This is a genomic window from Vibrio sp. T11.5, from assembly GCF_027587155.1.
Taxonomy (GTDB): domain Bacteria; phylum Pseudomonadota; class Gammaproteobacteria; order Enterobacterales; family Vibrionaceae; genus Vibrio; species Vibrio neptunius.
In genome coordinates, this window is record NZ_JAPPTP010000029.1 from 1 (window position 1) to 53502 (window position 53502).

The 53502-nt window shown below is 46.2% G+C and carries 53 protein-coding genes and 1 tRNA gene; 26 read left to right on the top strand and 28 right to left on the bottom strand.

Annotated features, from left to right (window positions below; translation table 11 throughout):
* Positions 1–185 precede the first annotated feature (185 nt).
* From OH455_RS20235 to OH455_RS20295, 13 genes are all read left to right on the top strand, one after another.
* The gene (locus OH455_RS20235) at positions 186–1634 is read left to right on the top strand and encodes a YfcC family protein (RefSeq protein ID WP_269982616.1); all 1449 of its coding nucleotides are present in this window, start codon (positions 186–188) and stop codon (positions 1632–1634) included.
* Between the two features lie 837 nt (positions 1635–2471).
* Positions 2472–3692: an arginine deiminase gene (gene arcA, locus OH455_RS20240; protein WP_045977726.1), complete on the top strand. Its 1221-nt coding sequence runs from the start codon at positions 2472–2474 to the stop codon at positions 3690–3692.
* Between the two features lie 59 nt (positions 3693–3751).
* Entirely contained in the window at positions 3752–4663 is a 912-nt protein-coding gene (gene arcC, locus OH455_RS20245; RefSeq protein ID WP_269982617.1) for a carbamate kinase, read from the top strand.
* A gap of 120 nt (positions 4664–4783) precedes the next feature.
* Complete coding sequence (locus OH455_RS20250; protein ID WP_206376323.1) at positions 4784–5794, top strand: ornithine carbamoyltransferase; 1011 nt, start codon at positions 4784–4786, stop codon at positions 5792–5794.
* A gap of 488 nt (positions 5795–6282) precedes the next feature.
* Positions 6283–7212 (top strand): aspartate carbamoyltransferase, encoded by a 930-nt coding sequence (gene pyrB, locus OH455_RS20255; RefSeq protein WP_269982618.1) that lies wholly within the window; start codon positions 6283–6285, stop codon positions 7210–7212.
* Between the two features lie 16 nt (positions 7213–7228).
* Positions 7229–7693 carry an aspartate carbamoyltransferase regulatory subunit gene (gene pyrI, locus OH455_RS20260; RefSeq protein WP_045977730.1) on the top strand — a complete coding sequence of 155 codons (465 nt, stop codon included), beginning with the start codon at positions 7229–7231 and terminating at the stop codon, positions 7691–7693.
* Between the two features lie 284 nt (positions 7694–7977).
* Complete coding sequence (locus OH455_RS20265; protein ID WP_045977731.1) at positions 7978–8466, top strand: arginine repressor; 489 nt, start codon at positions 7978–7980, stop codon at positions 8464–8466.
* A gap of 149 nt (positions 8467–8615) precedes the next feature.
* Positions 8616–10406 carry a protein-disulfide reductase DsbD gene (locus OH455_RS20270; RefSeq protein WP_269982619.1) on the top strand — a complete coding sequence of 597 codons (1791 nt, stop codon included), beginning with the start codon at positions 8616–8618 and terminating at the stop codon, positions 10404–10406.
* A gap of 177 nt (positions 10407–10583) precedes the next feature.
* A complete protein-coding gene (locus OH455_RS20275) occupies positions 10584–11219 on the top strand; it encodes a response regulator (protein ID WP_045977769.1) in 636 nt (211 codons plus the stop codon).
* A gap of 107 nt (positions 11220–11326) precedes the next feature.
* Positions 11327–11953, top strand: a complete 627-nt coding sequence (locus OH455_RS20280) for a MarC family protein (protein WP_045977733.1) — start codon at positions 11327–11329, stop codon at positions 11951–11953.
* A 220-nt stretch (positions 11954–12173) separates the two neighbouring features.
* Positions 12174–12437 (top strand): DUF4212 domain-containing protein, encoded by a 264-nt coding sequence (locus OH455_RS20285; protein ID WP_045977734.1) that lies wholly within the window; start codon positions 12174–12176, stop codon positions 12435–12437.
* 12 nt (positions 12438–12449) lie between these two features.
* Entirely contained in the window at positions 12450–14177 is a 1728-nt protein-coding gene (locus tag OH455_RS20290; RefSeq protein ID WP_206371739.1) for a sodium:solute symporter family protein, read from the top strand.
* A 107-nt stretch (positions 14178–14284) separates the two neighbouring features.
* Positions 14285–14767 (top strand): hypothetical protein, encoded by a 483-nt coding sequence (locus OH455_RS20295; protein ID WP_206371740.1) that lies wholly within the window; start codon positions 14285–14287, stop codon positions 14765–14767.
* 62 nt (positions 14768–14829) lie between these two features.
* On the opposite strand, the gene OH455_RS20300 is transcribed toward OH455_RS20295, so the two are convergent.
* Both OH455_RS20300 and OH455_RS20305 read right to left on the bottom strand, forming a co-directional pair.
* Positions 14830–15255 (bottom strand): DUF805 domain-containing protein, encoded by a 426-nt coding sequence (locus OH455_RS20300; RefSeq protein ID WP_269982620.1) that lies wholly within the window; start codon positions 15253–15255, stop codon positions 14830–14832.
* Positions 15256–15281: 26 nt separating this feature from the next.
* Positions 15282–15629, bottom strand: coding sequence for a 5-carboxymethyl-2-hydroxymuconate Delta-isomerase (locus tag OH455_RS20305; RefSeq protein WP_045977738.1), 348 nt, complete (start codon positions 15627–15629; stop codon positions 15282–15284).
* A gap of 285 nt (positions 15630–15914) precedes the next feature.
* On the opposite strand from OH455_RS20305, the gene tpiA reads away from it, so the two are divergent.
* Together tpiA and OH455_RS20315 are read left to right on the top strand one after the other, a co-directional pair.
* Positions 15915–16685 (top strand): triose-phosphate isomerase, encoded by a 771-nt coding sequence (gene tpiA / locus OH455_RS20310; protein ID WP_206376311.1) that lies wholly within the window; start codon positions 15915–15917, stop codon positions 16683–16685.
* Positions 16686–16795: 110 nt separating this feature from the next.
* Positions 16796–18139, top strand: a complete 1344-nt coding sequence (locus OH455_RS20315; protein WP_269982621.1) for an MATE family efflux transporter — start codon at positions 16796–16798, stop codon at positions 18137–18139.
* A gap of 45 nt (positions 18140–18184) precedes the next feature.
* Here OH455_RS20315 and rraA read toward each other — a convergent pair whose 3' ends face one another.
* The 3 genes from rraA to efp form a co-directional block, all read right to left on the bottom strand.
* A complete protein-coding gene (rraA, locus tag OH455_RS20320) occupies positions 18185–18706 on the bottom strand; it encodes a ribonuclease E activity regulator RraA (RefSeq protein WP_269982622.1) in 522 nt (173 codons plus the stop codon).
* A 76-nt stretch (positions 18707–18782) separates the two neighbouring features.
* A complete protein-coding gene (locus OH455_RS20325; protein WP_269982623.1) occupies positions 18783–19700 on the bottom strand; it encodes a 1,4-dihydroxy-2-naphthoate polyprenyltransferase in 918 nt (305 codons plus the stop codon).
* Positions 19701–19813: 113 nt separating this feature from the next.
* Positions 19814–20380: an elongation factor P gene (gene efp / locus OH455_RS20330; protein ID WP_021458016.1), complete on the bottom strand. Its 567-nt coding sequence runs from the start codon at positions 20378–20380 to the stop codon at positions 19814–19816.
* Between the two features lie 33 nt (positions 20381–20413).
* On the opposite strand from efp, the gene epmB reads away from it, so the two are divergent.
* Both epmB and OH455_RS20340 read left to right on the top strand, forming a co-directional pair.
* Positions 20414–21436, top strand: coding sequence for an EF-P beta-lysylation protein EpmB (gene epmB / locus OH455_RS20335; RefSeq protein ID WP_269982624.1), 1023 nt, complete (start codon positions 20414–20416; stop codon positions 21434–21436).
* Positions 21437–21615: 179 nt separating this feature from the next.
* Positions 21616–22125 (top strand): MgtC/SapB family protein, encoded by a 510-nt coding sequence (locus OH455_RS20340; protein WP_269982625.1) that lies wholly within the window; start codon positions 21616–21618, stop codon positions 22123–22125.
* Positions 22126–22173: 48 nt separating this feature from the next.
* Here the strand turns inward: OH455_RS20340 and pfkA are convergent, their stop codons facing one another.
* From pfkA to OH455_RS20355, 3 genes are all read right to left on the bottom strand, one after another.
* Positions 22174–23136: a 6-phosphofructokinase gene (pfkA, locus tag OH455_RS20345; RefSeq protein ID WP_045977744.1), complete on the bottom strand. Its 963-nt coding sequence runs from the start codon at positions 23134–23136 to the stop codon at positions 22174–22176.
* 287 nt (positions 23137–23423) lie between these two features.
* On the bottom strand, positions 23424–24332 hold the full coding sequence (gene fieF / locus OH455_RS20350) for a CDF family cation-efflux transporter FieF (protein ID WP_269982626.1): 909 nt from the start codon (positions 24330–24332) through the stop codon (positions 23424–23426).
* Between the two features lie 100 nt (positions 24333–24432).
* Positions 24433–24930: a CpxP family protein gene (locus OH455_RS20355; RefSeq protein ID WP_206371748.1), complete on the bottom strand. Its 498-nt coding sequence runs from the start codon at positions 24928–24930 to the stop codon at positions 24433–24435.
* A gap of 189 nt (positions 24931–25119) precedes the next feature.
* On the opposite strand from OH455_RS20355, the gene OH455_RS20360 reads away from it, so the two are divergent.
* The 4 genes from OH455_RS20360 (at position 25120) to trmL (ending at position 28444) form a co-directional block, all read left to right on the top strand.
* A complete protein-coding gene (locus tag OH455_RS20360) occupies positions 25120–25806 on the top strand; it encodes a response regulator (protein WP_269982627.1) in 687 nt (228 codons plus the stop codon).
* The gene (gene cpxA, locus OH455_RS20365) at positions 25806–27191 is read left to right on the top strand and encodes an envelope stress sensor histidine kinase CpxA (protein WP_269982628.1); all 1386 of its coding nucleotides are present in this window, start codon (positions 25806–25808) and stop codon (positions 27189–27191) included. Before OH455_RS20360 ends, cpxA begins: the two co-directional genes overlap by 1 nt.
* A gap of 73 nt (positions 27192–27264) precedes the next feature.
* Complete coding sequence (locus OH455_RS20370; RefSeq protein ID WP_269982629.1) at positions 27265–27882, top strand: superoxide dismutase; 618 nt, start codon at positions 27265–27267, stop codon at positions 27880–27882.
* 85 nt (positions 27883–27967) lie between these two features.
* Positions 27968–28444: a tRNA (uridine(34)/cytosine(34)/5-carboxymethylaminomethyluridine(34)-2'-O)-methyltransferase TrmL gene (gene trmL / locus OH455_RS20375; protein WP_045977750.1), complete on the top strand. Its 477-nt coding sequence runs from the start codon at positions 27968–27970 to the stop codon at positions 28442–28444.
* Here trmL and OH455_RS20380 read toward each other — a convergent pair.
* From OH455_RS20380 to pilM, 13 genes are all read right to left on the bottom strand, one after another.
* A complete protein-coding gene (locus OH455_RS20380) occupies positions 28395–28736 on the bottom strand; it encodes a hypothetical protein (protein WP_269982630.1) in 342 nt (113 codons plus the stop codon). The genes trmL and OH455_RS20380 overlap by 50 nt on opposite strands.
* A gap of 96 nt (positions 28737–28832) precedes the next feature.
* Positions 28833–29870, bottom strand: a complete 1038-nt coding sequence (gene trpS / locus OH455_RS20385) for a tryptophan--tRNA ligase (RefSeq protein ID WP_206371753.1) — start codon at positions 29868–29870, stop codon at positions 28833–28835.
* 113 nt (positions 29871–29983) lie between these two features.
* Positions 29984–30664, bottom strand: coding sequence for a phosphoglycolate phosphatase (locus OH455_RS20390; protein WP_269982631.1), 681 nt, complete (start codon positions 30662–30664; stop codon positions 29984–29986).
* A 4-nt stretch (positions 30665–30668) separates the two neighbouring features.
* Positions 30669–31340, bottom strand: a complete 672-nt coding sequence (gene rpe, locus OH455_RS20395; RefSeq protein WP_045977753.1) for a ribulose-phosphate 3-epimerase — start codon at positions 31338–31340, stop codon at positions 30669–30671.
* A gap of 102 nt (positions 31341–31442) precedes the next feature.
* The gene (locus tag OH455_RS20400; RefSeq protein ID WP_045977754.1) at positions 31443–32270 is read right to left on the bottom strand and encodes a Dam family site-specific DNA-(adenine-N6)-methyltransferase; all 828 of its coding nucleotides are present in this window, start codon (positions 32268–32270) and stop codon (positions 31443–31445) included.
* A 69-nt stretch (positions 32271–32339) separates the two neighbouring features.
* Positions 32340–33833: an SPOR domain-containing protein gene (locus tag OH455_RS20405; RefSeq protein WP_269982632.1), complete on the bottom strand. Its 1494-nt coding sequence runs from the start codon at positions 33831–33833 to the stop codon at positions 32340–32342.
* 41 nt (positions 33834–33874) lie between these two features.
* Entirely contained in the window at positions 33875–34963 is a 1089-nt protein-coding gene (aroB, locus tag OH455_RS20410; RefSeq protein ID WP_269982633.1) for a 3-dehydroquinate synthase, read from the bottom strand.
* 31 nt (positions 34964–34994) lie between these two features.
* Positions 34995–35513, bottom strand: a complete 519-nt coding sequence (gene aroK, locus OH455_RS20415; protein WP_045977771.1) for a shikimate kinase AroK — start codon at positions 35511–35513, stop codon at positions 34995–34997.
* Between the two features lie 161 nt (positions 35514–35674).
* A complete protein-coding gene (locus tag OH455_RS20420) occupies positions 35675–37015 on the bottom strand; it encodes a type IV pilus secretin PilQ (RefSeq protein ID WP_269982634.1) in 1341 nt (446 codons plus the stop codon).
* Positions 37016–37024: 9 nt separating this feature from the next.
* A complete protein-coding gene (locus OH455_RS20425) occupies positions 37025–37513 on the bottom strand; it encodes a pilus assembly protein PilP (RefSeq protein ID WP_269982635.1) in 489 nt (162 codons plus the stop codon).
* Entirely contained in the window at positions 37503–38084 is a 582-nt protein-coding gene (gene pilO / locus OH455_RS20430) for a type 4a pilus biogenesis protein PilO (RefSeq protein WP_269982636.1), read from the bottom strand. Before pilO ends, OH455_RS20425 begins: the two co-directional genes overlap by 11 nt.
* Position 38085: 1 nt before the next feature.
* Complete coding sequence (locus tag OH455_RS20435; RefSeq protein WP_269982637.1) at positions 38086–38643, bottom strand: PilN domain-containing protein; 558 nt, start codon at positions 38641–38643, stop codon at positions 38086–38088.
* A complete protein-coding gene (gene pilM / locus OH455_RS20440; RefSeq protein ID WP_269982638.1) occupies positions 38633–39559 on the bottom strand; it encodes a type IV pilus assembly protein PilM in 927 nt (308 codons plus the stop codon). Before pilM ends, OH455_RS20435 begins: the two co-directional genes overlap by 11 nt.
* Positions 39560–39699: 140 nt before the next feature.
* Here pilM and OH455_RS20445 point away from each other — a divergent pair, with 140 nt between their 5' ends.
* The gene (locus OH455_RS20445) at positions 39700–42210 is read left to right on the top strand and encodes a penicillin-binding protein 1A (RefSeq protein ID WP_269982639.1); all 2511 of its coding nucleotides are present in this window, start codon (positions 39700–39702) and stop codon (positions 42208–42210) included.
* 59 nt (positions 42211–42269) lie between these two features.
* Here the strand turns inward: OH455_RS20445 and oxyR are convergent, their stop codons facing one another.
* Positions 42270–43160, bottom strand: a complete 891-nt coding sequence (gene oxyR / locus OH455_RS20450) for a DNA-binding transcriptional regulator OxyR (protein ID WP_269982640.1) — start codon at positions 43158–43160, stop codon at positions 42270–42272.
* 165 nt (positions 43161–43325) lie between these two features.
* Between oxyR and OH455_RS20455 the strand changes: the two genes are divergently transcribed.
* Both OH455_RS20455 and OH455_RS20460 read left to right on the top strand, forming a co-directional pair.
* Positions 43326–44054, top strand: coding sequence for a redoxin family protein (locus tag OH455_RS20455; protein WP_045977762.1), 729 nt, complete (start codon positions 43326–43328; stop codon positions 44052–44054).
* Between the two features lie 151 nt (positions 44055–44205).
* Positions 44206–45663 (top strand): dihydrolipoyl dehydrogenase, encoded by a 1458-nt coding sequence (locus tag OH455_RS20460; protein WP_269982641.1) that lies wholly within the window; start codon positions 44206–44208, stop codon positions 45661–45663.
* A 56-nt stretch (positions 45664–45719) separates the two neighbouring features.
* On the opposite strand, the gene OH455_RS20465 is transcribed toward OH455_RS20460, so the two are convergent.
* Positions 45720–46067, bottom strand: coding sequence for a RidA family protein (locus tag OH455_RS20465; protein WP_006957166.1), 348 nt, complete (start codon positions 46065–46067; stop codon positions 45720–45722).
* A gap of 64 nt (positions 46068–46131) precedes the next feature.
* On the opposite strand from OH455_RS20465, the gene OH455_RS20470 reads away from it, so the two are divergent.
* Entirely contained in the window at positions 46132–46386 is a 255-nt protein-coding gene (locus tag OH455_RS20470; protein ID WP_269982642.1) for a DUF3624 domain-containing protein, read from the top strand.
* Between the two features lie 195 nt (positions 46387–46581).
* Here OH455_RS20470 and argH read toward each other — a convergent pair whose 3' ends face one another.
* The 4 genes from argH to argC all read right to left on the bottom strand — a co-directional run bounded on the left by argH (position 46582) and on the right by argC (position 51837).
* Positions 46582–48456, bottom strand: coding sequence for an argininosuccinate lyase (gene argH, locus OH455_RS20475; RefSeq protein WP_269982643.1), 1875 nt, complete (start codon positions 48454–48456; stop codon positions 46582–46584).
* 248 nt (positions 48457–48704) lie between these two features.
* Entirely contained in the window at positions 48705–49919 is a 1215-nt protein-coding gene (locus OH455_RS20480; RefSeq protein WP_269982644.1) for an argininosuccinate synthase, read from the bottom strand.
* Positions 49920–50014: 95 nt separating this feature from the next.
* Positions 50015–50809: an acetylglutamate kinase gene (argB, locus tag OH455_RS20485; protein ID WP_269982645.1), complete on the bottom strand. Its 795-nt coding sequence runs from the start codon at positions 50807–50809 to the stop codon at positions 50015–50017.
* Between the two features lie 23 nt (positions 50810–50832).
* Positions 50833–51837: an N-acetyl-gamma-glutamyl-phosphate reductase gene (gene argC / locus OH455_RS20490; RefSeq protein ID WP_269982646.1), complete on the bottom strand. Its 1005-nt coding sequence runs from the start codon at positions 51835–51837 to the stop codon at positions 50833–50835.
* 154 nt (positions 51838–51991) lie between these two features.
* On the opposite strand from argC, the gene argE reads away from it, so the two are divergent.
* The gene (gene argE, locus OH455_RS20495) at positions 51992–53128 is read left to right on the top strand and encodes an acetylornithine deacetylase (protein WP_269982647.1); all 1137 of its coding nucleotides are present in this window, start codon (positions 51992–51994) and stop codon (positions 53126–53128) included.
* A gap of 231 nt (positions 53129–53359) precedes the next feature.
* On the opposite strand, the gene OH455_RS20500 is transcribed toward argE, so the two are convergent.
* A tRNA-Asp gene (locus tag OH455_RS20500) sits at positions 53360–53436 on the bottom strand.
* Positions 53437–53502 lie beyond the last annotated feature (66 nt).

Below are 53502 nucleotides of genomic sequence, written 5' to 3' on the forward strand. Positions count from 1 at the left end.
TTGTGAAGATCAACAAAGTTAGAAAGTCTATCAATAATTAAAATGGATTCTAAGAGCTGTTTGTAAACAGCTAAAAATAATTATCATGTTTCCAATAACTTAGTATTTGTGAGTTTTATATTTGTAACTCTAGTCGCTGATTAACTTTTATTTGTTATTCAACAGGTAAGAGTAAGGAGATCACTATGACCACCCAAACTGTACCTACTGAAGAAAAAAAAGGCGGCTTTTTTGCCAATTTTAAGTTCCCTTCAGCCTACACGATTCTGTTTATTTTGATTGCACTGGTTGCACTGCTGACCTGGATTGTTCCTGCTGGTCAGTATGATCGAGCAATGAATGAAGAGTTGGGGCGAGAAGTCCCTGTCACAGGCACTTACCAATCTGTGGAGGGTAACCCTCAAGGCGTTATTGACGTGCTTCTGGCACCGATTGACGGCTTCTATGACCATAATAGCTATGAAGCCGCTGCGATTGACGTATCTCTGTTCATCCTTGTGATTGGTGGCTTCCTCGGGCTGGTGACCAAAACAGGCGCTATAGACGCTGGGATTGAACGTGTAACACAGCGTCTCCAAGGCCGAGAAGAGATGATGATTCCTATCCTGATGGCTCTGTTTGCTGCCGGAGGAACCGTCTACGGCATGGCCGAAGAATCCTTGCCATTCTACACTCTGTTGGTACCAGTGATGATGGCGGCTCGTTTTGACCCATTGGTTGCCGCTGCAACTGTGTTACTTGGTGCTGGCATTGGTGTTTTAGGTTCCACTATCAACCCTTTTGCTACCGTGATTGCCGCTAACGCTTCTGGCATTCCGTTTACTGATGGCATCATGCTACGTGTCTTAATGCTAGTGATCGGCTGGATCATCTGTGTTGCCTACGTCATGCGCTACGCGCGGATGGTGCGAGAAGACCAAAGCAAGTCAATTGTTTACGATAAATACGAAGAAAACAAAGCGTATTTCCTTGGTAATCAAACTGGCGAATCTCTTGAGTTCACTACTACACGTAAAGTGATTTTAACCATCTTCGGCGCTTCATTCGGTGTGATGATCTACGGTGTTTCTGTCGCGGGCTGGTGGATGGCGGAAATTTCAGCCATGTTCTTAGCAGCAACGATTTTAGTTGGACTCGTCGCACGTATGAGCGAAGAAGAATTTACTAACAGCTTTATCGATGGCGCTCGTGACCTACTCGGCGTAGCGCTGATCATTGGTATTGCGCGCGGGATTGTGGTGGTCATGGACCGCGGTATGATCACTGACACCATCTTGTACTCAGCGGAACAGATGGTGACGGGTCTGTCTTCGGTCGTGTTCATTAACGTCATGTTCTTCCTTGAGATATTGCTATCTTTCCTTGTACCTTCAACCTCTGGTCTGGCGGTACTCACCATGCCAATTATGGCCCCACTCGCAGACTTTGCTGGTGTCGGACGTGATCTAGTCATCACGGCTTATCAATCTGCCTCTGGGTTGGTTAACCTCATTACCCCCACTTCGGCAGTCGTTATGGGCGGCCTTGCCATTGCCCGTGTGCCTTATGTGCGCTGGGTGAAATGGGTGGCACCATTGCTAGCCATTCTGACGCTATTCTGTGTTGTGATGATCAGTATTGGTGCGCTTATCTAACTGACTATTTGCCTTACACTCGCTCACAGGACGTGGGCTCTCAAAGCCGCCTTAGTGCGGCTTTTCTTGCTTCTAGGCTAAGTAAAAACCGTCTAGAGATTCCCTACTCGTTCCTTCGCCTCTCTATGGAATGACTAACAAAACTCCTCTTCACTACAACACTGTCATCCTCAAGAGTGAGACACGAACGAGTTGGGGATCTCTGGAAGCAAGCAGCGTTACTTTAGAGATTCCCTACTCTCTCCTTCGTCGCTCTATGGAATGACCAATTCAAACAACACCATTCAATAAATCTATATTTCTCGATGTTTAATAATAAGAAAAACTATCATAGTTAATTAACTTTATTAATCTAACTTATTTTAGTGTTTGGCATTTTTTAAATATCCAATGTGATCAAAGCAACATTTATCACCAAATATTTTGTTATAAAACGCTTAGCTCAATAATCGAAAGCAATTAACTAGAAAGTTAGAGTGCATAATTCCAATCTAAAATACCCGTCGTAAGTAATTTAAATTTGCATATTATTCCTTTATAAGGATATTAATCAGATATTAAACCTCAACTTATGCATAAACTTCCCTCTCAAATGGTTAAATAGAGAGTTCACATACCAATAACAACTGCATAGATATTGTTAAAACCCTTTAAAATACAGGCTTTAGACGTAAAAAACGAACTGTGATTGATCTCTAAGATTCCTCTCCAGACAAGCGTAATATGAATTTCAGAAACAAAATAAGTGAATAAATAAATTCGCTCTTCTATTCCCTACAAATTAAATATTAGTTTTTAAGTTTTAAAACTAATTATAAATATAAGAGAGATACGATCATGAGTAAGTTATACGTAGGTTCTGAAATCGGTCAATTACGTCGCGTGCTGGTGCATCGCCCAAGACGAGCACTGACTCACCTGACGCCTTCCAACTGCCACGATCTGCTATTTGATGACGTACTTGCCGTCGAGCGTGCAGGCAAAGAGCACGATGTGTTCACTCAAACTTTGCGCGAACAAGGTGTGGAAGTCTTACTACTTACCGACTTGTTGGCAGATACACTGGCTGTCTCAGAAGCCAAAGACTGGCTGTTAAGCCGTCAGGTATCGGATTACCGTTTAGGTAAAACTTTTGCCAATGACGTTCGTTGCTACTTAGGCGACCTACCCAATGTTGAGCTAGCTAAGATTCTTACCGGTGGTCTTTCTTACGCTGAAATGCCAATCACATCCTCTTCAATGATGCAGGGGCTTCACGCACCAACCGATTTCATCATTGAACCATTACCCAACCACTTGTTCACCCGTGACACTTCGTGTTGGGTCTATGGCGGTGTCTCTATCAACCCAATGGCGAAACCCGCTCGTCAACGTGAAACCAACCATGTTCGCGCTATCTACCGCTGGCATCCAAGTTTTGCTGGTCAGGACTTTATCAAGTACTTCGGCGATGAAGAGAAAATCTACGACAACTCGACCATTGAAGGTGGTGATGTCTTAGTCATTGGTAAAGACGCTGTGCTGATTGGTATGTCTGAGCGCACAACCGCTCAAGGTGTTGAACATTTAGCGTCTGGCCTATTCAAACATGGTCAAGCGAAGCAAGTGATTGCCATGGAATTACCGAAACATCGTTCCTGCATGCACTTAGACACTGTGATGACTCATATGCGTGAAGATACCTTCTCTGTTTACCCAGAGGTGATGCGCAAAGATGTCAAGTGCTGGAGCCTGACTGGCGATGCGTCTGGCGCTGTGAATGTCAAAGAAGAAGGTTACTTCGTGACGGCTATCGAAAAAGCGCTTGGCGTCGACCAGCTCAACCTTATCACCACGGGCGGTGACAACTTCAACGCGGAACGTGAACAGTGGAACGATGCGAACAACGTTCTTACCGTCAAGCCTGGTGTCGTGATCGGATACGAAGGCAATACCTACACCAACGAGAAATACGACAAAGCGGGCATCACAGTACTGCCAATTCCTGGCGATGAGCTAGGTCGTGGCCGCGGCGGTGCACGCTGCATGAGCTGCCCAATCGAACGTGATGGTATTTAAGTAACGGTTAAGTTGGCGAGAGCGACTTAGCTCTCGCCCTCAGCAGAGAGATTAAAGCAATGACAAAACAAACTGTAGTTGTCGCACTTGGTGGAAACGCCCTACTTCGCCGCGGTGAACCGCTAGAGGCCGAAGTGCAACGTCAGAACATCGAAATTGCCGTCAAAGCTATTGCGGAAATTGCCGAGCAATACAATGTCGTGCTGGTGCATGGCAATGGCCCACAGGTCGGTTTGCTGGCTCTACAAGGCTTGGAATACAAGAAGGTAGCACCATATCCACTGGATGTTCTGGGCAGTGAAACGCAAGGCATGATTGGTTACATGCTGATGCAAGAGTTCAAAAACCAAATGCCGAACGTCAACGCGACTTGCATGTTAACGCAGATGACAGTGGACCCAAATGACCCTGCATTTGACAATCCAACTAAACCTATCGGCCCGATCTACCAAGAAGCAGAAGCACGCGAACTAGCAGAGAAGTACCATTGGACCATCAAACCTGACGGTCAGCACTTCCGCCGCGTTGTACCTAGCCCACAGCCAACAGGCATCGTCGAAAATGAAGCCATCACTAAGCTCATCGATGAAGGCCACTTAGTGATTTGTACTGGCGGTGGCGGCATCCCAGTCAAAAAAGAGAATGGCAAACTGGTTGGTGTTGAAGCAGTGATTGATAAGGACATGTCCGCAGCATTCCTTGCCAAGCAGCTAAACGCTGATGCTTTACTCATCCTTACTGATGCAGACGCGGTTTACCTCGATTGGGGCAAACCTACCCAACAGGCGCTGCGCAGCACTCACCCCACTGAATTAGCGCAGTACCAATTTGATGCTGGCTCAATGGGACCAAAAATAGAAGCATCATGCGAGTTCGTCCAACAAGGCGGCAAAGTGGTCGGTATCGGCGCACTGGAAGATGGTTTGCGCATTCTTCAAGGTACGGCAGGCACCAATATTACTCAGGGCTAATACCAATCAGCTCTATCTTACGCTAGGGCTGCGATAAAACATTCACTCAAGTTCATTACTGCACTTTCTTACCTCTTTCCCTGCAACGAGAAAGTGCACATCGATAAGAAGGAAAACATCATGGCTTTCAATCTACGTAACCGTAACTTCCTAAAACTATTAGACTTTACTCCACGTGAAATTCAACACATGTTGGACCTATCCGTCGAGTTAAAAAAAGCGAAATACAACGGCTATGAGCAACCTCGCCTGAAAGGCAAAAACATCGCTCTGATCTTCGAGAAAACATCGACTCGTACCCGCTGTGCCTTTGAAGTTGCGGCTTTTGACCAAGGCGCTCAAGTTTCTTACTTAGGTCCAACAGGCTCTCAGATTGGTCACAAAGAATCGATGAAAGATACCGCTCGCGTTTTAGGCCGAATGTACGATGGTATCGAGTACCGTGGATTTGGTCAGGAAATTGTCGAAGAGCTGGGCGCTTACGCGGGTGTACCGGTATGGAATGGTTTGACCGATGAGTTCCACCCGACGCAAATTCTCGCTGACTTCCTAACTATGATGGAACATGGCCGTGGCAAACAGCTACACGAAATGAAGTTTGCCTACCTAGGCGATGCACGCAACAACATGGGCAACTCTCTGATGGTTGGCGCCGCTAAGATGGGCATGGATATTCGTCTCGTCGCGCCTAAGCAGTTCTGGCCAGAAGAAGCCCTTGTGGCACAGTGCCGTGAGATCGCTGCAACAACCGGTGCAAAAATTACCCTGACTGAAGAGGTTCAAGAAGGCGTTCAAGGTTGTGATTACCTGTACACGGATGTGTGGGTATCGATGGGCGAAGCAAAAGAAGCCTGGGCAGAACGTATCAACCTCATGCTGCCTTACCAAGTCAACATGGACATGATCAAAGCAACAGGTAATCCTCATGTGAAATTCATGCACTGCCTACCTGCCTTCCACGGCGAAGATACCACGGTAGGTAAGCAGCTTGCTGAAGAGTACCCAATGCTGAAAAACGGCTGTGAGGTGACTGATGAAGTGGTTGAATCTGACTACTCTATTGTGTTCGACGAAGCTGAAAACCGTATGCACACCATCAAAGCGGTGATGGTCGCAACACTAGGCGACTAATATCATCGAATAAAAGTAATCATACTCAAATTAGACTGGGTATTGTTTGCAGGGAAATGCGGGTGGCGTTCATCATGTATCAAAAACATGCCGAATAAAGCCCGCATTTTTTTTCATACTCACGAGCTCATCATCTCCCTCAATCCAAGAGGACATAACCGCTGCAAACGTGTTGCCAAAATAGGCGAAATACGCATAAAAATCCAATTTATGAATACTTTAAGCAAACGCTTGCGTTGGCTTTTTTTGTCCGTATAATCCTCCGCAATTTGTCTTCGGAGGATCAAAATGAACCTGTCAGCAACCACTCAATGTTGGCTTAACTTATACCCTGACTCAGGGACATGTGTGGTTTCATTTCGTTCTATCGATCCTTTTCAAGCCTCCTATTTAGGGGGCTTTTTTTTGTCTGAAATTTACATCAACCCATGGATTAACAATCCACATCGGTTGGACAAACTCACCCATTGAGACGAGGAAACATTGCGATGGCGCATTCGTTATTTAACAAGCACATTATCTCCATTCCTGAGCTCAGCCGTAACGAGCTAGAGCTTATCGTCGACACCGCAGCTAGGCTCAAAGCCGAGCCAGACCCGACACTGCTTAAAAACAAAGTGGTGGCAAGTTGCTTCTTTGAACCTTCCACGCGCACCAGGCTGTCATTTGAAACGGCTGTGCAGCGTCTTGGCGGCACAATCATTGGCTTCGACAATGGTGGCAACACGTCACTGGCGAAAAAGGGGGAGACACTGGCCGATTCTGTACAAGTGATTGCTTCTTATGTCGACGCCTTTGTGATGCGCCACCCACAAGAAGGCGCAGCACGCCTAGCATCCGAGTTTTCTAACGGCGTCCCCGTGGTTAACGGCGGTGATGGCGCGAATCAGCATCCAACTCAGACTCTGCTGGACTTATTTTCTATCTACGAAACCCAGGGCACGCTCGACAACCTCAATGTCGCGTTTGTCGGTGACCTTAAATACGGTCGTACTGTCCACTCTCTGACTCAAGCACTGGCCAAGTTCAACAATGTTCGCTTCTTCTTTATCGCTCCTGAAGCATTGGCGATGCCCGATTACATCTGTGAAGAACTCGAAGAAGCAGACATCCAATTCAGTATGCACAACAACATTGAAGACGTCGTACCGGAGCTTGATATCCTGTATATGACGCGCGTGCAAAAAGAGCGCTTTGATGAGTCTGAATACGCTCATATCAAGTCAGCGTTCATTCTCACCGCCGATACGCTAAAAGAGGCTCGTGAAAATCTTAGGGTTCTTCACCCATTGCCACGCGTCGATGAAATCACAACAGACGTCGATAAAACACCACACGCTTACTACTTTGAGCAGGCTGAAAACGGTGTCTATGCGCGAGAAGCCTTACTTGCCCTTGTTCTAAGTGAAACCCTTTAATTGCAGGAGAATGATCATGGTGAAAGAAACTCAACTACAAGTAGAAGCCATTCGTAACGGTAGCGTGATTGACCATATTCCTGCTAACGTCGGCATTAAAGTGCTCAAACTATTTAAAATGCACAAGACCAATCAACGCATTACCATAGGTCTCAACTTACCTTCTTCAGCTCTCGGTGAGAAAGACCTTATCAAGATTGAAAATGTTTATTTGACCAAAGAGCAGGCCAACCGATTGGCTTTATATGCGCCGAAAGCCACTGTGAACCAGATTGAAGAATATCAGGTGGTCAATAAACTCACTTTAGCGCTTCCAGAACATATTCATAGTGTCTTTGAGTGTCCAAACAGCAATTGTATTTCGCACGGGGAACCTGTCGAAAGCCACTTTAAAGTGCAGCAGAAACAGCATCACGTTCAGCTCAAATGTCATTACTGTGAAAAGGTATTCTCACGCGAAATCATGGCAGAAGCCCGCTAATCAGCCCTGATAGCCGCTCTATAAAAGCATTGTGGATATTTATTCCTATCTCAGAATAAATATCCACACACAACAGAATTATCAACCAATAGAATCGCAAATTAATAGTTATTAATTGGTGATCCCTTTCAAAAAGCCACACTTTATTTGGTGGTAAGATACTCTGAATAAACATCTTAAGTCACCAAAGAAGTGACAGCTCAATGTCTGAGGCACTACTAAGGAAAGAAGTGCTGAAGGTCGCAAGGAAGAGTTATCTCTACGTCATGTTTTAAGGAGTTCGCATGAGTGAAACTCTCAATCTAGTTTCAGTGAATTACGCTGAAGACAAAACCCTGACTGCAGCCTGTAAACGCCTGCTTCAACAACAGAGCTTTACCACTCAAAATGAGTTACGCGAAGCACTGGTTGATATCGGCTTTGATGGTATCAGCCAATCGACTGTCTCGCGTCTACTGTCTCAGCTTGGGGTGGTTAAGGTTCAGAATGCCTGTGGTAAAAAGGTGTATTGCATCACCGTTGAAACCGCACCTGTACGTGTTGAATCGTCAATTTCTTCACAAATTGAATTCATTACCCATAATCAGGCGATGGTGGTGGTTAAAACTCACCCTGGCAGTGCTCAGCTCGTCGCAAGATTAGTCGACATCGACCCACACACTGAAATTCTTGGTACCGTAGGGGGTAACGACACCGTCTTAGTGATACCAAAAGACATCGCTCATATTGATGCCTGCGAAAGAGTGGTACGTACCCGACTCGGCGTGGCCTAAATCTTTCCGATGTTATCGATACTTAAGTCAGGCATCGGCCTGACTTAAGCTTTTGAATTAGCGATATTTGTCGGAGTGTGAAACTTATTCCCCCTTTCCCCTGTCTGATTAAGTTAAAATGATGAAAATTTAACTCAAGTGACTTTTCTATGCGTGCCGTCTTTTCACTGATCCTATTATGCCTGACTGTAGCATCTGCTCCTGCCTTGGCGCTTTTTGAGCAGTCTAACTCTGCACCAAGCTTCGGAAATCAGACCAATACTTTTGTCCCTGTCGATCAAGCTTTTCCATTTAACGCCTATCAACAAGGCGATAGGGTTTTCCTCGACTGGCAAGTCAAACAGGATTACTACCTCTACCAGCACCGTTTATCGGTCAGTGGTGAACAAGTCAACGTTGGCAAGCTGAAAATGGAAGATGGTCAGCCCTACCAAGACGAGTTTTTCGGTGAGGTCAACATCTATACGACGCCCCTGTTTGTCGAAGTGCCTTTGGCCGATTATCAGGATGGCGCGCGTCTGATTGTCCAGTATCAAGGCTGCGCCAAAGCAGGCTTTTGTTACCCACCAGAGACTCGCGTGGTTGACTTAACCCATTTTCAATCCAGCGCTAGTGACAAATCGGCACCAACAGTCAGCACAAATTCTGCACCGACAGATGCTCAACCCAAGCCGTCACAGCCGGTTTCTCAGGAATCGAGCCTAGCATCGAGCTTAAGTGATAGCTGGTGGACACCATTACTGTTTTTGGCGCTGGGTGTCGGCCTTGCATTTACACCATGCGTACTGCCGATGTATCCAATTTTGACCAGTATTGTACTTGGCAGCGGCAAACTGAGCCACGGCCGAGCATTAGGCCTAGCGTTTATTTACGTTCAAGGGATGGCCCTCACCTATACCTTATTAGGGTTGGTTGTCGCCTCCGCGGGTATGCAGTTTCAAGCTGCCATGCAACATCCTTACGTCCTGATTGGTTTAAGCGTCATGTTTGTCGCCTTAGCGCTGTCGATGTTTGGAGCCTACACCATTCAACTGCCAAGTGCTGTACAGACGTGGCTAAATAACTTGAGCAACAAACAACAAGGTGGCAACTCACTGGGCGTATTCGCCATGGGGGCAATTTCAGGATTAGTCTGTTCGCCTTGTACCACAGCGCCACTTTCAGGCGCGCTACTATACGTCGCACAAAGCGGTGACTTACTCACTGGCGGAGTAGCCTTGTATGCTCTAGCGCTGGGCATGGGCATTCCGCTGATGTTGGTCGCGGTGTTTGGTAACAAACTACTGCCAAAAGCGGGGAACTGGATGGACAGAGTAAAAACCCTGTTTGGTTTTATTTTACTTGCCGCGCCAATCTTCTTACTTGAGCGCATCTTGCCAGAAACATGGGCGACTGGATTATGGTCAGCGCTGGGGCTAGCTGCTTTTGGCTGGCTATACCACGTCAAAAATTCACTACCATTTGGCGGCTGGAAACAAAGTGCCATCGGTATCATTGCTGTGCTCGGCTTATTTGCCTCTGCGCAGCCAGCGTTGAATTACTGGTTTGGTCATCATACACAGCAAGTACAGCCTAGTATTGAGTTTACACGCATCAACACAGTGGCAGAACTCAACACACAGTTAGAACAAGCGCAGCGAGCGGGCAAACCTGTGATGCTCGATTTCTATGCTGACTGGTGTGTGGCATGTAAGGAGTTCGAAAAATACACCTTCCACCAGCCTGATGTGGAAGCAAAATTGCGCAATTTTGTACTGTTGCAAGCCGATGTCACCAAGAATCTACCGCAAGATATTCAACTGCTAAAACAGATGAATGTACTCGGTCTACCGACAATCGAATTTTGGGATGCCAGCGGCCAACATGTCTCCAACGCCAGAATCACCGGATTTATGCAGGCAGAACCGTTTTTACAACACCTTAGCGCCCATCGCTTGTAGGGGCTATCTCATTTTACTCAACGCCAGTCTGATGACTGGCGTTTTTGCCTCTTGAGCGGTTAAAAGCAATTTGGCGATAAAACCCGATACAGTTCAGACTTTTAGGCTATGAATATTGTTCATACTCTCAAAGGTGACAATAATTCTTTTAAGCAAACTTTTATAGCAGTAAACGTCATGGATTCGACCTACACCATTATCATCGCCGACGATCACCCTTTGTTTCGCAATGCGCTGTTTCAGTCCGTGCATATGGCGATTAGTGGTGCCAATTTATTAGAAGCGGATTCCCTCGATGCACTTTTGGCCGTTTTGGCCAAGGAAGACGACCCCGACCTGCTGCTCCTTGATCTAAAAATGCCCGGCGCCAACGGCATGTCAGGGTTGATTCAGCTAAGAGCAGAATATCCAGACCTGCCGATTGTGGTCGTGTCTGCTAGTGAAGAAGCGTCTGTCGTGACGCAAGTAAAAAGCCATGGAGCGTTTGGTTTTATCCCTAAATCAAGTGACATGCGAGAATTGGTCAGTGCCTTAAATCAGGTCTTGAGCGGCGAACCTTTCTTTCCAGAAGGTTCCATCACCAACAGTGCGGCCTGCAATGACTTAGCAGATAAAATTGCCACTTTAACGCCTCAACAATACAAAGTACTCGGAATGTTATCCGATGGTCTGCTAAACAAGCAGATTGCTTATGAGTTAAATGTTTCTGAGGCCACCATCAAAGCCCACATGACAGCTATCTTTAGAAAGTTAGGTGTGAAAAGCCGCACTCAGGCTGTAATTTTACTTCAGCAGCTAGAATCTGAATCTTAATATTCTTTTTCACACTATCTCGATCATTTATCTGCTAAGATAGGCAAAGTCGTTCATTCGTTCGACTTGTTCATCCCTCTGTTTCACTAACTCTGGGAGTCATATCATTGCTTAGCGTATTGATCACTCAATTTGTCGTTCTCTGGGCCGTTATCGATCCAATTGGATCCGTTCCAGTTTATCTGTCACAAACTCAACACCTCACTGCCAAACAACGCCGTCTAGTGGCGCTAAAAGCGGTAGGTATCTCAGCAGGCGTGCTTCTGTTCTTCCTTATCGCAGGTCAGTTGCTTCTGGATGCGATGCAGATTCCTCTACCTGCATTTCAGGCTGCCGGTGGCTTGGTGCTCTTGCTGTTCGCCCTAACAATGATTTTTGGTGAATCTAAACCTGAACAGGAAACTAAGCTATCAGAAGAAGTCAGCCACTCAGATCTGGCCGATTTAGCCGTCTACCCGCTTGCCATCCCCTCGATTGCGTCTCCGGGTGCAATGATGGCGATCGTGATGCTGACCGATAATCACCGTTATTCTATGGCCGACCAAGGTATCACCGCTGCAGTAATGGTAGGTGTTCTTTTAATCACTTTGCTCTTGCTATTAGGTGCGACGCATATCCAGAAATGGATCGGCAATGTCGGGGCTGCAATAATTAGTCGTGTAATGGGGCTCATCCTTGCAGCAGTGGCACTAAATAACCTGCTCTTGGGTATCAAAGATTTCTACCTAGGGTAAATTATTTTACAAAGTCATCAATAATTCATTAGACCTTTGGCTAATTTAACAACGAATTAACATCACAAAAGTCTATCATTTAAATCCTAAGCGCCTTATTTTGAGGCGCTTTTTGTTTTCCTCTACACGACTAAAGTTGAAAAGAGTTCTCGCTATTACCTTGCTAGAGTTGATGTTGAAACATTTTCTTAACAACACAATCAATCGTAAGGAGGCGGCAATGGCGTTTGAAAGTCAGGAACGAGCCAAGGCCTACTGGGATAAAAATGTAAAACTGATGATCAGCTTAATGGTTGTCTGGTTTGTCGTTTCTTTTGGCTGCGGCATTCTATTTGTCGACGAGCTTAATCAATTTCAGATAGGTGGCTATAAACTGGGCTTCTGGTTTGCACAACAAGGTTCCATCTATACCTTTCTAGGCATTATTTTCTACTACGCGTGGAAGATGCGCCAGATCGATCGCGAATTTGATGTGGACGAATAAGGAGCAGCTTAGATGGATTTGAAAACAATCACTTATCTCGTTGTAGGTGCCACTTTTATCCTTTATATCGGTATCGCAATTTGGGCACGCGCGGGATCAACTAAAGAGTTCTATGTAGCAGGTGGTGGGGTTAACCCAATCGCCAACGGCATGGCAACGGCCGCGGACTGGATGTCTGCTGCTTCCTTCATTTCAATGGCAGGCCTTATTGCCTTCATGGGCTACGGAGGTTCCGTATTCCTGATGGGGTGGACAGGTGGTTATGTACTACTCGCGCTTCTCTTAGCTCCTTACCTGCGTAAGTTTGGTAAGTTCACGGTACCTGAGTTCGTTGGTGAACGTTTCTACTCAAATACTGCACGTATTGTTGCGGTCGTGTGTCTGATCATTGCATCAGTAACGTACGTCATCGGCCAGATGAAAGGGGTTGGGGTAGCCTTCGGCCGATTCCTTGAAGTAGACTACTCGACTGGCCTCCTGATAGGTATGTGTATCGTATTTATGTACGCAGTGATGGGCGGCATGAAAGGTATTACCTATACTCAGATTGCTCAATACTGCGTACTGATTCTTGCGTACACCATCCCAGCTATCTTTATCTCGCTGCAGCTTACCGGAAACCCAATTCCACAAATTGGTCTCGGTAGCACCATGGCCGGAACAGATGTCTATCTACTCGATCGGCTTGACCAAGTAGTGACCGAACTCGGCTTCAGTGAATATACCACCCAAGTCCGGGGCGATACCCTGAACATGTTCGTTTATACCATGTCTCTGATGATAGGTACTGCCGGTCTGCCACACGTCATCATCCGATTCTTTACCGTACCGAAAGTGCGTGATGCGCGCACTTCAGCGGGTTGGGCTCTCGTCTTTATCGCCATTCTATACACGACTGCACCTGCGGTATCAGCCATGGCACGTCTAAACCTAATGGATACGGTTAACCCAGCTCCGGGGCAGAATCTGGCTTACGATGAACGCCCTGACTGGTTCAAAAACTGGGAAAAAACTGGTCTACTTGGCTTTGATGACAAAAATGGTGATGGCAACATCCAATACACATCAAATGCTGAAACCAATGAGCTAAAAGTTGACCGTGACATCATGGTGCTGGCTAACCCAGAAATTGCCAAGCTACCTAACTGGGTCATTGCACTGGTGGCTGCTGGTGGCTTAGCCGCCGCACTGTCTACTGCTGCTGGTCTGCTGCTCGCAATATCATCGGCGATATCTCATGACTTAATCAAAGGTGTGATTAATCCGAACATCTCTGAGAAGAAAGAACTGATGGCTAGCCGAATATCCATGGCGGTCGCGATTGCTGTGGCGGGTTATCTAGGACTCAATCCGCCTGGCTTTGCCGCCGGTACGGTGGCACTGGCCTTCGGTCTGGCTGCTTCGTCCATCTTCCCAGCCTTGATGATGGGTATCTTCAGCAAGAACATCAACAAAGAAGGCGCGATTGCTGGCATGATTGCAGGTATCACGATCACACTGTTTTACGTATTCCAGCACAAAGGTATCCTGTTCATCGCGGACTGGAAATACCTAGAAAGCTGGGGCAGCAACTGGTTCCTTGGTATCGAGCCTAATGCCTTTGGTGCCATTGGTGCGCTATTCAACTTCCTAGTTGCATTCGCGGTATCGAAAGTCACGGCAGAAACACCACAAGAAGTGAAGGATTTGGTCGAACATGTTCGCTTCCCAGCAGGCGCTGGAGATGCGGTAGACCACTAATCAACACTTAACATTGAAAGCCCCTCACGGGACGACCCGTCCGGGGCTTTTTTATTGCGCTTAATTCAGTTACCGTAGTTTCGAAATGTTGTCGCAAGGAAGCCAAGATGTTCAAAAATAAGCACTTTATTGTCGCTCTTTTGATTGCCCCGATTCTGTCCATTATTGCCTACTTTGGCACTGACATGGCCGTCAGCGAAAAACCTCATGCTGCGAAAGAGGGCCAGAGTTACAAGCTGGCCAGCAAATCAAACTGTCGCTACACCAGTGGTTTATGCGATATGGAAAACGGGGACTTTAAAGTCAAGTTCCGCTCTGAAAGGCTCACCGAAGACAGTCTTGAACTGTCACTGCATGCTGCGCATGCTCTTCAAGGGGTTAAGCTCTCTTTGGTTAGTAGCGAAAATCAGAACGCACAACCCATCGACATGCAGCCAGCCGACCAAGCAGGGCAGAACTGGTACATCAGATTACCTAAACCCACCTCAGCGGACAACTGGTTGAGAGTGGCCATTCAATCTGATGGCACCTTATATTATGGGGAAACACAAACCGTATTTGTAAAATACGAGACCCTGTTTACGGAATAGAGAGACGCGGAGACAAGGAGCAAGATTGATGCCATTGCATCAGCCCAGCTCTTTTTGATGCTCTATTTCGGCTCTGGACCATACTGGTTATTGCCTTGATGGCCTTTGAGAAAACCACACTCAATAAGAATCCAAATGCCACACGCCAATGCAACCAGAGAACTTAGGGCTTGAAGCATTGTAGACTGCGGCATCTGTGTTGGATCACCAGTTGGTAGCGTCATACGACCTACCACCAATGGGACATTGAGTAGTAGCCACCAACTGGACTTGCCTCTATCATGCCAGCGCTTGGCTGTAATGGCCAAATCCGGCACCAGAACCACAATCAAAAATAGTGGCAGTAACAGGTGCGCCATACTTGGAAACAGCACATTCATACCCGTTGCAAAACCAATGATCAATGCGTAATAAACCACATTCCATATCCAGTAGGTTTTACGTCCTACTCGGCCTTGAAATGAAAACAACAGCTCTTTCATCGACATGACTACTTACCTAAAAATCAAAAATGTTAATTGACCACTTTTTGAAAACACTCTTTATCCATATCTCGGATATTGACCGTTAAACTATGCACGTGACTTGCTTGCTCCTGCAACACATCCATTAACTGGCGTGAAAGGTCGCGCTTTTGCTCCGCTGTTCTGCCATCAAGCAGTTCAAAACTAATATGAATAAAGTCAACGTTATCGCCATCTTCTCCAATCAGCCAATTGTGGCAGCGTAGCGCTCGGGATTTCACGGAAGGTACGTCAAAAAGCCCGCATTGAAGCGTCACTTGATGCAGGTCCTCCAATAGACCTTGTACATTCACGCGTTCATCGACGGAGTTAGAGTATTCCATTACTAAATTTGGCATTGTAGTCCTCAAATGTAAGAGAGTTTCAAAAAATCACTAAAATACTCCGCCACTATTACCAATTTCCACTGCGGTTTCCGAGTACAAAACCAGCATAATGCTTTACAGATCACTCAGTACAACAGAGCTTATACCAATTATGCGCTGTCACAACTTTATTCATTGCGTCAGAACCGATCAAGACATGATACTAGTCATGATTTGATGAGTTTAATCTGTTATATTCCTACGAAGATTTTTTACATTAATGAACTTTCTACATTAAATACAAAGGGAGATATTCCTATGCGTCGTCCTGTAGTGATGGGTAACTGGAAACTTAACGGCAGCAAAGCAATGGTAAAAGAGTTGCTAACTGGCCTTAACGCGGAACTTGAAGGTGTTGAAGGTGTTGACGTAGCCGTAGCTCCACCAGCGCTTTACATTGACCTTGCTGAGCGCGTTATCGCAGAAGGCGGTAACAAGATCATCCTAGGTGCACAGAACACTGACCTAAACAACAGCGGTGCATTCACTGGCGATATGTCTCCAGAAATGCTGAAAGACTTTGGTGCATCTCACATCATTATCGGCCACTCTGAGCGTCGTGAATACCATAACGAATCTGATGAGTTCATCGCGAAGAAATTTGCTTTCCTCAAAGAGAACGGCCTGAAGCCTGTTTTCTGTATCGGTGAATCAGAAGCTCAAAACGAAGCGGGTGAAACAGAAGCAGTCTGTGCTCGTCAAATTAACGCCGTGATCGATGCATACGGTGTTGAAGCACTCAACGATGCGATCATCGCATACGAACCAATCTGGGCTATCGGTACTGGTAAAGCAGCTACTGCTGAAGATGCACAGCGCATCCACGCTTCTATCCGTGCACTAATCGCAGAGAAAAGCGCAGCAGTCGCTGAGCAAGTCATCATCCAATACGGTGGTTCTGTTAAGCCAGAAAACGCTGAAGCGTACTTCTCACAACCAGACATCGATGGTGCTCTAGTGGGCGGAGCATCTCTTGATGCGAAGAGCTTCGCGGCCATTGCTAAAGCAGCGGCAGCAGCGAAAGCGTAATTTTTCCTTTAGGAAAACTCTTATTGAGGTCAGCGCAAGCTGGCCTTTTTTGTGTCTCACACATCAATCAAGTATCCTACGCTTTTCCGTCCAAAGAGTAGTGGTTTCGAATGCAGGATAAGCACGGCCTTTTGACTGGTCCCATCCCTCTCGTGCTCCGTCAAATGACCATTCCGATGACTTTCGGCATGGTGGCTATTTTGATGTTCAACTTGGTAGATACCTTTTTTATCTCTCTGCTCGGGACAGAAGCCCTTGCTGCCATCAGCTACACTTTCCCGGTGACCTTTGCGGTCAACTGCATCACGATGGGAATCGGGGTCGGTCTATCAGCCAATATCGGCCGTCTGCTCGGGCAAGGACAATCCGAAGATGCAGCACGCTTCTCAAGTCATGGACTCGCGCTAGCGGTGACTTTAGTCGCTTTTGCGTCTGGCTTAGGTTACTTCACCATTGACCCATTGTTCCTAGCACTTGGTGCAAAACAAGAACTGCTGCCACTGATAAACCAGTATATGCACATCTGGTACTTGACGATTCCATTACTTGTGGTCCCCATGGCAGGCAATAGCGCAATTCGTGCCACAGGAGATACCAAAACACCTGCCAAAATCATGATGCTGGCGGGCTTGATCAATGGTGTGCTCGATCCGTTACTGATTTTTGGTTATGGCCCATTTCCAGAGCTTGGGATTCAGGGGGCCGCCATCGCCAGTGCCCTAAGCTGGTTTGGCGCCTTAATCGGCTCACTGTATGTGTTGGTGAAAAGAGAAAAACTTCTCGCCTTACCCCACTTCAAAACGCTATGGGCTGACTGGCGACAAATCCTAAAAATTGGCACTCCGGCAGCGCTCTCCAACGCGATGAACCCGTTGTCCGGTGCGATTCTGATGATGCTACTCTCCAGTCACGGCACCGCGGCAGTGGCCGCTTATGGTGCAGCCCAGCGTGTGGAATCTATCCTTATCATTGTTTTGATGTCGCTCACCTCTACCTTAACACCATTCATTGCTCAAAATGTCGGGGCTAATAACCCTCAACGTAGCTTCGCTGGGCTATTTCTCAGCATGCGCTTCTCGCTGCTTTTCCAGTTTGGGATTTTTGTCATGATGGTTCCGCTGAGTATTCCACTTGCTGCGCTTTTCTCTCAAGAACAAGCAGTGAAAGATCTGCTTTGGCACTATTTGCTTGTCGTACCGTTCAGTTACGGTTTTCAGGGGATCGTCATGATGTTGGTGTCTGGCCTGAATGCACTGCATGAGCCGCTCAAAGCATTCCAATGGAGCTTTATGCGCCTATTCGCCTTTACCTTGCCTTGCGCATGGATGGGTAGCTACTTGTACGATATTGAAGGGCTATTTATAGGTATTGCGCTCGGCAATATATTGGGCGGCATTCTGGGTTATCTTTACGCGTTGAGAGTCCGACGCCAATTCTTAGCAGAAGCCGCATAACAAAACACCGACCTTGAAGGTCGGTGTTTTTTGATTCTTTACCATCTAGTCGGCGATAAGCTCATCTTCTTCGTCGGTGTCGAGCTCAACATCCAAAGGCTCTTGAGACAAGATAACACCAGTATTATCGGCGTAAAGGTAATCTTCGGGAATGAAAGTAACTCCCCCGAAATTGACGGGTACATCTACCTCGCCTACATTCTGCGATGCCGCCCCAACAGGGATTGAGGCCAAAGCTTGAATGCCGACATTCATGTCTTCGAGATCATCAACCTCACGCACACAGCCATAAACGATCAAACCTTCCCATTCGTTTTCTTCAGCCAGTGACGCCAGTTCTGCATCAATCAAAGCACGGCGTAATGAACCACCTCCATCAATAAGCAGAACACGACCTAGGCCATCTTGTTCGAGCACTTCTCGAATCAGACCGTTGTCTTCAAAACACTTCACCGTCGTGATTTGTCCAGCAAATGAGGCACTGCCACCAAAATTGCTAAACATAGGTTCTACTACATCCACTTGTTCTGAGTAAATATCACATAAAGCCGACGTATTGTATTCCATAGTGTTCCTTCCCATACGGTTCGTCATCTCCATCGAGTATATAGAGAGATCAAGTCATTGCAATGACAAGGCTCAATTAACTGGCCAGAGTTTGAGCTATAACCACCCCAGCAAACAACAAGTTAGTGACCAGAGAGCACTTCACAATAACTGGCATCATCGGGGCGATCTGCGCAGGCTGCTGTGCTTGCCATACAGCTTTGCCGTGTCTGTAAATCACGAATACGCTCAACAAAAACGGAACGCTCAGCCAGATAGACGCTGGCTGAAGCAGCAGGTACACAATAAACGCAAAGACAGCGCCAGCTAATAATAGTGCGTGATAATGCTTAGCATTTTTCTGCCCAAGACGAACGGCAACCGTGCGCTTTCCGCACTCTTCGTCGTTTTCAATATCCCGCATATTGTTGATGTTCAATACCGCGACTGCGAGTAAACCACAGCCTACTGAAGGCAAAACCAACAAAGGTGCAATAAGACCGGTGTGTAAAAAGAAGGTCCCAGCTACACCAAGCAAACCAAAGAATATGAATACTGATATATCACCGAGCCCCACATAACCATAAGGCTTATTCCCGACCGTATAAGCGATAGCAGCAACGATAGCCAGTATACCTAAGCCAATAAAAGTCAGAATGCTTTGCAGACTATCGAGCGCGTAAAAAACCAAAGCTAGCCCAGCAATGATGGTCAAGCCAACATTAATCACAATCGCCAGCCTCATATCTGCCTGAGTCACTGCACCGGATTGTACAGCGCGCGTAGGGCCAAGGCGTCTGTCGTTGTCAGTGCCTTTTATCGCATCACCATAATCGTTCGCTAAGTTGGATAGGATCTGCAATAAGGTGGCCGTGACAAAGGCTAAAACGCCAATCACCCAAGAAAAATGATGAGTAGAATAGGCCAGCACACTACCGGTTAATATCGATACTAGTGCCAATGGCAGCGTTTTTGGTCGAGCAGCGTCGAGCCAGATACGTAAAGACTGTTTCATACTGACTAGTGTAGTCTCATTGTAGAGTACAAGAATTGTGGCACATCAAAGTTCACGTAGAAACAAAAAAGGCCACCGACGTGACCTTTTCTAAATCATGAGTAAGTTTACGCTTACTTAACGCGACCTACGTATTCACCAGAACGAGTGTCTACTTTGATCACTTCACCAATAGAGATGAACAGAGGTACTCGTACTACGGCACCTGTCGTTAGTGTTGCTGGCTTACCGCCCGTACCTTGCGTGTCACCCTTAAGGCCAGGATCAGTATCCGTTACTTCCAGCTCAACGAAGTTTGGTGGTGTCACAACAATAGGGTTGCCGTTCCAAAGAGTCAGCATACAAGAGTCGTTCTCAACCAACCACTTCGCATTTTCGCCAACGGCTTTGACATCCGCTGCAATTTGTTCGAATGTTTCGTTGTTCATGAAGTGGTAGAATTCACCGTCGTTGTACAGGTAGTCCAGGTCGATATCCATGACATCTGCAACTTCTACCGTGTCGCCTGACTTGAATGTCTTCTCTAGAACTTTGCCTGAAAGCAGTTTACGGATTTTAACGCGGTTAAATGCCTGACCTTTGCCTGGTTTTACATACTCGTTTTCGAGAATGACACAAGGCTCATTATCAAGCATAATTTTAAGACCGCCTTTGAATTCATTCGTGCTAACAGTAGCCATTTTTTCCTCTTACCATTCTTCGAGTTAAATTTAATGCCGCACATCATAACCCGAAAAGTCGAATCTGTTGAGCAAAACTGGCTCAAACAGCTAGCGAATGGGATCTCTGATCCTGAAAAACTTCTACTACAACTGGAAATTGATCCTTCTCCCTGGCAAGGCGGATTTGAAGCGCGCAAACTGTTCGCCCAACGAGTTCCACAAAGTTTTGTGGATCGAATGGAGAAAGGCAATCCGTTAGATCCTTTGCTGCGTCAGGTTTTACCACTCTCAGAAGAGTTTGACGTACATTCTGGCTACTCTAATGATCCTTTGGAAGAACAGGACAACCAAATACCAGGTCTACTACACAAATACCGCAACCGAGCCTTGATGATCGTAAAAGGTGGTTGCGCGATCAATTGCCGCTATTGCTTTCGTCGTCACTTCCCTTACAGCGAAAACAAAGGCAGTAAATCGGTATGGGCTAAGAGCTTAGATTATATACGCCAACATCCAGAGCTGAATGAAATCATTCTTTCAGGAGGGGATCCTCTGATGGCAAAAGATGAGGAGCTGCGTTGGTTGATCGATCAAATAGCGGATATCCAACATATTAAGCGGCTGAGAATTCATTCTCGCTTGCCCGTTGTGATCCCAGACAGAATAACCACCTCGCTGGCTGAATTGTTTATGACGACCCGTTTGCAGGTGATTATGGTCACGCACATCAATCACTCCAATGAGATCAATCAGCAGCTGATAAATGCTTTAAGTACGCTAAAGCACTCGGGTGTGACTTTGCTAAACCAGGGCGTAATGCTCAAAGGCGTCAATGACAGCGTTGAGGCTCAAGTTGCGCTCAGCGAAGCACTATTCGATGCGGGTGTGCTGCCCTACTACATGCACGTATTGGATAAGGTGCAAGGTGCAGCACACTTTTTTGTTTCAGACCAACAAGCTAAACAGATCATGGCAGGAGTCATTGAACGAGTGTCCGGCTATCTGGTCCCTAAATTAACCAGAGAAATCGGCGGTAGATCCAGCAAAACACCATTAGATCTGCATTTAGAATGATGGTGAAAAGCAAACTGGGTTTGCCCTCATTGATTAGGTTGGCATAGTTGTGGCGAGCGGTATTTTGGTCGTAATAGGCTTGCCTTCAATCTGCTCACAGTTATTTATCCTAAAGGTAAATATCTTTTGTTCGCCTAAACCGAAGCCACTCGGCATACTCCACGGTTTAGGAGAACACTATGCACATGTTACCAGATCCCTTGCTCGACCTAGGTCCATTTGATTGGAATGCCCTACTGTGCTGCGCGTTCAATGGGCTGCTAATTGGTGCCGAACGCCAGACACGAGGTAAACCTGTCGGGATCAGGACTTCCATTCTAATCATCGCTGGTACTTACCTTTTTATGTCGATGGCAGTCTCTCTTTCACCTAATACTTTAGATCAAGCACGGGTGCTAGGTCAGATCATTACCGGTGTTGGCTTCTTAGGCGCTGGTGTGATGATGACGTTAGATGGCAAAATTCATGGCGTAACGTCGGCTGCCGTGATTTGGTTACTGGCAGCATTAGGACTAATGATTGGTCTCGGCTATTCGCAGCAATCTGTTGTTCTTACGGGACTAGCACTGGTTGTTCTGTTAGGAGTCGATAAAGCCGAGAATCGAATTAAAGCCTTACGTCGGGGTGTGCATCAGAAAATTCAGCAGCGCAAGCGTTCAAATGTCAGAAAGAAAAATGCTTCGAGCTAAGCATAAAAAAACCACCCAATTGGGTGGTTTTTATCAATTCATTGCCGTTTAAAACAACTCTTCCGCAACTTTGTACAAGTCTTCACGTACAGGGCGCTGCATATTCTCAATGGCATCGATAATATCATGGTGAACCAGCTGCTCTTTCTGGATACCGACACAACGACCGCCATGGCCATCCATAAGAAGATGAACGGCGTAGTTGCCCATACGAGATGCAAGAACACGGTCAAATGCCGTTGGGCGACCACCACGCTGGATGTGGCCAAGAACCGTTGCACGAGTTTCGCGACCCGTTGCCGTTTCAATCTCTTTCGCCAGTTCGTTAGCATCCATCATCAGTTCAGTCAGTGCAATAATGGCGTGCTTCTTACCTTTTTTGATACCGTCCTGAATGTTGTTGATAAGTTTCTCTTTATCTAGACCAGTTTCAGGGGTGATGATGTACTCACAACCACCAGCAATCGCCGACATCAGAGTCAGGTCACCACAATGGCGGCCCATAATCTCAACAATAGAAATTCGCTGGTGAGAAGAAGAAGTGTCACGTAGGCGGTCAATGGCATCGATAACGGTATTCAAAGCGGTCAGGTAACCGATTGTGTAATCCGTACCAGCAATATCATTATCGATAGTGCCCGGTAAGCCAACGCATGGGTAACCCATTTCAGTCAGCTTCTTTGCTCCCATGTAAGAACCATCACCACCGACGACAACCAACGCTTCGATACCATGCTTCTTCAGGTTTTCAATCGCTTTCTCACGAACAGCCACCTCTTTAAACTCAGGGAAACGAGCTGAGCCTAGGAAAGTACCGCCTTTGTTGATCACATCAGATACACTTGAACGATCAAGCTTCTCGATACGGTCTTCATAAAGGCCTAGGTACCCGTCATAAACGCCGTACACTTCTAAACCTTCCGATAGAGCTGTACGTACCACACCTCGAACTGCTGCGTTCATGCCTGGTGCGTCACCGCCACTTGTCAAAACACCGATCTTCTTAATCATGCTCACCCTCGATTTTTTTGGGAATCTTATTTCAACTTTTACGTCAGCAATTTACAAATAAATTCCCGACAAGATTCTTATAGCTGCGCAATATGTTACCTTGACGCCCAAGGAATACTACTTTTATTTGCACAGAATTATGTAACTTTTCTACTTATGTAAGAGTATTACAGCTTTGCGCTGCCACTGGTTTGATACATATCAGAATACCAACGAATTGTGCGCTCGATGAAAAGATAGACAATAAACGGCTCATTGTCGCTTGAGGTAATATCTCGAAAGCCACACTACCAATCTTGAGCCTTTTGATTTTTCTCCGGCCCGAGCACAACAGAATAGGGATCCTGATGGATAAGTACATCAGCATGTGGGAACTGATCCATCAGCCGACTCTCAACCAGATCAGAGATGCGATGCGCTTCAATCAGAGGAATCTGATCTTCGAGTTCTAAGTGCAACTGAATAAAGCGTGTCGGCCCCGACATACGGGTTCTTAGCTGGTGCACACCGAGAACTTCTTCGACAGATAAACAACACGCTCTGATTTGTTCCAACTCTTCATCCGGTAACTTTCGGTCCAGCAATGTCTGAATCGCTTCTCTCACCATTTGAACAGCACTATACAAAATGTATAGACCAATACCCACAGCAAACACTGCATCCGCTTGAGTAACTCCAAACCAACTCAGCCCTAATGCCAACATGATCGCTGCGTTCATGTATAAATCTGACTGGTAATGCAAGGAGTCTGCAGCAATCGCCTGACTGCCGGTTTGTCTAACAACGTGTTTCTGGAACTGAACCAAAGCAAAAGTGACAGCAATGGCGAACATACTCACGTACACCCCGTACTCGGGAGATTGCAACTCATGAGGCCTGAAGAAGCGATCAATACCATTGAGGATCAAAAAGACGGCAGAGCCAGAAATAAACATCGCCTGAGCCAATGCAGCCAGAGACTCAGCTTTACCGTGGCCATAAGTGTGCTCCCTATCGGCTGGTTGGAGTGAATACCTGACAACAAAAAGGTTGACCAAAGACGCTGCAATATCAAGCATAGAGTCGATTAATGAAGCGAGTAAACTCACCGACCCCGTAACCCACCAAGCGGCCAGTTTTACCACCAGCAATAAAGTGGCAACAATCGTAGCTGTCCAAGCAGCCAGTGTCACCAAGCGTGCATATTCGTGTTTCATAAAGTAAAGCGTTTGAAAAACATTACCTTAAGTATAACGTGCCAATTGCTGAATAAAAATGACACAAAAAAGCGGCCCATCGGCCGCTGCTGTTATCGCTCTATGCTTCACTGTCACTCAGGCGTTCTTGCATCTTGTTGAACCGCTTTTCCGCACGTTCTTTTTGCAGTTCTACGTATTTGGTTTTCTGTTCTGGAGTAAGGATACTCAGCATCTGATGTTGTTTCTCCAGCATTTTCACTTTACGTTCAGTCTGTTGTTCTACCATTTGCTTAGCCAGTTCGTTCGCGGCTACCTGATCAAATGTATCTGCGAGCACCAAAGCTTGTAACTTTTCTTTGTTGGCTTGCATTTCAGCATGGTGAGCTTCGAAGTTTTGTTTAAACTCGGCTTTCATCTGTGTTTTAGACGTTTCACGCAACGCTTTTATTTGCTCTTTCTGTGCATCTGTTAAATCAAGCTGACGCATGATGCCGCGATCAAAACCAAACTCACCGTGAGAACCTTTTTTATGATCTTTAGCAGCTAAAGCACTCGCTGTTCCCAGAGTCAGAGGAAGAATCATCGCCGCCAATAACAGTTTCTTTGCAGTTTTCATAATCGTACCTTTCATATCCAGAGGAATGGAATCAAGCTGTCTATACAGCGCTTGAGTGTAGAATACGAACTGCAACGTAAAGTGACGTCTAGAGAGCGTAAATAATCGTAAAGAGCAAAATTTAGACTAAAGCTCTCAACGAATAATCAGTAATATTAGCTTAACCGATAAGATTGAGAGATATATTCCATGACAAATATCCTATTGATTGACGACGACACCGAACTGACTGGTTTACTTAAAGAAGTACTGACGTTCGAAGGTTACAATGTATCTGAAGCCAATGACGGAGAAGCAGGACTTGCGGCGATTTGTGACGATATAGATTTAGTTCTGCTGGATGTCATGATGCCTAAACTCAACGGTATGGAAACCCTCAAACGACTACGAGAAAACTGGCAGACTCCAGTATTGATGTTGACAGCAAAAGGTGAAGAAATAGATAGAGTGATTGGATTAGAGCTCGGAGCCGACGATTACTTGCCAAAACCTTTCAGCGATCGTGAACTGCTGGCCCGCATCCGCGCAATATTACGTCGTACGCAAACAAAAAACGTGGCTAAAAATAGCGACTGTGTTCATTATCAGGACATCAAAATTTATCCCGGTAAGCAGGAAGCGTATTGTCAGGAACAATACTTAGAGCTAACCACTACGGAGTTTGCGCTGCTTAGTCACTTCGTCCAACATCCAGGAGAAACCTTGACCAAAGAAACTCTGAGTTTAGATGTTCTGGGTAAACGCCTAGCCGCTTTTGACCGCGCCATAGATATGCATGTTTCAAATCTGAGGAAAAAACTACCGGACCGTCAAGATGGTAAATCACGAATCAAAACCTTGCGCGGGCGAGGTTATTTATTAGTTGAGGAAGATTAATGCGTCTACCTAAGATCACTAGCCTCTACGGACGTATCTTCGCCATTTTTTGGTTTACCATGTTTCTCGTTCTGATCGCTGTGTTGTCTCTACCTCATCTAGACCCAAGAAAATCAAGAGATATACCCGCAGAACATTACAAAAAGCTGTTAGCAACCAAGACAAAGATCGAGCAGCGCTTTGCTGGCGAAACAGATCTACGCCGGATTATATTCTATTTAGAAGGGCGTAAGCGTCCTCCAAGAGATCCCCGCCCACACTTTGTCTTAACGGATCTAGAAGGCAATATTCTGACCACTCGCGATCGTAAAGACTTCAAGCTCAAAGCGGTGCAAAATTTTATTACCAGTATCGAAGATCCTGAGTATCCAAAACAGAAACTCTATGGACACTACATGGTTGCAGGGCCATTACCAATCACACTGGCTCAGAAGGATCTGTTGATGTACATAGGCGTCAAATGGAATCAACCCTCTCCTTTCCTCATTCGACTGTTTGATAAACCTTTCCAGTTACTGCTTGCCGTAATGCTGGTCAGTACACCTTTGTTATTGTGGCTTGCATGGGCGCTGAGCCAGCCAGCAAGAAAGCTAGAACTCGCTGCTAAACGCGTAGCAAATGGAGAATTCAGTGTTGATCCACAACTAGAGAAAGGCACCTCCGAATTTCGCCAAGCGGGTAAAAGTTTTAACCAGATGGTTGAGGCAGTAAACCAGATGATTTCAGGTCAGCAACGCTTACTGTCTGATATTTCACACGAGCTTCGCTCGCCATTAACACGCTTACGAATGGCCACCGCTCTTGCTGCTCGAAAACAAGGAGAAAGCCCTGAGCTCACTCGGATTGACACTGAAGCACAAAGACTGGAGCAGATGATTGGGGAATTGTTAGAGCTGTCACGCATGCAGGTCGATAGCCATGTCGAACGCGAGCAGCAACCTATTATCAGCTTATGGGAGGCCATTCTTTCTGATGCCCAGTTTGAAGCAGAACAGATGAATAAATCATTCCGCTATGATGATATTCCTGAGCGCACAATTTCAGGGAACCCCAAATTGCTCATGAGTGCTGTAGACAATATTGTTCGCAATGCTATTTACTATGGCAAAGATGTTATTCAAGTGTCGCTCAACGTCCAGACAGATCAACTCACTATTGCCGTCGATGACAATGGAGAAGGAGTGCCTGAACATGAAGTCGAAGCGATTTTCCGACCTTTTTACCGCGTTTCAACCGCACGAGATCGTCACAGTGGAGGCACGGGATTAGGGTTGGCCATTACCGAAAACGCAATCCGCCAGCACAGCGGAACTATTCGTGCTTTACGCAGCCAGCTTGGTGGGCTTCGCGTAGAGGTGATCCTGCCGCTGACACCAGAGAAATAACCTTATAAAAATACAGTTGATAATAGATCTCATTATCATTTAAAGTAAATCCTTCAATTACGGAGGATTTACTATGTCTCATACTTTCCCAGAGTTGCCTTACGCTTACGACTCACTAGAACCTTATATTGATGCCAAAACCATGGAAGTCCATTACAGTAAGCATCACCGCACTTATTTTGATAAGTTTGTAACAGCGGTCAAAGGGACTGAACTGGAAAATGCCTCACTGAAAGATATCTTTGCCAACATCTCCAAATATTCTCCCGCCGTCCGTAACAATGGCGGTGGTTACTACAACCATATCCTTTACTGGAATTGTATGGCCCCTGATGCCGGTGGCGAGCCGACTGGTGAGTTAGCTAAACAAATCAACGCCACCTTCGGAAACTTCGAACAGTTTAAATCTCTGTTCTCTGAGGCAGCGATCAATACATTTGGTTCTGGTTTTGCCTGGCTAGTTGTGCAAGACGGCAAGCTACACATTGCATCCACCAGCAATCAGGACAACCCTTTAATGGATGTTGCGAGCGTTCAAGGTGAGCCTATTTTGGCCCTGGATGTATGGGAACACGCTTACTACATTAGCTATCAAAACCGTCGACCTGAATACATTGACGCTTGGTGGAATGTAGTGAACTGGGATGCTGTCAGTGAAAACTATGCCATTGCGTTAGCTCAAAACGCTTAAAAAAACGCACTACTTCATACTTGGCGGCATTTGAAAGCCGCCTTATACTGCTTAGCTTCCAAGCAAATGATAAGAAGTTAACGCTATGTTCGATATCGCCCTCTATGAGCCTGAAATTGCCCCAAATACAGGTAACATCATTCGCCTATGTGCCAATTGCGGTGCCAATTTGCATCTCATCGAGCCACTAGGATTTGATCTAGAAGAGAAAAAAGTACGCCGCGCTGGCTTGGACTATCACGACCTTGCACGGGTCACTCGTCATAAGAATTATCAGGCTTTTGTCGAGTATCTAGAAAGAGAGCGCGATAACTATCGCATCTTCGCTTGCACAACAAAAACCACGGGGCACCACGTTGATGCCAATTTCCAGAAAGGTGACGTACTGCTATTTGGCCCTGAAACCCGGGGGCTGCCCGCTGAGTTGATTGAAAGCATGCCGATGGCGCAGCGGATCCGCATTCCTATGATGCCGGACGCTCGCAGCCTGAACTTATCTAACGCAGTCGCCATTATTGCTTTTGAAGCTTGGCGCCAGATGGGATTTGAAGGCGCACAGTAGCCAAAGCGAACGCTTCGTTAGGGATGCGGGATATGGGATATGGGATGCGGGAAACGGGATATGGGAACGGACTTCGTCCTACGGATAACTGGATAACTGGATAACTGGATAACTGGATAACTGGATAACTGGATAACTGGATAACTGGATAACTGGATAACTGGATAACTAACTTAGCGTTTTTCCACAGCCCTAAGGAGTCAACGGTTTGTTTTTCGCTTTCCCGAAGCAAAGCGTTCCATAGGGCGTAGCCCGCTCCGTCATCCAAAGCAAAGCATTTCAAATCGATCAAAAAAGCCGATGCTCTTGCATCGGCTTTTACAACTCTAGCTATCTAGTTTTCTAGTAACGCAGCGTTCCATAGGACGAAGTCCGTTCTGCCCTCCCCCTACGGGCGAGTAACAAAACCGACAGCTTGATACGCTTTTTTCAGTGTTTCTGCGGCGCGAGCAGACGCTTTCTCGGCCCCTTGCTTCATCACACTGTCCATATAAGCCCGATCCTCACGGATACGGTGGTATTCAGCTTGGATAGGCTCCAGCATAGCCACAACAGCTTCGCCAACTTCTTTCTTAAATGGACCGTACATCTCTACGCCTTTGTATTGCGCTTCGATCTCTTCAAAGCTCTTACCTGTTGCAGCCGAGTAAAGACCCATTAGATTAGAGATGCCCGCTTTGTTGTCCCAATCATGGGCAATGCGTGGTGGCGTTTCTGCATCTGTCTGAGCTTTGTTTATCTTCTTGATGATCGATTTCGGCTCTTCAAGCAGGGTAATAACATTCTTACGGTTATCGTCTGATTTTGACATCTTCTTCGTCGCGTCCTGAAGACTCATAACACGTGCATTCACAGTCGGAATGTAAGGTTCTGGTACTTGGAAGATTGGCTGTTCTGGCGAGTAAATATTGTTGAATCGATTAGCGATATCACGAGCTAGCTCAAGGTGCTGTTTCTGGTCACTACCCACTGGTACTTGGTGTGCGCCGTATAGCAGGATGTCTGCTGCCATTAGCACTGGGTAGTCGAACAAGCCAACGTTCACGTCGCCAAACTGGCTTGAGCTGTCTTTCGAATAACGAGCAGATTTATCTTTAAACTGAGTCATACGGCTCAGCTCGCCCATTTGGGTGTAACAGTTAAGAAGCCAACCAAGTTGAGCATGCTCTGGTACGTGTGACTGAACAAATAGCGTGCTCTTTTGTGGATCAACGCCAACTGCCAAACAGATTGCTAATGCGTCTAGAGTCGCTTCATGCAGCGCTTTCGGATCTTGCCGAACCGTGATCGCGTGAAGGTCTACAACACAATATTGGCAATCGTAATCGTCTTGCATCTGTTGCCATTGACGTAGAGCACCCAAGTAGTTACCGATACTTAGTTCACCTGATGGTTGAACACCACTCAATACAATGGGTTTGCTCATGGGAATAGTTCCTCTGACTTCTTATCTAAAAATGAAAAAACCGTGTGGGTTCTGGCCACACGATTTACTCAGTGTACTCATTAACAAGTATTTTGGAAGATCTTTTGTTATGACTATGCGGAAACCGCGACAACATCTACTAGATCTGCGATGGTGTCTGCAACAAAATCTGGTTGTGACTGAGAAATTGGTTCACCATGATTGTAACCGTAAGTCAGACCAAACGAGTGACAGCCAGCATTTTTTGCCGCTTTGATATCGTTGCTAGAGTCACCTACCATCAGCATCTCTTGTGGCTGACAACCATGCTTATCAAGCAGCCAATTCAATGCTAGTGGGTTGGGTTTTTTTTCTGGGAAAGTATCACCACCAATCACATCAACAAAATACTTATCAATGCCGTGTTTAACTAAAACATCAGGCACAAACTTAGAAGGTTTGTTGGTAACCAGCGCCATAATAAAGCCCAATTTGTGTAACTCTGCCAAGGTTTCTTTAACCGCAGGATAAAGGTGGCTGAGCTTGTGTCCGCTTTGCTCGTAATAGTCATCAAACAGAACACGAGCTTTGGCATGCAGTTCTGGATCCAAGTCGGGCGATACTGTTAGACTGCGACTCAGCGAACGCCCAATAAGTACATCAGCGCCGTTACCGACGTAATCCCGCACCTGCTCTTCTGTTACTGCCGGGTAACCGAGTGCTTGTACAGCTTGGTCGGCAGCCACTGCTAGGTCAGGCACGCTATCCAATAACGTCCCATCCAAGTCAAACGCGATAAGTTTAATATTGCTCATTAAATTACTCTGCCTTTGCTAATTCAGCACGCATTTGGTCGATGACTTCTTTGTAGTCGGCTTGGTTGAAGATCGCGGAACCAGCCACAAACATATCGGCACCGGCTTCAGCTATCTCTTTGATATTTTCGACCTTAACGCCGCCATCTATTTCCAGACGAATATCGCGCCCCGACTCATCAATCATTTTACGCACGGCACGCAACTTATCTAACGTTTTAGGAATGAAAGACTGCCCACCAAAACCAGGGTTCACTGACATCAGTAGGATCATATCAATCTTATCCATGATGAATTCCAGATGAGATAGCGGTGTCGCGGGGTTTAACACTACACCGGCTTTACACCCATGCTCTTTGATCAATTGCAGTGTACGGTCTACGTGCTCAGACGCTTCAATATGGAAAGTGATCATCGATGCGCCCGCTTTGGCGAAGTCTGGAATGATACGATCGACTGGTTTCACCATCAGGTGAACATCAATTGGTGCAGTAATACCGTAATCGCGCAACGCCTGGCAAATAGGCGCACCGAAAGTCAGGTTAGGTACGTAGTGGTTATCCATTACGTCAAAATGAACCACATCGGCTCCGGCTGCGAGTACTTTTTCCACGTCTTCGCCTAGACGAGCCATATCTGCAGACAAAATCGATGGCGCGATAAGGAAATCTTTCATACCTGACCTCTAGAATAAATTGGGCAAAACGACTGAATATACGTTGAGCGCAATTCTACCTAAGCTAAACGCCAGAAGATAGTTGAGAAAAGAGAAATGTCGTTAACAATGGTCTTGATGCTTAAACAATGCCAACAGTTCGTCTACTTTGTTACGACCAGCACCATTGCGACTGATTGTACGCTTAACCTTGACCACATTGAGCTCAGCTCCATGGTATAGACGGCGTGTCAACGTCGTATCATGGTTGGATATCAACACAGGGATATTGCGCTCTTTAGCCGCCTTTTCGGCAACATCGGCTAAGGCAGCTTGGTCATCCAAAGTAAAGCCATTACCTGCGTATGAGGTAAAGTTGGCGGTATTTGAGAGCGGCGCATATGGCGGGTCACAATAAACGACACTCCCTTTACGAGCACGCTTGAAAGTATCAGTATAACTCTCGCATACAAACGTCGCTTTCTTGGCTTTCTGAGCGAAGCACTCTAGCTCAGCCTGAGGAAAATATGGCTTTTTGTATGAACCGAAAGGCACGTTGAAACCACCCTTCTTGTTATAACGACAAAGACCGTTAAACCCAAAACGGTTCATGTAAAGAAATGCCAACGAACGATACATCACATCATCGGTGCCATTAAACTCAGCTCGAATAGACAAGTAAGCCTCTTTGCGATTGTTCTCTGGTACGAACCATCGTTTGGCCTCAGAAATATATTCGTCTGGCTTTTCTTTGAGTAAGTTATAGAGATTAATCAGATCAGGATTAATATCAGCGAGAAGATACTGCTCGTAGTCAGTATTGAGAAATACGGAGCCAGCACCAACGAACGGTTCAACCAGCTTACGGCCTTCGGGCAAGTATCGCTGGATATCTTCGACAAGTCCGTATTTTCCACCTGCCCATTTAAGGAAGGCACGCTGCTTCTTCATCTAGTGCTCTATCTATCAACCACAAATTAAGGCTGCGGAATGTAACATATTTTCCCGCTAAGCTCAGCGTTATTTCACTCGATCGATTTCTCGATGAACCTGACTAAGTGATTTGGCCCAAGGATCCAACTGTTGCAAGTCGTCAGGCAACGCTTCTACTGCATCCCTAGCAACCTGGATGGTTGGATAGTTTTGGTAAGTGATGATGAACCACTCGACATCATTGCGCACAGTGGAATAGATATACACATTGTCAGCCAAGCGGTGTTTATCTAGGAAAACTTGCACGTCTTCCAGTGACCGAACCGCTGCAAGCTGCAGAGTATAGCTACGCGGAGAAAAACGTTTTAGTTCGTCTCGAGTGAAAGAAAACTGCACGATGGTTTTTTCTGGCTGCGCAGGACTTTCGGTTTGATCAACCGAATCTATTGAAACCAAGCTCTGAGTCGCTGTTTTTTCTCGCTCAGCACTAGGCGATTCGACCACTTGCTTGATGGCTGTAGTATCCGCTTTCTCTGGTTTGCCATCCAGTAAGGCATCCACCACTTCAGAAGTGATAACAACACGTTGATGATCGCTTTCCGAGTTGCCCACGCTCGATGTTTGTTCTGTCACAGCTGGTGGTAGAGATTCAGAATCATCTTCTGCTGGAGAAAGCACAACATCGCCTTCCGCTTGAACATCAGCCAACGTACTTTCCGCTGTGGAATCTTCAGGTAAAGTGGGAATTACGGTCTGCTCAATTGCGTCGACCATTTTCTGCGCTTGCTCATCCGGTGAAGGTTGACTCATCATCCACCAGTAACCACCGCCAATAAATACAAGCAGTGTCACCACTAGCAAGGCAACGTTGATTGGTGAACCAATGATTGAGCGGATAATAATCCTCTTTTCCACTTTGTGATCCCCTAAGGCCATAATCTCGCCCGGTCGACGGGCAACAGTTCGATATGCGTTACGTACGCGTTTTTCTTTTTCATCTTCGACAAAACGAATCACTAGATGCTCAAAGAATCGATCGGCTTCATCTTGGCTTAATGTGTCTATCTCTAGATCAATTGGCTTATGGTCCTGCCCATAACTGAGTCGAGTCAGTAACACGTCGAGGCTATTCGACTGTGCAAACAACACCACATTGATTGTCCACGCTGGGTTTTCCTGTGCCTCCAAAACCAACATCCATAATTCAGATACGAAAGACTCCTGCAACAGGTGCGCATCATCGATAACAATGACAACATCACAGCCCTCACCTTGCATTTGTCGAGCGAAACTCTCCGTTAATGGATCGGATGGATTGTACATCGGCTCAGAAAAGAGCTGAGTTAGAATCATGGTACGGCGTTGTTGAGCGTCCTGATTTGGATGACACATCAGGAGAGATTGGTTTTTATCTGGTGCCCAGGCTTCTAGGTAGCGCTGAGCAAGCCAAGATTTACCCGCTCCTGATGCTCCACCAACAGTGACTAAGTTTGAACCGAAGTTAGTCAGCAATTGCATACGCTCAAGCAATTCCACTTGAGAATCCAACTCCAACACACGGGATTCATGCGTCAAACTCATTTAACCATCCTAATGACAGCCCACTGTCTAAAGAAAAGAACTCAGATATCGCGACAAAAATCGATCGCTTGCTTGATGACCGACTCAGGCACACCCTTTACTACTTCTGCACTACCAATACTGGTTGGTAAGACTAAACGCAGTTCACCAGAGAGCACTTTTTTGTCGCGCATCATGTGTTTCATGAAGTCGTCAAAAGTCATCGTATCTGGTGTATGCACAGGCAATTGTGCTCTCTTCAGTATAGAGAGAATTCTTTCTACTTGCTGATCGGTGATAAGCCCCTGAAGTTGAGCCGTTTTGGCCGCCATTACAGTACCAGAAGAAACCGCTTCGCCATGCAGCCATTTACCATAGCCTAACTCAGCCTCAATCGCATGACCAAATGTATGACCTAGGTTCAGTAATGCACGAATACCTGACTCTTTTTCATCCTGAGCCACCACTTCTGCCTTAATTTGACAGCAGCGCGCAATAGCATAGGTCAGCGCCTGCTCATCAAGCTCGTATAGCCTGTTAAGGTTATCTTCTAGCCAAACAAAAAAGTCCGAATCGTAGATAATACCGTACTTGATGACTTCAGCCATACCGGCCGCAAACTCTCTTTGGGGCAATGTCGCTAGGCAATCAGTATCAATGATCACTGATTTAGGCTGATAGAAAGCACCAATCATATTCTTGCCCAACATGTGGTTGACGGCCGTTTTGCCACCCACCGAAGAATCCACTTGAGACAATAGCGTCGTTGGGACTTGGACAAAATCAACACCACGCTGATAACACGCAGCAGAAAAGCCCACCAAATCGCCAATAACACCACCACCGAGAGCAATGACAACAACATCGCGTGCAAAATTACCTTCGAGAAGATAACTCATCACGGTGTTGAAAGTATCAAGCGACTTATACTGTTCGCCATCAGGGAGTTCAAGCAGGGAAGCTTCACAGCCTACTTGCTCAAGGAGAGATAAGATTTTATCTGCATACAACGGCGCTACAGTGACATTAGTAATCACGACAACTTTTTGTTTTGCTGATAAAAATGAAAGGTGGGCCGGATCATTAAATAATCCGGCACCAATTGAGATTGGATAGCTACGTTCACCTAAACTGACCGTAATCCTTTCCATGGGTATTCTCCAGTTGCTAAAATTTAACGTATTAACGTTCTTCTAGCATTTTTACGATCTGGTTGGCTACCACTTTTGCACTTTGATCGTCAGTACGCACTGTGTAATCCGCAATTTCTTCGTAAAGAGGGTTGCGTTCACCTGCCAGTGATTCCAGCACGTTACGAGGATCGTCCGTCTGAAGTAGAGGGCGTTTCTTGTCACGATTGGTGCGTGCTAGTTGCTTTTCGATTGTGGTTTCAAGATAAACAACGATACCGCGTGCAGAGAGACGATTACGGTTTTCTCTACTCTTGATAGAGCCACCACCTGTCGCCAGAACAATACCTTGCTCTTCTGTTAGGTCGTTGATCACCTTTTCTTCACGGACACGAAAACCTTCTTCGCCTTCTACATCAAATACCCACGCGATATCCGCGCCAGTGCGTTCTTCGATCACTGTATCCGAATCAACAAACTCCATATGAAGTTGTTGAGCCAGGTGTCTACCAATTGTACTTTTGCCGGCTCCCATTGGGCCAACAAGAAAAATATTGCGTTTTTCAGCCATGTTCAGCATTAATTTACAACGTTAATTCAATGACATCGCTACAAGAAAATCAGGTTTTTTCTGATTTCAGATATGCTTGTAGCACCTATTCCTCACAGATAATTCGTGATAAGACCCGAAATTATCTAGATAAGGTGACACTAATGCAAATTTATTTTTATCTATCTGTTGATTGATTCAGGAACCACCACTTTTGGCGTGACAAAAATCAGCAACTCACTTTTGCGCATTTTCTGATAATTTCGTCGAAAAAGTGCACCTAATACAGGAATATCACCTAAAACGGGAACCTGATCGACAGTATCTGTCATGCTGTGCTGATAAATTCCCCCGAGAACAATCGTTTCACCGTTATTGACCAATACTTGAGTTCCTATACGTTGTCTATCTATCGCTACGGCTTCTCCCGTACCTGTTTTCACCACTTCTCCTGGCCTATCTTGTGTAACATTGAGATCTAAGATTAGGCGATTATCGACCGTGATATGTGGCGTCACTTTCAAGCTCAAGACTGCTTTTTTAAAACTGACACTGGTTGCGCCACTTGAAGAAGCCTCTAAATAAGGGATGTCCGTTCCCTGCTCAATATAAGCAGGCTGCTTATTGGTCGTGATCAAGCGTGGACTAGATATAACCTCAGCTCTCGATTCTCTTTGCAGTGCTGACAATTCAAGATCTAAAAGCGTTTCACTGCCCAGTTTTGCTACTTGAAAAGCCGTTGTCGATAGCGAAGTGTTATTTATATTCGTGCGTAGCAAATCATCCAATGATACTCCGCTATCCCCATACAACTGGAGGCCAGCAAGATTGCCTTCTCTTACCTCTTCAACAGAGCGGTTACCACCTCCCCAAAGCACTCCTAACTCCTGTAAGTCTCCTTCATTGAAGCTGACAATTCGAGCTTCAATTTCCACTTGCTTCACTGGTACATCTAATTCCTCAATGATCGACTTTATCGCCTGAATATTGCTCACAACATCGCGAATCAGGAGGCTATTCGTTCTGGAATCAATTGAAATAGAACCACGCTCAGAGAGCATGCTGGTTTCCGCCTGTTTACCGAGTATCGCCGCAATATCTGCTGCTTTGGCAAAACGCAGTGGGACCATTTCTGAGTTCAAAGGTAAGAGTTCCGGCAGCATTGCATCTTGCTCCAGCTGCTGAAGCTGAGCGATTTCAGCCGCTGGTGCCACAATAAGCACATTACCCTTTATATGCTTTTCAAGGCCTTCCACATGCAGAATAATATCCAGCAACTGAGACCAGGGGACATTCTTCAACCTCAGTGTCATGTTGCCCGTCACAGCATCAGAAACCACTAAATTGAAGTCATTGTAGTCAGCAATTTGCTGCAGGACCCTGCGAACAGAAATATCCTGAAAGTTAACAGATAGCGTCTCTGACTGAGGTAGTTCTTCAGAACGCTCTGACGAGGCAATGCGAGCATCTACGCAGGTAGAGAGCAAGACGAAACCGAAAGTCACTAGACAATATCTCTTCATCGTTGTTACCTAATTGATCACCAGTTTGATGTTTCTGTAAACAACACATCCAACGCCATCCAGCACAGACTCACGAAGTTCCAACGCATCTGTACTAATGTCCGTAATCAATCTGTTATTGGCAACAGACTGACCTCTCGTCTTGGTGATTAGTGAACCGTTTGGTAGTTCAATCAGTGCGGCATGTTCTCCTCGTATCGTCATGATTCCTGCTAAACGAAGTTGAGGGTTGGCTGTTGACTGGTTGTCAGCCACAATGCCAGTCCTTTCGTCGCACTGTGAAGAGTTACCACCCAAGGCCTTTGAAATAGCGGGTAACGAAAAAGGGTCTCGACTCATTGATAAGCTGGCATTTTGCGGAACAGAGAGAAGATGTGGACCAGGCTTTTTTGAGGATGCCACAGATGATTGCCTTGCCTCTGATAAGACCAAAGGATTCTGATTGGCTTTACAACCACTCAAAGCGATGAGCAGAAACACCAATTGCTTAGTTCGCACTGTCGCCCTCATCCAGAGACTGCAAGAGGTACACCTCACCTGTCAAAATCAATGTCGTACTGTCGACCTCGGCTCGGCGCCAGTGCAACTCATCGAAATATAGAGAGTCAGGCAATATCGCCACTGCGTGAAAGAAGGAAGCAATCTGCTGATATTGGCCTAAAAGCTCAAACTGTAGCGATGATTGCAAAAAGGAGCCTGTGGATTGGCTAGTGCTCTGAACAATACGCTCCATCAACAGCGAATGCTGTTGAGCCATTCGATTAAGAAGGCTCAACACCTCCGTGATACTGGCAGACTGTACCATTTGCTCCTGTATCTGCACCCTCACTTCTGCTAGTTGATCAAGCTCTGTCTGGTGCGATGCGAGCAATAAAACTCTTTGCTGTTTTTGCTCTAGCATGGTTTGCAGTTGTTGCTCTTTTGCTAGCAAAAAGCTCAGGTTTGACAACGTCGGTCTCCACACAGTGACATAGCCGAACGCCAATAGAATCAGCATAGAAACGCTAAACAATCCACATTGCTTTACTCTGGGCAAACTAGCTAGAGAGTCTAAATCAATATCGCGCATATCAACCAAGGTGACCTTCCACCAGCTTGAAGGTCACAGAAAACGACTGATAAACAGTCGCAAAGCGTTCTACACCATTCACCAACGACTGTACCCTAAGCTCACTCACCAGAGGTGAATTTTGCAAGTTAGCAAGAAACAGATCGACTTGCTCGGTGGTAGCTGCAACACCGGTCAGACTAACTTGCCTGCCTAGCATCTCAATTTGGTCGAGATATACAGTTTCCGGTAACAACTCTGAAAGTAAGCCAGCCAACTGCAATGGCAAGTAACGCTTGGCATGCAGCGTTTTCAGCTCAGCGATGTCTGCTCGTAGCACCACCACTGCTTTCTCAACAGCGTTCACTTGGTTGACTTTATGATCTAACTTATCGTCCCATTCATTAAGCTGCTCAATACGCGATTGCTGAACACCAACTTGTGACTGCAGATATAATTCAACAGCAACAACCATCAACACAGTCATCGCCACAATTAAACTGCAAGAAAAAACAAAATAGCGGACTTTCCGCTGGCGTTGATGTTCGCGCCAAGGTATCAAGTTGATATCAAGCTGCATGACCTTTCTCCATACAGCCTAAACCACTCAACGCTAAACCTAGCGCTATTGCATATTGTGATCCAAATTCACGCTCTGCTTTTCTATGCTGGCAGTCAAACAAGTCATACAACTCTAGTACCACGCTGGTCAGACCCAGTGTAGACGACAACAGAGCAGCAAATGGCCCTAACAAAGCCTTTTCTCCACTTAACCAAACACCTTCAGGCTCTAGGTCAAGTAGATTAATCGTCATAAGAAGTCGTTCAAACAATTTTTCAACCGCGATGTCGGATCCGTTGAGGGGAAGCTCTTTATATACAAACCCTTGCTTTTCAGTTTCAACACACACAGCAACATGATCTAAATTGAAGTTCATCAGCATCCAATTGGACTCACCAGAGCTTCGAGTAATATGTCGCAAAAGCTGAGCAAGATTGTGTGAGTATGGGTTGACCAAGATAGGTTTAAAACCAGACTGGAGAAAAGGGGCTATTCGCGCATCTACACATTCTTTTCTGACCGCATATACGTGATAATTCGCTTTTACCTGCGTCTGCTCACTAGCAAGAGCAACAAAATCAATGTAAAGCTTCTCCACTGCGACCGGAGTTTGCCGCGCAAAAATCTGAGCTATCACATATTGGCATTCCTCATCACTTAAATCGCTATCTATCTGTAATTGCTTACTTATTACAGAGTTGTCGGGAACACTTAAGCACACTTTACGACTAAATAGTGGCAAAGCCTTTCTTAGTTCTTTGAGTTTCTTTACAATTTTCTGATAATTTAGCCTGTGGTTATCAGTGAAAATATCCACTTCCACTGGCATTTGGTGATAACTAACAAGTGTGAAAGTGTCTTTTCTAGGCTTTAAGACCACCGCTCTGATACTCTGGTGGCTAATATCTATGCCTGTAATTAATGATTTGACCATGTAGCTCAGCTCCGTAAATTTGCGTAGCGCCTCGGCTTAGATCGTTGATCTAGTGAAAACATAAACAGATTTGAGCTACTTTTTAGCTTAAAATACTTAGATTTGCATAACGGTAAGCTTAATTAATCAGGGATTATCCGGTGAAGTTCATAAAGCGATTGTTTATTTTCGTATTGGTTTGCACGGCACTTGGGGTCGGAACCATTTTTGGTTTCTACCTCTACGTAAAACCAGAGTTGCCCGATGTCGCAACTTTAAAAGATGTCAAACTGCAGACACCTATGCAGATATTCAGTCAAGACGGCAAACTGATTTCCCAGTTTGGAGAAAAACGTCGCATTCCTGTCAATTACGATGAGATTCCTCAACATCTAATTGAAGCCTTGATCGCGACAGAGGATAGTCGTTTCTACGATCACCCGGGTATAGACCCTATTGGTATCACCCGAGCAGCAGTTGTAGTGGCACTGTCGGGCTCAGCAAAACAAGGCGCGAGCACCATAACCCAGCAGCTTGCACGGAATTTCTTCTTATCAAATGAGAAGAAAATTATGCGTAAGATCAAAGAGATATTTATTGCCATTCATATTGAACAATTACTAAGCAAAGAAGAGATCATGGCGCTGTACGTCAACAAGATCTTCTTAGGGTATCGCTCATATGGATTTGGTGCTGCCGCTCAGACGTACTTTGGTAAGGATCTGAAAGATCTGACACTGAGTGAGATCGCCACCCTTGCGGGCATGCCAAAAGCGCCCTCTACCATGAACCCTATCTACTCAATTGATCGTGCAACTCACCGACGCAACGTAGTGTTAAAACGCATGCTGGATGAAAACTACATCACGCAAGATGAATACGATCAGGCTCGTACAGAAGAGATTCTCTCACGCTATCATGGTGCAGAAATCGAGCTCAGTGCGCCCTATGTTGCAGAGTTGGCTCGTGCTTGGATGGTGTCACGTTATGGCGAAGAAGCTTATACATCAGGTATGAATATCTATACGACCGTAGATTCAAAACTGCAAGCCGCAGCAAACGAAGCTGCAATTAATAACTTGCTATCTTATGACGAACGTCATGGCTACCGTGGCGCTGAAAAAGTCCTTTGGCAAAGCGGACAACCAGCATTTGATGAACAAAAAATTGATGACACACTGGACAATGTTCCAACCTATGGGGCGTTGATTCCTGCTGTCGTTACCAAGGTCACCGCTCTAGAGGCGACGGTATGGGTGAAAAACCAAGGCGTCAAAACACTCGAGTGGGATGGCATCAAGTGGGCACGTAAATTCCTCACCGATGACCGCCAAGGCCCAGCACCAAAAGCTGCCACGGATGTTCTGGAAGAAGGTGAACAAATATGGGTCCGTCAGATAGAGACTCCTCTTGAAGATGGCGAAATACAAACCACTTGGCACTTAAGTCAGGTGCCAAATGCCAATACAGCCTTTGTTGCCATGGATCCAGAAAATGGCGCAGTCTTGTCTCTAGTGGGTGGTTTTAACTTCGTCCACAACAAGTTCAACCGCGCTACTCAATCCGTGCGCCAGGTTGGCTCTAGTATCAAACCGTTTATTTACTCGGCAGCTATCGATAAAGGTCTGACCCTAGCGACATTGGTGAATGATGCACCAATCAACCAATGGGATAAAAGCCAAGGTACCGCATGGCGTCCTAAGAACTCACCTCCGACTTATATCGGCCCAACTCGCTTAAGAATTGGCTTAGCGCAATCTAAAAACGTGATGGCAGTGCGCGTGTTGCGTGAAGTTGGCCTAGATCAAACACGCCAGTATCTGACTCGATTTGGCTTTGATATTGATCAGGTGCCACGTTCAGAAACCATCGCACTAGGCGCAGGCAGCCTGACCCCGATGAAGATGGCCCAAGGTTATTCTGTTTTTGCTAATGGTGGTTATTACGTCGAACCTTATTACATCAATAAAGTGGAAGGCCCATTTGGCAACATTGAGTTTAAGGCAACACCAAAAACGATCTGCCGCCAAGATTGTGAACCAGCACAGACAGTAGCAAACGAATTCCAAGAGCAGGATGTTGATCCCCAGCAACAACCAAAATACGCACCGCAAGTACTCTCAGAGCAAACGGCTTTCTTGGTACGTGAAATGATGTATAGCAATATTTGGGGTGGCGGTAACTGGCGTGAAGGCACTGGTTGGAATGGAACAGGCTGGCGCGCGCAAGCGTTGAAACGTCGTGATGTCGGCGGAAAAACGGGCACCACCAATGACTCAAAAGATGCATGGTACAACGGCTACGGTCCAGGCATGGTCGCCGTAGCTTGGGTAGGTTTTGATGACCATACCCGCAAGCTTGGCCGGACCAAACCAAACAGCAATCTAGGCAAGAAGCAAATCTCAGGTGCTGAAGCAGGCGCAAAAACCGCGCAACCAGCATGGGTAGATTTTATGCATACCGCTTTGACTGGTGTCCCAGCTAAAGAGAAAGAGATACCATCGAATATTGTCCGTGTTCGCATTGATCGCAATTCTGGCCTACTGACCAACAAATTCGACTCCAGTTCGATGTTTGAATATTTTCTTGAAGGCACAGAACCGACAGAATTCGTCACGGATGAAATTACTGACAGTATCTACACTTCAGCAGAAAGCGAAGAGCTGTTCTAGCACAACAAAGACAAAGCAAAGGCGGATGTCATAACATCCGCCTTTTTTATCTTTATTTATTATTGATTTGTTAGCTGATGCTTTATGGTTGACGCCAGTTGCTCAAAGCGTGAACGAAGCGGTGAACCCGGACGATAGGCTAACACGATACTGCGTGAAGGAACTGGATTGGTCGCTTTGACATAACAAACGCCGTCTTTCTGTTTTTCTTTAGGTAAAGACAATTCAGGCAATAGAGTGATACCAGCGCCGGCTGCTACCATGTTACGCAACGTCTCTAAGCTGGTCGCTTTAAAGCGCTCATCATCTTTCGCTCCAGCAGCGAAACAAAAGCCCAGCGCCTGATCGCGTAGGCAGTGCCCATCACCCAGTGAGAGAACGGTTTTACCATTCAGCTCTAGCATGTCGATCTCTTCAAGACCAGACCATTCGTGATCGCAAGGTACAGCCACGCTCAATGGCTCTTCATATACTGCAATTTCTTTGAATGGTGCCGTTTCGGCCACCGATGCTAAAACCAGACAATCGAGCTTGCCATCTTCCAACTGACGCACCAACTGGTTAGTCTGTGCTTCATGTAAGAACAGTTCTAGATCAGGGAATTGCTCCTTCAACGTCGGTACGATTTTCGGCAATAGATAAGGGCCAACTGTTGGAATAAAGCCTATGTGCATTGGCCCGGTCATGGCTTCACCTTGACCACTGGCCATATCACGGAAGGTTTTCACCTCAGATAGAATACGTTTGGCTTGACCCACCAGCTGCATGCCAGCATCAGTAAACAGTACTCTGCGACTACTACGCTCAAGCAAAGCAGTACCCAATTCATCTTCCAGTTTACGAATCTGACCACTTAAAGTTGGCTGGCTGACAAAGCAAGCTTCAGCCGCCTTACGGAAATGATTATGCTCAGCAAGAGCAACCAGATACTCAAAATCTCGGATATTCATCTTGGTAACTTACCTGTCTCAAAGTGATAGAGAAAAACTATTAAAACCATAGCATTAAACGATTAGAGCTATCAAAGAAAATTTTTAATAATAAGTCCATACAAACAAGGCAGCTTATACAAAGTGCTATAACGAAATACAACACATTAACCAAAAGGTACGATTATGTTTGCATCAAAAGAAGGTAAAAACGTCCCACAAGTAACATTTCCAACTCGTCAAGGTGATGCCTGGGTCAATATAACTAGCGATGAGCTTTTTAAAGGTAAGACAGTAATCCTGTTCAGTTTGCCAGGTGCGTTCACACCAACATGTTCATCAAGTCACCTGCCTCGCTACAATGAGTTGTTCCCAGTCTTTCAAGACCACGGCGTTGACGAAATTATCTGTGTCTCTGTCAACGATACCTTTGTGATGAACGCTTGGAAAAATGACCAGGAAGCAGACAACATCACTTTCCTACCCGATGGTAACGGTGAATTCACTGATGGTATGGGGCTACTGGTTGACAAGAACGACCTTGGTTTTGGCAAACGCTCATGGCGCTACAGCATGCTGGTGAAAGACGGCGTAGTAGAGAAAATGTTCATTGAGCCAAACGAGCCAGGCGACCCGTTCAAAGTGTCTGATGCTGATACTATGTTGAATTACATCGCACCTAACTACAAAACGCAGGAATCAATCACTGTATTCACCAAGCCAGGCTGTCCTTTCTGTGCTAAAGCGAAACAAAATCTTATCGACCACGGTCTTCAGTATGAGGAAGTGATTCTGGGTAAAGACGCAACAACAGTAAGCTTACGTGCTATTTCAGGCCGTACAACAGTACCTCAGGTCTTCATTGGTGGTAAGCACATTGGTGGCAGCGAAGAGCTTGAATCTTACCTAGGCTAATTCTATCGCTACCTCGGTTCTCCGGCTTTGCATAAGGTCGGGGAATTAATTACAGAACCCAGCCGCTATCTGAGTTTTACTCTGGTAGCGGAATCAAATTCATCTCCCCAGGTTGGCTAGGAAGCCTGGTCAGACAAAGCGAGAATCCAAAATGAAACAGCTCAATGTCGATGTCGCCATTATTGGTGGTGGTACAGCCGGTCTAGGCGCCTATCGCGCAGCCAAAGCACATACCGCTAGTGTCGTTATGATTGAAGGCGGACCATACGGAACAACCTGTGCTCGAGTGGGGTGTATGCCTTCCAAACTGCTGATCGCGGCAGCAGAAAGCGTGCACCAGATAGAAAAGGCACCGGGCTTTGGTATCCATCCGCAAGGTGAGATTGTCATCAATGGTCATGAAGTCATGGATCGCGTCAAGAGAGAACGTGATCGCTTCGTTGGCTTTGTACTTGAAGGGGTGGATGAGATCCCAGCTGAAAACAAAATCGCAGGCTACGCCAAATTTGTCGACAACAACACATTGATGGTGGATGACCACACCCAAATCACGGCTAAACGTATCGTGATTGCAACAGGCTCTCGCCCTGCTTATCCGAGTGTCTGGAATGAGCTAGGGGATCGTTTAGTCATTAATGATGATGTGTTTGATTGGGATGACCTGCCTGAATCGATAGCCGTCTTTGGACCGGGAGTGATCGGCCTTGAACTGGGTCAGGCACTGCATAGGCTTGGCGTTAAGGTCAAACTGTTCGGCCTCGGTGGTCAGGTAGGGCCGCTAACAGATCCTGAAGTGATGGCCTATGCCGACAAAGCGTTCAAAGAAGAGTTCTATCTTGATGCTGACGTGAAAGTCGAAAGCATGCAACGCAGAGAAGGTGAAGATAAAGTCGAGATCCAATTCATCAATCACGATGGCGAATTGGAAACCTTCATTGTTGACTATGTACTTGCTGCAACGGGTCGCCGTCCGAACGTCGATCAGTTGGCAATCGAAAATACCAAAGTTGCCCTTGATGAACGCGGGGTACCAACAGCCGACCATTACACAATGCAAACATCTGTAGACAATATTTTTATCGCCGGCGATGCCAGTAACCAGATTCCGTTGCTCCACGAAGCAGCAGATCAAGGCCGAATTGCTGGTGACAATGCAGGTCGATATCCAGATATCAGAGCAGGATTACGTCGTTCGTCAATCTCGGCGGTATTCTCCGACCCACAGATTGCAATGGTAGGTGAATCCTTTAAGCAGCTTGAAACTCGTCTAGGCAACTGTGGTTGCTTTGCGACAGGAGAGGTGTCTTTTGAAGGTCAGGGCCGTTCACGCGTTATGCTACGCAACAAAGGCGTCTTGCATGTCTATGGTGAACAAGGTACCGGGCGTTTCCTAGGAGCCGAAATGATAGGGCCCAATGCTGAACATCTTGCACACTTGCTGGCTTGGGCACATCAAAATAAGATGACCGTTTCAGAAATGCTCGATATGCCCTTCTATCACCCTGTGATTGAAGAAGGGGTTCGCACTGCTCTGCGCGACCTGAATGCGAAGCTGCACTTAGGCCCAGAGATGATTAAACACTGTCTTGATTGTGGACCGGGTTGTTAGTCCTGAACAGAAAATAAAAACGAGCCAATTGGCTCGTTTTTTATCATATAGACTCGTTATTTCTCAGCTGCAATCACAGAGATCTCTACCAACAAGGCTTCACGCGCCATATCAGCAGTAACACATGCACGAGCTGGAGCGTGACCTTCAGGAACCCATGCATCCCATACCGCATTCATTTCCTGGAAGTCTTTCATGTCCTTCAAATAAATCGTCGCAGACAACATATGCTCCTTGTCACTGCCAGCTTCAAGCAGCAGCTCTTCAACTTTATCCAACATAGTTTGCGTCTGTTCAGTAATGCCTTTCGTCGCATCCGCACACACTTGCCCACATAGGTAAATCGTGCCGTTATGCTTCACGATACGGCTCATACGTTGTTTAGTTTGTTGACGTTCGATCATTTTTATCACTTTCACGTTAGCTTGAGATATTATCAAGACACATGTTAACCAATAAACGACGCTCATGACATGCGACTACTGTAAAAACAGCAACTGGTTCTGGAAAAAAATAGGCCGTTGTCAGCGATGTATGGATCAGCTTACGGTGCTGTCGGTATTGTGCTGGGTCATCTGGTGGTTTGCCTTTGGGGATACCCCTCAAAGCATAGAGTCCATTGCTTTGATCATCGCAGGGTTTGCATTCAACGGCTTGCTATTCCTTCACCTCTGGATGCGCTTTGTCATTTTGCCTTGGCGACGCCGAAACAAAAAGGGTTAGAGGTAGTGGGTTTTGGGAAAACATTGTCGCTACCAGAAAAGAAAAAAGCCCCAAAATCAACGTCGATTCTGGGGCTCTCTTAGATTCTTCTAAGAAAAAGCAGTGGTACTTTAATAGACCCTGCTTTTTGAATAAGGTTCCCACAAACATTCGATCTTTTTTGATCTTTCTTCGAAAACCTTAACCATCAATACGTTAAGCAACATTTGCCCGTGCGATGGATTTCTCAACCAGATTCACTTCTAACGCCACTTCATCACAAGCGTGCTGACGAGGGCACTGATCGCAATCTTTAAGCACTTTCTCCGGTAATAGCGACTTCGATGTCGGTAGAAAATTTTGCTTCATAAAAAACTCGGGAGTACGAGTCAGAACGAACACTTTCTTGATCGCCATCTGGCGCGCTTTTTCCACCAAGTATTGTACAATCGCGCTACCCTGACCTTGCCCTTGCCAACCAGCTTCGACACCTAGTGAACGAATCTCGGCTAGTCCAGAGTCATACACATAGAGTGATGCACATCCGGTTACCTCGCCATGGTGCTCTGCGACCGCGAAAGAGCCAATATCTCTCACCAACTCACTGCGTGAACGAGGTAAGTTCTCCCCCATATTTGCCCAGTAGGTCACCATACCTTCTAGCGCTTCAATATCCGTTAAACGCGCAGGACGAACATTTACTGAAGAGGTATCCCGTTTGATAAGGCGCCCTTGCGCTTGCTCGACTGCATGAGCGACTTGCTTTGGAGAGACCCCGCCCAGAGCACTACGCTTCTCAAGGCACGACTCTATCGTCAGTATGCTGTAAACATCTTCTTCTATGACTGAGGAGAACTCTTTCAGTTCCGCAATCGACAGTTCCTCTAACGCACAACCTTTCGCAATGGCCCCCACTACCGCAACACCCACAATGTGGTGTGCCTCACGGAATGGGATGCCTTTAGCCACCAGATAATCTGCCAACTCAGTGGCATTCGCATAGCCTTGTTTCGCTGCTTCCAATGTACGCTCGCCGTTTACTTTGATGCCATCGAAACAAAGCGCCGCCATTTCCATACAGTCGTTCCAGGTGTCTAGCGCATCGAACAGCCCTTCTTTGTCTTCCTGCATATCTTTGTTGTAAGCAAGCGGCAATGCTTTCACCGTCATCATCATGCCAGCCAGTGAGCCGTAGACCCGTCCTGTCTTACCACGGATCAGCTCCAGCGCATCTGGGTTTTTCTTTTGTGGCATCAACGACGATCCAGAGGTCACAGTATCCGCAAGTTCGATAAAGTTAGACTCGCCCGAGTTGTAGAAAATCATATCTTCTGCCAAACGCGACAAATGAAGCATAGAGATAGAGGCTACCGACATCAGCTCCATGACATGATCACGATCGGACACCGAATCCAGTGAGTTACGTGTCGCACGGCGAAAGCCAAGGTTATGTGCCAGCTGCTCCCGGTCGATAGGGTAAGCCGTTCCCGCCAAAGCACCGGAGCCAAGCGGGCAGGTATCTAAACGTTCGATGGCATCATGAAGGCGTGAGTAGTCCCGCTCAAACATTTCCACATAAGCCAAACACCAATGAGCAAACGTCACCGGCTGGGCACGCTGTAAGTGTGTGTAGCCCGGCAGAACCGTTGCCTGATGCTCTTTCGCGACCGATACCATTTGAGATTGCAGACGATCCAATGCCATCAGTAGCTGTTGACCTTGCTGACGACACCAGAGTTTAAGGTCAGTCGCGACCTGATCATTTCTAGAACGGCCTGTGTGCAGTTTTTTGCCTAAGTCACCCACTTTACCAATCAGTTGTTGCTCAACCCATGAATGGATATCTTCCGCATCAGAACGAAGGATCTGATGAGGATCTTCCATCACTTCTAGCTTAAGTTCATTCAACGCCAGTTCCAGCTTCTGTTGCTCTTCTTCTTTAAGCACATCCACCGATAGCAACGCTTTCGACCAAGCGATTGAGCCGACAATATCTTGTTCTGCCAATCGGTAATCAAAGCGCAATGAATCGTTAAATTCTTTGAATCTCGTGTCTGCTGCTTGGGTAAATCTTCCGCCCCATAATGCCATTGCGTATCTCCTGATTACCGATGCTCACTGTCAGTGCGAACAGTTTTTTGATCTATTGCTATTTCTGGGTGAAACCCAGTATTTTTCTGATGGTTCAAACTTACGGCAATTCAAACCAAAAATAAAGTATTAATTCATTATTATTACATATTTATTCACGAATATTTTAAGCGCTGTTGTTATAGTTACCAAAAAACAACGAGCCCATTTGCTAAGCAAATGGGCTCGTCAGCTAAATAAGTTGAGGGTTACTTTTTCTGACTGTTCAGCGCACGAATGCGACTAGACAGTGAGTAAAGACGAATGAAGCCTTCCGCATGACTTTGATCATAAACTTCATCTTCACCAAAAGTAGCAAACTCTTCACAATAAAGGCTGTTCACTGAGCGCTTCTGGGTCACCGTAGCTTGACCTTTATACAGCTTAATCACGACTTCACCGTTTACGTCTTGAGCTAGTTCTTCTGACGCAGCGAGAATGGATTTACACAATGGTGTGAACCAACGGCCGTCGTACACAAGATGAGAAGCCTTAACGCCTAGCTCTTCACGGAATTCAAATGCGGTTTTATCCAGCACCAACTGCTCAACGGCACGCAACGCTTCCATCATAATCGTGCCCCCCGGAGTTTCATAACAACCACGAGACTTCATTCCAACCAGACGGTTTTCTACAATATCGATACGACCAACACCATGATTAGCACCTTTTTCATTCAGGTAAACAAGTGCGTTATAAGGCGTCATGTTTTCACCATCTACACCAACCACTTCGCCTTTTTCGACTTTCAGCGTCACGTATTCAGCTTCATTCGGAGCTTGCTCAGGATCGACGGTCCACACCCAGCAATCTTCATTAGGCGCATTCCATGTATTTTCCAGAACACCGCCCTCTGTAGAGATGTGCCATGCATTGGCATCACGTGAATAAATCTTCGTTAGTGAAGCCATACAAGGAATGTTGCGCTCAGCAAGGTAGTCTAGACACTCTTCACGGCTAACCAGATCCCATTCACGCCATGGAGCAATCACATGAAGATCAGGGGCCAAAGCGGCAAAAGCGCCTTCAAAGCGTACTTGGTCGTTACCTTTACCTGTACAGCCATGACAAAGGGCATCGGCGCCAACTTTACGCGCAACTTCAACCTGAGCTTTCGCAATGATTGGGCGAGCCATCGATGTACCCAACAAGTATTTACCTTCGTAGTAAGCACCTGTTTTCAGCGTCGGGTAGATGTAGTCTGCGACCATTTCTTCTTTCAGGTCCGCGATATAACACTCAGATGCACCTGAAGCTTTCGCTTTTGCTTCGATGCCTTCTAATTCTTCAGCGCCTTGACCAACATCGGCAACAAACGCGACCACTTCACAATCATAGTTTTCTTTCAACCAAGGGATAATCACGGAAGTATCCAGACCGCCAGAATATGCGACTACGACTTTATTTACTTTTAACTTGCTCATTTTCTTTTCTCCAAAATCCCGGCTCTGCGCGTGGCGGTCAGTGCTACGGGCGACTTTTCGTTCTTTTTGTTGTGCTCATGTCTTTACACAAGCGACTAATTCTTAGGCAAAAATTGTGTTCCGATGCTGTGCCCGGCAAACAGCTGCGCGAGCTTTTCAGGATAGCGCCAGGTAGCCACTTCTATTGGTCGGCCTAAATCATTAGCCGCTTCCAGTGCTGCATTAACTTTGACGATCATACCGTCAGTGATTACCTGCCCATTGATCAGACTTTGTGCCTCTTGCTCATCTAAGCTTTTGATCAGATGCCCTTTGCCATCCAAAACACCACTGACGTCTGACAACAAAACAAGCTCAGCATCCAAGGCGCCAGCAACGGCGACTGCAGCTTGGTCAGCGTTGACATTCATCATCTGGCCTTCGGCAGTCAGACCAATTGAGCTAATGATTGGCAATGTGTCAGCCGCTAAAATCGCCTGTAATACCGTAGAGTTACCCGGTGTCGCTTTACCAACAGCACCAAGTTCTGGATCCAACTCTTCAACCTGACACAGCCCACCATCAGCAAGGGACAAGCCAACAGCATTCAAACCGTCTTTGATCGCCTGCCCCTGAAGCATCTTGTTCGCCGTACCGGCTAAAGCACCTGCTATCAAGGCAATTTGCTCATAGGGAGTGACACGAAGCCCGTCTTTCTTCAGCGTTTCAATCTGAAGCTGGGCCATAAGATCGTCCACAAGATAACCTCCTCCATGGACGATCACGATTCGTCGCTGAGCCTGCTTCTGATAGTCAGCAATTGCACTAAAAACCTGACTTAACGTCTCAGTACACGAAAGGGCAGCACCGCCCAATTTGATCACTAATGGAGTTGGTTTGTTATCTGTCATTACTTTTCCCTTTACCGACTTGCTTATACAAGGGCAGTTAACTCTGGAAATCCGTAGTGGATATTTAAACATTGCATCGCTTGACTCGATGCACCTTTAAGCAAGTTATCAATCGCAGAAACGACAATGATATGCTCGCCTTGTACCTTCCAACCAATATCGCAGAAAGGTGTATTTTCAACATGTTGAATACTGGGTAACGACGCTTGGTGCAGGCGCACCGCAGGTTTATTCTCATATGCCGTATTAAATGCTTGTGAGACCTGCTGCTCACTCACTCCGCTAGCTAACTTCATGGTGATGGTCGCAAGGATGCCACGTTTAAAGTTACCTAAGTGAGGGGTGAAAATTACCTCAGTCCCTAGATGAGTCGCGATCTCAGGTTGGTGCCTGTGACCGAACACACCATAAGGCTGCAAACTCACTTCACAGAAACTGTTGGTCATCGATGCTTTCCGACCAGCTCCTGAGACACCACTGGTTGCATTGATTACTGGCCACTGAACAGCATCCAGCAACCCCGCCTCGACCAAAGGTTTAATCGCAAGCTGTGAGGCTGTTGGGTAACAGCCTGGCACAGCAATGAGCTGGCTGTGTTTAATAGCGTTGTGGTTCCACTCAGCAAGACCGTAAGCTGCGCTATCTAGCCAATCTTCATGTTGATGCTCAAAGCCATAAAATTCGTTATAGAAGCCGTGTTTCTTAACTCGGAAAGCGCCCGACAAGTCGAATAACTGACAACCTTGTTTCAAAAACGTAGGCGCAATGTCGTGGCTAACCTCATGGGCAGTGGCAAGAAAAACGATATCGCTTTCCGCCGCTACAGCATTGATATCTTTTAAAGGCTCTACAGGCTGACTGATAATACCCGCCAGTTTTCCATGTAGCTCAGAGATACATTTACCGGCATCAACACTATTGGCGGATACATATAAACCTGATAGCGTAAGTTGTGGGTGTTTATGCACCATCAGTGCTAACTCAGCTCCGGTATAACCGCTGGCGCCAATAATTGTAGTTTTGAGCATCTCAGACATCCATCAAGACCTTAAAGTCGTCACAAACCCAGTGACTATAAATTTAATAAACTTAGCTTTTAATGGTTTTTTATTCATTAAAACTGATTTATTATGTTTTTTACCTTCATTATTGATTTATGTCAACAGGCAAAGCGAACTTAATATGCAAATACCCAGTTTTCTTGAGGTCTACAAAGGCCTGATTTCTACCTCTTCCATCAGTTCAACCGATCCGAGTTGGGATGAAGGGAATGCAAAAGTCATTGAACAGCTTGCCAGTTGGATGCAAGACATAGGTTTTGAAGTCGACATTATCGAGGTCGAACCCGGGAAGTTTAATCTGCTAGGTAAAATAGGAAGCGGTGAAGGAGGGCTTCTGCTGGCTGGTCACAGCGATACAGTACCTTTCGATGAAGGCCGCTGGAGTTACGAACCTCACGCCCTCACAGAAGCGAATAACCGCTTCTATGGTCTAGGAACGGCTGATATGAAAGGTTTCTTTGCTTTCATTCTTGAAGCAGTAAAGAAGGTTGACTGGAGTAAACAAAGTAAGCCGTTATATGTCTTAGCGACGTGTGATGAAGAGACAACCATGCTTGGTGCACGTCATTTTACTGATAATGCACCATTCAAGCCGGACTATTGCATTATCGGAGAACCTACGAGCTTGGTTCCGATACGAGGCCATAAAGGCCATGTTGCCAATGCTATTCGAGTCACAGGCAAATCTGGCCATTCGTCAGATCCGGCTTTAGGGATCAACGCCATTGAAATCATGCATGAAATCCTTTTTGCCATGATGCAGTTGCGTGACAAACTCATCAAAGAGTATCACCATCCTGGGTTCGCGATTCCAAGCCCAACACTTAACCTTGGCCACATTCATGGTGGAGACAGCGCTAACCGCATCTGTGGTTGTTGTGAACTTCATTATGACGTGCGCCCTCTGCCGGGAATTAGTCTTGATGGCTTGGATAATATGCTCCGTGGTGCCTTAAAAGAAATCGAGGCAAAATGGCCTGGCCGGATTGATATAACACCTCTACACGAACCGATTCCTGGTTACGAATGTCAGCATGATCATCCTTTTATAGGAGGAGTGGAAGAGATATGCGGTATTGAATCAGAAACCGTCAATTACTGTACCGAAGCGCCTTTTCTTCAACAGCTATGTCCGACGCTAGTACTTGGTCCGGGATCTATTGACCAAGCTCATCAACCGGATGAATTTCTTGCGTTTGAGTTTATCGACCCTACTGTCAAGATACTTTCCAAGGCTATGTATAAATATTGCTTCTAGCCAGTCTAAGACGAATACTTCAGCACTCATCTCCGACACAAACAAGCCCGTTGCGTCAGCAACGGGCTTTAAATTTCAGTTCGACTGGGTTTCTCAATCAGTGGCTGCCCCTAATAAGTGATAACAGCGTCCGAGTTTGCGCTTAAACTGGACACGTTGGTCACAGACCAAAATAATACCGCAGATACGAAAAAGCCCTAACATTGCTGTTAGGGCTTTGTCTGAAATAAGTGGCGGAGCGGACGGGACTCGAACCCGCGACCCCCGGCGTGACAGGCCGGTATTCTAACCAACTGAACTACCGCTCCGCACTGGTTAGACTTAAAGTCTAAGTTTTTGCCTTTAGATTTTTCTAAAATCTAAAAACGAAATGT

Bases quoted from the DNA above. Each gene is read 5' to 3' on its own strand.
- argB (WP_269982645.1), bottom strand. From the start codon at position 50,809: ATGACAGATAACAAACCAACTCCATTAGTGATCAAATTGGGCGGTGCT.
- OH455_RS20250 (WP_206376323.1), top strand. From the start codon at position 4,784: ATGGCTTTCAATCTACGTAACCGTAACTTCCTAAAACTATTAGACTTT.
- OH455_RS20275 (WP_045977769.1), top strand. From the start codon at position 10,584: ATGGATTCGACCTACACCATTATCATCGCCGACGATCACCCTTTGTTT.
- OH455_RS20355 (WP_206371748.1), bottom strand. From the start codon at position 24,930: ATGAAAACTGCAAAGAAACTGTTATTGGCGGCGATGATTCTTCCTCTG.
- cpxA (WP_269982628.1), top strand. From the start codon at position 25,806: ATGCGTCTACCTAAGATCACTAGCCTCTACGGACGTATCTTCGCCATT.
- rpe (WP_045977753.1), bottom strand. From the start codon at position 31,340: ATGAAAGATTTCCTTATCGCGCCATCGATTTTGTCTGCAGATATGGCT.
- OH455_RS20285 (WP_045977734.1), top strand. From the start codon at position 12,174: ATGGCGTTTGAAAGTCAGGAACGAGCCAAGGCCTACTGGGATAAAAAT.
- pilO (WP_269982636.1), bottom strand. From the start codon at position 38,084: ATGCGCGATATTGATTTAGACTCTCTAGCTAGTTTGCCCAGAGTAAAG.
- OH455_RS20480 (WP_269982644.1), bottom strand. From the start codon at position 49,919: ATGAGCAAGTTAAAAGTAAATAAAGTCGTAGTCGCATATTCTGGCGGT.
- rraA (WP_269982622.1), bottom strand. From the start codon at position 18,706: ATGGAATACAATACGTCGGCTTTATGTGATATTTACTCAGAACAAGTG.
- aroB (WP_269982633.1), bottom strand. From the start codon at position 34,963: ATGGAAAGGATTACGGTCAGTTTAGGTGAACGTAGCTATCCAATCTCA.
- OH455_RS20340 (WP_269982625.1), top strand. From the start codon at position 21,616: ATGCACATGTTACCAGATCCCTTGCTCGACCTAGGTCCATTTGATTGG.
- OH455_RS20370 (WP_269982629.1), top strand. From the start codon at position 27,265: ATGTCTCATACTTTCCCAGAGTTGCCTTACGCTTACGACTCACTAGAA.
- OH455_RS20300 (WP_269982620.1), bottom strand. From the start codon at position 15,255: ATGTCGATGAAAGAGCTGTTGTTTTCATTTCAAGGCCGAGTAGGACGT.
- trpS (WP_206371753.1), bottom strand. From the start codon at position 29,870: ATGAGCAAACCCATTGTATTGAGTGGTGTTCAACCATCAGGTGAACTA.
- OH455_RS20390 (WP_269982631.1), bottom strand. From the start codon at position 30,664: ATGAGCAATATTAAACTTATCGCGTTTGACTTGGATGGGACGTTATTG.
- pilM (WP_269982638.1), bottom strand. From the start codon at position 39,559: ATGGTCAAATCATTAATTACAGGCATAGATATTAGCCACCAGAGTATC.
- OH455_RS20315 (WP_269982621.1), top strand. From the start codon at position 16,796: ATGCAGGATAAGCACGGCCTTTTGACTGGTCCCATCCCTCTCGTGCTC.
- OH455_RS20460 (WP_269982641.1), top strand. From the start codon at position 44,206: ATGAAACAGCTCAATGTCGATGTCGCCATTATTGGTGGTGGTACAGCC.
- OH455_RS20235 (WP_269982616.1), top strand. From the start codon at position 186: ATGACCACCCAAACTGTACCTACTGAAGAAAAAAAAGGCGGCTTTTTT.
- oxyR (WP_269982640.1), bottom strand. From the start codon at position 43,160: ATGAATATCCGAGATTTTGAGTATCTGGTTGCTCTTGCTGAGCATAAT.
- OH455_RS20305 (WP_045977738.1), bottom strand. From the start codon at position 15,629: ATGCCAAATTTAGTAATGGAATACTCTAACTCCGTCGATGAACGCGTG.
- OH455_RS20270 (WP_269982619.1), top strand. From the start codon at position 8,616: ATGCGTGCCGTCTTTTCACTGATCCTATTATGCCTGACTGTAGCATCT.
- aroK (WP_045977771.1), bottom strand. From the start codon at position 35,513: ATGGCTGAAAAACGCAATATTTTTCTTGTTGGCCCAATGGGAGCCGGC.
- OH455_RS20325 (WP_269982623.1), bottom strand. From the start codon at position 19,700: ATGAAACAGTCTTTACGTATCTGGCTCGACGCTGCTCGACCAAAAACG.
- arcA (WP_045977726.1), top strand. From the start codon at position 2,472: ATGAGTAAGTTATACGTAGGTTCTGAAATCGGTCAATTACGTCGCGTG.
- OH455_RS20465 (WP_006957166.1), bottom strand. From the start codon at position 46,067: ATGATCGAACGTCAACAAACTAAACAACGTATGAGCCGTATCGTGAAG.
- pfkA (WP_045977744.1), bottom strand. From the start codon at position 23,136: ATGATTAAGAAGATCGGTGTTTTGACAAGTGGCGGTGACGCACCAGGC.
- argH (WP_269982643.1), bottom strand. From the start codon at position 48,456: ATGGCATTATGGGGCGGAAGATTTACCCAAGCAGCAGACACGAGATTC.
- OH455_RS20295 (WP_206371740.1), top strand. From the start codon at position 14,285: ATGTTCAAAAATAAGCACTTTATTGTCGCTCTTTTGATTGCCCCGATT.
- OH455_RS20360 (WP_269982627.1), top strand. From the start codon at position 25,120: ATGACAAATATCCTATTGATTGACGACGACACCGAACTGACTGGTTTA.
- OH455_RS20420 (WP_269982634.1), bottom strand. From the start codon at position 37,015: ATGAAGAGATATTGTCTAGTGACTTTCGGTTTCGTCTTGCTCTCTACC.
- trmL (WP_045977750.1), top strand. From the start codon at position 27,968: ATGTTCGATATCGCCCTCTATGAGCCTGAAATTGCCCCAAATACAGGT.
- epmB (WP_269982624.1), top strand. From the start codon at position 20,414: ATGCCGCACATCATAACCCGAAAAGTCGAATCTGTTGAGCAAAACTGG.
- OH455_RS20265 (WP_045977731.1), top strand. From the start codon at position 7,978: ATGAGTGAAACTCTCAATCTAGTTTCAGTGAATTACGCTGAAGACAAA.
- fieF (WP_269982626.1), bottom strand. From the start codon at position 24,332: ATGAAACACGAATATGCACGCTTGGTGACACTGGCTGCTTGGACAGCT.
- OH455_RS20455 (WP_045977762.1), top strand. From the start codon at position 43,326: ATGTTTGCATCAAAAGAAGGTAAAAACGTCCCACAAGTAACATTTCCA.
- efp (WP_021458016.1), bottom strand. From the start codon at position 20,380: ATGGCTACTGTTAGCACGAATGAATTCAAAGGCGGTCTTAAAATTATG.
- tpiA (WP_206376311.1), top strand. From the start codon at position 15,915: ATGCGTCGTCCTGTAGTGATGGGTAACTGGAAACTTAACGGCAGCAAA.
- OH455_RS20405 (WP_269982632.1), bottom strand. From the start codon at position 33,833: ATGAGTTTGACGCATGAATCCCGTGTGTTGGAGTTGGATTCTCAAGTG.
- OH455_RS20400 (WP_045977754.1), bottom strand. From the start codon at position 32,270: ATGAAGAAGCAGCGTGCCTTCCTTAAATGGGCAGGTGGAAAATACGGA.
- arcC (WP_269982617.1), top strand. From the start codon at position 3,752: ATGACAAAACAAACTGTAGTTGTCGCACTTGGTGGAAACGCCCTACTT.
- pyrB (WP_269982618.1), top strand. From the start codon at position 6,283: ATGGCGCATTCGTTATTTAACAAGCACATTATCTCCATTCCTGAGCTC.
- pyrI (WP_045977730.1), top strand. From the start codon at position 7,229: ATGGTGAAAGAAACTCAACTACAAGTAGAAGCCATTCGTAACGGTAGC.
- OH455_RS20435 (WP_269982637.1), bottom strand. From the start codon at position 38,643: ATGCAGCTTGATATCAACTTGATACCTTGGCGCGAACATCAACGCCAG.
- OH455_RS20470 (WP_269982642.1), top strand. From the start codon at position 46,132: ATGACATGCGACTACTGTAAAAACAGCAACTGGTTCTGGAAAAAAATA.
- argC (WP_269982646.1), bottom strand. From the start codon at position 51,837: ATGCTCAAAACTACAATTATTGGCGCCAGCGGTTATACCGGAGCTGAG.
- OH455_RS20290 (WP_206371739.1), top strand. From the start codon at position 12,450: ATGGATTTGAAAACAATCACTTATCTCGTTGTAGGTGCCACTTTTATC.
- argE (WP_269982647.1), top strand. From the start codon at position 51,992: ATGCAAATACCCAGTTTTCTTGAGGTCTACAAAGGCCTGATTTCTACC.